Source organism: Bradyrhizobium erythrophlei (genome assembly GCF_900129425.1).
Classification (GTDB): domain Bacteria; phylum Pseudomonadota; class Alphaproteobacteria; order Rhizobiales; family Xanthobacteraceae; genus Bradyrhizobium; species Bradyrhizobium erythrophlei_C.
Genome location: NZ_LT670817.1, coordinates 3,478,326 through 3,531,092 on the forward strand (window position 1 = coordinate 3,478,326; position 52,767 = coordinate 3,531,092).

Consider the following 52,767-nt stretch of genomic DNA (forward strand, 5'->3'; position numbering starts at 1 on the left):
GCCGGCTCGATCACGATTAGCCCGCTGCAAATCTCCTCCAGGATTTTAGGCAAACGGCTCTGGAATTGCGGATTGATGTCGCGTTGCACCGGTTGCTGCAAATTTTGCTTTGCAACCCTCATTCTAGTTCCTTTCGATTTATGCGCCTTGCACCGTTGTCGATCGCCTTGTAGTCCTCTTCTGTGGGCTTGAATGGCCTCAGACCACGGTCGATCGCAGACAGCGCAAGAGCTGTTGATTTCGTGACACCTCTGGCCTCGTACTTGCCAACTGCCTGGGCGGTGAGCCCGAGATATTTGCCAAGTTCGAGCTGGCTGAACCCGCGCGACAACCGCCAGACTCTGACCTCGTGACCGTTAAGATACTTGCCGGAACCATTCCGGCCACGCGAAGGCATATCCTACCTCATTGGCCAGACTGCATTTGCGCAGCGGAGGTTATCAACGATGGTTGATTGTGATGGTTGCACTGTCATCTCTGCAGCTCGCTGAGGTCTTCTAGGATGTGCGATTCGGTGAATTGCACTCATGCAATCACCTCAAGCAGCCTTTGCACTTGCGGCAGGACGAAGCCTTGCCATGCAATTTGATTTCCACGCAGCGGCAATCAATCGAACAGCCTCCGTCCTGAGGACTGGCTGCTCGTTGAGAACCACCCATTTGCCATTTTTCCACGCCACGACGAAGAATAACGGCAGTTGTCGAGACTTCTTGCTCACGCAGATCCTCCCAGCGGTTCGATGAAATTGGAGATCGGACCATCAAGTTCATCAAACTGGTTGATGATGCCGCGCCCATCCTTCTCATCGATCGGAATCCAGATCGAGAAGTTGACGCCCTGATCGTTGGTGAAGCGCTCGATGGTATCGATGATGCCGGTGGATCCGGCGGGGAGGGTATGCTCGATGTCTTCGTGGTCTGCGCCTTTGGTCTCGACCAGCATCTTCACGCGCTGGCCTGGCCTGAAGCCGTTGGCTTCCTTCAGCTGATCACCCATAGACGATCTCCCCAAGCAGGCATGCCTGCATGAAGACATCGGCGGTCTCTGCGTCTCCGGTCTCCTCTACTATCTCGACTACACGGGAGAGATAGTGCGCTGAGAGCCAATTCAGGCCGTTGATCACGGATTCGCGATTGAACGTGTACGTTATTTCATCATCCCAGACTTGCGCTTTGATTTCGAAAACTCCCGACCAGAATTTGGTGTCGGAATACCACGGTATCTCGGTGACGTTCTCCCGGCTGGACTGTGGTTCAAAACATTGGAGCCAGTAATTTGAGCCGCCCTCAAGAGCGGTGCAAATCTGGTCGGTGATCTTGTCCCATGTGATCCCCGGGACCGGGATGTCGATTGTCGTGTCAGTCATGTCGATGCCCCTATGCAAAATCCAGCTCGCCGTACCCGTCTTCCGGGAAGTCGTTTGACCGGCGATAGTCGCTGTTGTGTTGTGGATATGATTGGTTCGATCCGCGAGACGTGCGGATCAGGTTTCCGATGTCTGCTTCCCCGTCGACGTCTTCGTCGAGCAGCACGACGCTGCCTCGCTGGAAGTATTTCTTGGTCATTTGGATCTCCGTGCTGCAATCTCTCGCAGCTCTGTTCGCTCGGCCTGGGCCGTGCATTCGGTGTTGGCAGGCGCCCCGTGTTTCCAGCCGCGGCGCTTGTCGAGGCGCCACGATGTCCGGCAGCCCACGCACGTCGTCAGAGCGCGCTGGATCAGCAGGATGGCGTCAGGGTTGCTGGTTGAAGGTGCGAAGCGCCTGCTGGTCATGCTGCTTCCTTTTCGAAGTGCTTGGCGCCAGTGCCGTGCGCCTCGATCGTGATGTCGGCCTTGCCGCCCGATCGATGTCCGCCGCACAGCAGGCAGTAGGCGCACTGGATCGCCTTGCCCATTTCAGCTCCTGCAGGGCAGTGGCCTTCGCCGTTGGCCTTGGCCTCGCCCTTCGGGCGGACCCGGTAGGTGCGGAAACCCCGCGCCTTCGCCATGACGCGCTCGGCCTCGCTGTCACATGAGGCCATGCAGAACTCCGCCAGCTCCGGAACCTCTCGCCACCGATGTGTGTAGCCAGTCAGTTCGTCGACGAGCTGGAGCGCGACTTGCCAGATCTTGATCGGCACGGCGCCAGGATCGCCATAGGCGCCGATGCGGCATCGCTTGCGGGCCAGGAGCCTGCGGGCCTTGGCCGGCGTCATGTCGGGATAGATGCCGCGTTGAAGTCCGTCCCAGACCACGCGAGGTCCGTGCATGAGGGTCACGTAGCAGGAGCGCTCGATGTTCTTGAGGCGGCCTGTCTTGGGATCAGTGATGATGCGGCCCATGTGAATGCAGGTGCCGCAGATCGAAACGTCATCGCCCCTCTGGACCGCCTGCAGCGGGTTCTGATCAGCCCGCATGATGTAGATCTGGACCATCGGTCCGGTCTTGGAATTGCTGCCGCCGTCCTCCAGTCCGGTGGCAATGACAATAATCGGCTGGCCATCGATCATTGATGGACCGCGGTACAGGACAAATCCGTTCAAAGGTCTCTCCTTGTTTGTATTCATGCAAACACCTGGTCGTGCTCGACCAACGCGAGTTCCGCTTCGGCGCGCTTCAGTTGGGTTGATAGGATGCGGATCTGCTTCCGCTTGCGGGCGACGAAGGAGGCGATGGCCTCCTCCTCGGTGTTGCAGGTTCACTGCTTGATGGCTGTCAGCAGGACGAACCTGCCGGCAGCCCAAGCGCCCTTCGGTGTCCGCCGATCGACGCGCCACCAGGTGATCTCAATCCTGGGATCGGTGACGCCATATCGGTCTGCATCGGGATCGATGCAGTAGGAGTAGCGCTTGGCCTCGCAGCGCCACAGGACATCCGTGCCGGCCGGAGCCCGCCCGAACGGATAGTGCTTCTTCACGCCGCCTTCTCCGCCGGCTGCTGCTTGTTGTTGTCGTTGACCGGCTGGACCTTCGGCATCGGCGGGAACAGCTCGATCAGCTCGCCCATCGATCGGGTCGCTGCGACGTAGCAGAGGTTGGACTCCTGCTCCTTCTCCCAATCGAGGGTGGCGTACTTCGACGGGCAGGTGTTGAACCGGTCGAGCCAGTACACCCGCTTCCATTCACGGCCCTTGGACTTGTGGATGGTTGAGAGCGTCAGGATGCCGGCGACGTTGTCGGCGAAGATGTTGTCGATGTAGGCTACCACCGCTTGGACTGTGTCCTGCTTGTCCTCACGGCAAGCGTCCATGATGACCTTCAGCGTCTCGAACTTGTCCTCAGCCTCCTGGACCTTGGCCATCTTCTTGCGCGGCAGCCACTTCTCCTTCTCGCGCTCGACCCACTCTTCGAGCTTCTCTTCGAGATCGGCCGTGGTCTGGCAGGACTTCCAACGGGTCGCCAGCTTCTTCAGCGCCTCGCCGATATCGCGCCCCTCGATCCGGCAGGGGATCTTCTCCCTGATCAGACGGAAGGCTGCGGTCACCAGCGGCCGGGTGTTGCGGCACAGGATTGCCGCATCAGCGTTTAGCTTCTCCCGGTTCTGCATCATCTGCTCGAATGTCTCCAGCGAGATGGTGCCGGCCGGAGCGGACTCGTGCGCCTGGATGTGGCTGACCCAGTTCTGGGCAAACTTCACCACGTTCTTCGGGCACCGATAGGTCACCGTCAGCGGCATTTCCTTCGCTTTGAAGGTGTCCTTGATGATGTCGAGGCTGTCGTTGTCGGCGCCAGTGAAGCCGTAGATCGCCTGGTGGGGATCACCGACCGCGAACAGGCGGGCATTGTGCTTCATCAGGCACGCGGCCAGTAAACGACGGATCGTGTTGGTGTCCTGCGCCTCGTCGATGATGACGTTGTCGTAGGTGAAGAACCTGATCTGGTAGAGCAGGGGAAGGTAGATCATGTCATCGAAGTCGATGATCACAGACTCCTTGTTGGACTCCTTCAGGACCTCGATCGCCATGTCGACGATGTCGTCGGCCTTCTTCGCGGTCTGCTCGTCATCGAACAGGTCGAAGTGCTCGACGATGTCATCCCAGATCGAGGTATCGTCGATATGGCCCTGACCGATGATGCCGACGCCATTCTGCTTGGCGAGCGAGACCAGCTGGCAGATCACCGCGGTGTGCGGCTGCAGCTCGGGGCCGATGCGACCGGACTCGATCCAGGAGCTGGTGATGTTGGCCACCTTGTCCTGCACGACGCGGACGTTCGGAAAGGTCTTGCGGTAGTTCCGCAGGCCGATCGCGTGGACGGTAGAGGCTTCGGCCTTCTTCCAGTCGACGCCGGCCTTCTGCAGCTTGCTCTTGATCTCCTCGGCGATCTTCTTGTTGAAGGCCAGGATGATCGAGGAACCGCGCATCTTCTGCACGGCCTGCAGGATCGTGGTGGTCTTGCCGGCGCCGGCCACCGCCACCAGGACGATGGAGCTGGTTCCGGACTTTGCTTCTTCGATGAACGCCGCCTGTTGCGGCGATGGGACGAACATGGATCACCTTTCGAATTGGGATGGATCAGGACTAGCAGTGCGTTTGCATTCAAGCAAACAAAAGGCTGGAAAAATGCAAATACGCCTGTTCCGCGTGCAAGGGCGTGAACTCGTAAATCAATGGCGTTGGTGAACTCCGCTTTGGTGCGCATTACGGACTCAAGTCGGACATTGCGCGATGTCCGAAAAGTGCCAGCAGACATCGCGCCTAATCGCTCAAGTTTTATGGAAAGCGGACAATCGACCTGACGCGCGGGGGAGTTGCCGCGAGTAGTGGAGGTGAGTAGTAGCATCGACCTTAGCGCTGCAACAAAGGATCGGGAGCCGGCAAGCTTCGAAGCTTCTCTAACTCAACGTTCACAAGTTGCCGATATTCGTCATAGACGCCCGGTTCTAGTTCCCTCCCGGAACTCCTAATTTCGTTCTCGAACAAGGTCTTGATCCCCGCCGTTGCTGCGAGCCAACTCAGTTTTTCAATGCACACTTCGTTGTAGAAGGCGCGAGGGCATACAGATTGTATCGCATGAAGGCACTGGACAATCTTGTCCGGCGACTTTGAACCCAAAGACACAACGAAGTTAGTTAATATCTTTCCTCGACTTGGATTGCTTATCGTTCCAGAAAGGACGACTCTGTCCCTCTGCATTTTGAAAAGGCTATAAACAAAGAGCTCATGATAAACATCTTGTACGTCGTCTTGCTTCAGCATGCTCATCAGCTGCGGCATAAACATTTTCGATAGGCTATCGATCAGGAGGATCTCATGCGGATCAAGGTTTGTTGAGAGGGCGCAGAACGCAGACTCGAAGAAGAGATCGAAATTCCCCCATAACGCGGACTTACCGACAATTATGAGCAATGCCGGGGCAATCCAGCTAGCTGCCGCGGCGTGCTGGCCAAAGTCCGTAGAATAAATGTACCGGTGAGTGAGCACGTAGCACTGCTCAACGTTAAAATCGTACGCCCTCTTGTAAAAGGAGGGCCAAGAATCACTCGTAAGAGTTGGCAACTTACTGCGGCCTGCCATGTAAAGAATGAATTTGTCTTCACAGTCGAGAAACTTTGGCCGGTCGGGAATAAGCCGCCTCACTCGCGCGAATTCATCTAGCCATATTTCGTAAAACTGGATGCGTTCTATGTAGTTGGAAAGAGCTGCATACGGATACAGTAATTCCGCGATCCTTAGCGAGTTGTCAGCCAATGATATTTGATGTGAGCTATTCAGCTGTTTTTCGAGGAGGGCGACAACGGCATCAAGCCGACTGTCCTGCCTTGAACCGAGCAGGTGCAGCGCGCGAGCAATAATAGCCGACTCGCAGAGGAACTTATCTCGCGCGCCAGCACCTGTCACACCGCCGTTCAATCCGTCTCGGACCAACCGGAAGAACGGCAAATCGTCCGATGGATCAGTCACAGGCTCAGCTGCCGAAAATAGTGTAGGTCCCGCCGTCCTTGTCCTTTTTGCGGAAGACCCACCAAGAGAGGCCTCCCCGGATGTCATTCAGCCGCTCGGAAATGCGCATGACGCCATCAAGACTCATAAGCTCTTTCAACACGCCACTGTCACTGAGCATTTTTTGAATTTCGCGGTCCTCTTCGGCCATTTTTACCTCCTCTCGGATGATGGTCTCGGCCGAGGCGGTTGGCGTTCGAAGCAGCGGGAAAAAAAGGCCGTCTGAGCCCTCCGCGACCCAACCGAGCAATATAAATCTTAATCCAAATCATACTTTAGAGCAACTGGAGTAGGCTTTCGCTCGAGCCGTTTCTGGTTCGTGCGGCCATTCCTTCGTGACGAAACTCAGGTGCACGATGTCTCCGATGGGTCGTGAGTGCCCCTGCGGTCCCTTCCAGGAAAGCTGATGTCGCGACTGCGCTTCAGACTGGATGGCGGCTGCAACGGCGCTAGTCTGAAGGTGATTTCACTGCCTGCCTGTTATGGGCGCGCAGTGGGCCGAAGAGGCTGAGCGCGGGGCTCTCGTGTGGTGCATCTGGGAGCGTTCTAGTTCACGGCAACACTTTGATGAGCTGGAGCGCGACTACTGGTTACCGAGCGATAGTCATCCTGAGACATTTTGCCGCGTAATTCCCAGCAGCCAGCACCGCTCCGGTTGGCGGTCGCGAAGCGCTCGCCACATAGCTGACAGATGCCGCGCGGATATGACCCATTGTGCCAGGCTTAAAAACTGTTTGTAGTCATCGCCGGTTAGGTTACTTCCGCCGCCAGCTTCCGGCAGGAGGGCGGCTGAGCGTTGGGACACGTGTCGCCGTTGAGCCGCGTTGGACAGGACATACGGTTGGGCCGAACATGGACGAGCAATGCCATCGGTGATGCGCCGTGCGTCAAAAATTTTGAATGAGTACGGTGCGATGCAATCCGAATTGATCGGCAAAGTCGTCGTGCTTACCGACGGAAAGGCAGGCACGGTCGAGAACGTTTGGCTCGATGAATTGCACGGACTTCGGATTTCCATCGAGGGCCATGATGGAAGATGGCCGTCTCAACCATCAAGCTCACGGAGAACTAGACCTTCGCATCGGCTGCGTGTTGCCCACATCGCGCGCGCCTTTCAAAACATTCCAATCAAGATGAAAAGGCCGACCTCGGTCAGGAAAGTGACGCTCATGATCGCGACCGTAAGGAACACGTCGCTCGGCGAGAGAGGGCTCATGAATGCCTCGCATCTTGCGAAGCCCCGCCAGTAAACCACTCAGGCTGGAAAATGTTCCGGTTCCATTTCCATTTGTCCAAGCGTCAGGCCAGACGGCGGCCTTCCCACTACTGTTTCGCCTGCTCGATCAGGACATCGAATTTCGGATCGCGGGCCATGGTCAGTCCCGTAGGATATCTTTGATTGAGGTGTTGGCAACGAAGCCGAAATAGTCCTCGTCGCTCTCGACGTAGACGCGCTTGTCACAGTCGGCATTGTCGACTTCGCCGACCGTGTAGATGCCGTCCGGCGCGTCTTCGTCGCCCTGGACGCGAACCCGGTCACCTGGGTTCACGAGCAGGACTTTGATGGAGTCCGGAGCCGCATGAGCCTTGTGCTCCCACGCCTCGGACAGTTTCTCTCCGTTGAGAAACAGGCCTTCCTCGCTGAGGACTGCAGCCCCTTCCGTGGCAGCTTCGACTGCCACCCGAACGTCAGAGAGCTGAACGAGCTGGTCAGCCTCGGCGCTGCCTGACTGAAGCAGATCCTTCACCTGCGTGAATTTCGGGTGATCACCGGCCAGGACCCACGGACGGCCCCTGGCGATGAAGGTGATCGAAGTGTCTGTGATGATGCTCGGGATCATGACGGTCTCCGGTGGTCTCAGGCAGCCTCGTCCAGGTCATCCAGGGCGAGTTCGTCTTCTTCCTCTTCCTCCGCCTCTGCCATGCCGGCGACCTGCGGAGCTTCATCCGAAGCCTCGACGAGCAGTTCGAAGTAGTGCTTCAGCTGCGCCTTGGACTCGCGATCGAGGCCGTAGTAGCCACCCGTCTTCAGGATCAGACCCAGCAGCGGGTAGGTCATGCAGAGGGCGTTGTACTTGTTCTGGATCGTGTTGATCGGGCAGGCGATCTGCGGCTTCTCGACGCTGACGCCGAGCTTCTGCAGAACGGCGTAGGCCTTGTCGCTCTCCGTCGTGTTCTGGACGGTAGAACTCAACTGACCGACAAGCACGTTCAGCTCAGAGCGGAACTGCTTGATGTCCTCCGGAGCCTTCGGATAGTGTGGCGCTTCGGAGAAGTTCTTCAGGTTGCGATCGAGATGGTTCATGTTCTTCTGGTGCAGACCAGTGAACTGAGTCACATCGACCTTGGCCTTCAGCGCTGCGATCACGTCCTCACCGAGGAACGTCCAGTTGTCTCCGAGTTCCTGATCGGCAGCCTTGATCAGGATGACCTGGCCATGCTCGAGGATGCCCATCTCGACGCAGGTCTCGACCACGCCGTCGAAGTCGTAGCCGGAGATTGCTCCACGGTTCGCTTCGATGCGGACAAAGTCGCTGCCGCGACGACGCCAGCCATCAGACGCTGCACTCTCGACGAAGTAGCCGCCGTCAGCCATGTCAACGTCCTGGGTGAGGCGAGTGACGCCACGACGCGACACGACCATGGTCCTGCGCTTGCGGATCGTCTTGCTAACCCGCTTCTCGACCGGCACCTTGAAGGTATCGAGATCGACGACCTCGGGATTACCGAGGGCAGCAAGGACGGCATCCCTGTTGATGCGCTTGCAGCGGATCCACAGGACCTTCTTGCCGATCAGGCCGGCCATGTCGAAGCGGCCGAGCGAATAGCTCGGGTTGTGCTCGATGGCGACGGTCGCGTCGACAGCCCAGCGCTGGCGGACTGACATGTCCTCGAACTTGTCGAAGGTCTTCCAGCCCTCGCCGAGCATGCAGGTCTTGAAATCGACCTTGTTGAAGGTGGCCGTCAGACGATGACCATGCCAGGTGATCACGTTGTACAGCGCATGGGCGCGGCTGTGACCGAGTTGCTCCGTCTCGTCCTCGAACACCTGCACCGCCTGGAACAGCGTCTCGGCAGCATCGACCTTCGCGCGGACCTGAGAGATGAAGCTCTGCTCGTAGGTGGCGACCAGGTTCTTCAGCGTGGTCTTGGTGTTCTCGTCATAGGCCAGCTCTTCGCGGGACAGTGTGACCTTGAGCGAGCCGATCGGCGCATCGAATAGCACCGTGTCGCTGTCGACCAGGAAGCCAGTTGACTCGATCTGGCGCAGGTCGAACGGATACATCACGCAGCCCATCCGGACGTGCGGGCCATAGAACGGAACGTCGTTGGACTTGTAGCTGGTCCAGCCTTCGCCGGACGACTTGATCGTCGGCACCGTCCATTCCATCTCCGGGGTGATCTTCGGCCGCGGATTGAACGACCACAGGATGCCCGAAGCGCGGGTGTTGAAGGCCCGGATATCCTCGCGGCGAACCGGGAACGACACGTCGATGCCGGTCGGTTCATCGGAGGGCATCTCGGCGAGCAGCCGCATCATCGGAGCGCCGCCGGCAGACAGCGACAGCACGTAGGTCCGCATCATGCCGCCGTGATAGGACGTCACGTTGTAAGAACCGGCGCCGTCAGCGCCAATGAGATAGGCGAACGGGCTCTTGGAGCCGAGACCCCAGCCACCTACCTGATCGTTGGTCGAACGCTTGGTCGAGGCGTAGAGGCGGGCATAGACGTTTTTCATGTCCTCGCCGGACATGCCCGGACCATAGTCGCGGACCCGGAACACCGGGTTGAGACCGGTCGGGAGATAGACTTCGAAGTTGCCCTTCGAAGCGTCCCAGGCATTGGTCGACAGCTCGCGGATCGGATATCCGATCTTGTCCTTCGCGAGACCCGAAATCTGGGCGTAGAAGGCGACTGCATTCGCCTCGAACGAGATGGCAACTTCGTCCTGCACGCCAGCGGCAACGTCGACGTGCTCCTGCATTCCAAGCTTCATTGGATGATCTTTCCTTTAGAGATGCTGATGGGGTTGGTTCAGGCGACGAGCGGGCTTTGGTCTTCGCCCTCGAACTCGAAGGAGGAGTCGTCGCTCTGGTCGATGTAGAAGCGCAGCTGTTCGAAGTTGATGCCGCCGGCTTCCAGCAGCTTCACGATCTTCCGGGGATGCCAGTAGACCAGGTCGTACGTGTCGCGCGGCTCGCGCTTGCTCTGCAGGAAGCTGAGCTGGCCGAGGCCGGTCTTCTTCGGCGCCGGAGGCATCAGCTTCGGATCGCGCTCGATGACGAACTTCGAGGCATCGATCTTGACCATGTGGTCACGCAGCTCGATCAGATGATCGACGTCGAGCTTCTCTTCCGGCTGGTGCTCGTGGTAGTAGCCGACCGAGATGTTCGAGCATTCCGGCACGATCTTCATGTATATCTTGGTGTCGGTCAGGACGCCGGTCGGATCAAGCTTGAAGCGCTCCGGGAGCTGGGCAGCCATGGAATTGCCGAACGCATCCGAGCAGCAGCGCGATCCCTGATGGGTGATGACCGAGCTTGTTCCCCTGCGATCGAAGGCGATGGCCGCCTTGATGTTGGCGAGGAAGTCCGGCTGCTTGGTTGCGATCCCGCGCGACCCGATGCAGCCGATCTCTTCGGCAGCATGGAACACGTAGAGACCCGGCACCTTGGCCTGGATCATTTCCATCATGATCCACACGCCGGCAGCGCAGTCAGCGCCAAGGCAGTTGGACCTGGACTTCGCCGGCAGGCGGATGAACTTGCCGTCGAACTCCACCTTCTGGTGGCCGTGCTTGGTGTGGACACTGTCGGTGTGCGACGACCACAGGATCGACGGGTTCTCGTCTCCGACGACAAGGATGTGGTTGCCGAACTTGTCCTTCTTGACCCCGAGTGGAGTGAGGAAGCGTTCGATGAACGCAGCCTCCGTCTTCGAGCCAGCCGGCCGCCGGAACGAGAGCATTGCAGAGATGGTAGCGATGTCAGACATTGTTGTGCTTTCTGTTAGGCGACACGGAGACGACGCACGGAGCCATCAACGCTCCGGACGTTCTCGTAGTGGGGCTCAGGGTCGATGGGGTTGAGCAGCATCTCGGGCTGCATCACCACCATGTCCCGTAGCGGGATGTTGTGGTTGTGCGTGGTGACGCTGACGTTGACGTTGACGGGCTGCTGCACCGGGATGCGTTCGTCGATCCAGGCTTGCTCAAACTCGCGAGCGCGAAGCTCCAAGTCGCGAGGACGGACCTGCATCATCATGCGAGCGAAGCTGTCGAACTCCTCACGCATGGCACGCTTATCGACCGCGCGTCCGTACCAGTCGTAGTCCTCATTTGCCTTCCGCCGCTCCTGCTGAGCCTTGTAGCTGCGGCTGACGCGCTTGCCCTCGTACTCGACCAGGTCCTTCTTGCGGACGTTAAGGCCGCTGCCCTCACAGACCGCGCCATTAGCGTCGAACCACTCCTGGCAAACGGAGTCGCCGTCGTGCAGACGGACGCGATGCTCCATCGTCCAGACTTCGCCAGTCTCTCGACAGTTGAACGCATAGGAGTCGACCGCTCGACGGCTCCAGCGTTCATTGGCGCCCTTGACGAACTGGAAGGTGTACTTCTCGTAGTACCCCAGCAACTTCGGACACCAGCTGTTGATGTGGGAATATCCCACCGTCGAGCCGCTGTAGGCGAAGTCAGGGTGGGTCTCCGAACTCCCGGCCGGCGTCTCTTCGACGCTGATCCAGACGTCACCGCCATCGACGACGAGACCGATGTCGTCGAAGTAGGGCAGCACGGTGTACCTGCCGTCGCTGTAGAGCACCTTCATCAGGCGAGCGCCGACCAAGTGTGCTCCGTTGCCGTCAGCGTCGTGACGTTCGCGCTCGGTGGTGTATCCCTCGTCTTCCAGCTGCTTCTGCATGCGCTGGACGTCGCCGTAGATGCGGCCATAGAGTTTCTTCTCCGGCCAGATCAGGCAGCGCGACTGGATGCGGCCCTTGTTGTTGACCGTGTAGGCCAGCACCAGATCTCCAGCGCCATAGACCGCAGTCGGCCAGCAGGGCAGCTTCTCGAACTCACAGGCGTGCGAGCCGTCCATGCAGGACGACGGTCCTTCCATGTAGACCTTCGTGATTTCCTCTGGCGTCCTGGCGTAGAGCAGCTCGCCGGACGGGTCGACCAGGGCGATCAGCTTGCGCCGCCGCGCATCGTCCATCTTCTCTTCGGTCTCATAGAACCGGCCGATGTAGCGGCCGGGCGTGAGAACCGTGACACGGTCGATGACGCCCAGCTCATCGTTTTCGGTGAAGCAGATCATGCCGGGACGCTTGACCGGATCGAGGTGAGCGAAGTGATCCTTGATCGGCGGAAGATCCCAGGCGGCGGGCAGCTTGATGAGTGTGCCATCGGTCAGTCTCGTGGCCTGACGCTCGCGCCAGTCACCGGCCTGACTCATGCGGCGAGGCTGAACCTTGTAGCCAAGCTGGTCGCTCAGCGTCTTGGCTACCTTCGCGGCCTCGCTACCCTTGTCGTAGGGGCCGTAATCTGGGATCGGCACGTCGACCATTTGGCCGGCATCGTCCGGCTGAAGACGCACTAGGAAGAAGGACATTCAGTTCTCCAGTTTTGCATCGATTAGCATTCAAGCAAACGCACAGACGCACGTGTGCTACGTGGCACATAGAAAGGGCCAGCGCGTGCCGGCCCTTCCTTATGTGTCTCGATTGAGGCATTTGCATTCAAGCAAACGAGCGGGCAAAGGTAAAGCCCGTTGGGTTAGGTCTATCGCGCGAATTGAAAAGTCGGAACCAGATGACGGTTCCGCAGCAATTGAGAACGATCATATGTACTCTCTCGTTGAAATGAAATGTCCCGCGGAGCGTTAGCTCACAATTGAGCCAGGTCTGTCGCGAGAGTTGAACATGCGGAGCCAGGTAATGACCCCGCAGCAGTTGAGAACAATCATTTCTGACGCCTTTATTTTTATTGTTGTTCCCCGCAGATCTGTGGGTGTGATGGTTCAAGGCAGCTCGTTCCTAGAGTTTTTGTAGCTATTGTCAGTCACCGACTGTGAGCTTCCAGACGGCTTAATTTTTCAGTCCTCCTTATCAACGTAATCGATGATGAACGATGCGAGCCCGTCAGCATGGGCCGCATCGCACACCTCGTAGATGTCCTTGTACCGGCCGTGCCAGCGTTTGCCTGGCCATTTGGCGCGGAGCGTATCGTCATTAAGCCTGGCGTAGAGCACAGGCTTCTCGACTTGATCTTCAGAGTCCTCGGACACGGTCGACCCCAAACATCCTGATCTGCTCGCGGAGCTGAGCCGCGACGATCATTTCTTCCATCGCTGTCGTTTCGTCGATCAGCGGGACCTCGTCAGTTCGACGGGGAAATTTGCGGGTTCGTGGTTGCCTGGTTAGATCCTTGGTGATGCGATCAGCGCGCCCAGAAGCGATCGCTGACCGGTGGTTTCGGTTGAATGTGCTTGGTGTACTTGCCCTTCGGAGTTTTCGGCGGACTCTGGTAGGGCCAGCCCAGCTCCTTACGCTTCATGGTGATCACCTTCCGAGCCCGGCCCGGAAGCAGCGGGACCAGCTCGGCAGATGACTTGTCCGTGTTGGTGCGCAGCACTTCCAGCTCGTTGTAGAGCCAGCACTTGCGCAACTTTGCCTTCAGCCGCTTGTGGTGGACGGCCTTCTCAGTCCGGCCAGGAAGCAGCGGCAGCAGCTTCTTGACCGATAGCGTCCGGTTGTTGCGCAGGACGTTCAGCTCGGCCTCGGTCCATCCGGGCCGCCAAGTGCGGTTTGCCGTGCTATCGTATTTCACGCGAATGCTCGCTTGCTGGTTACGACGAACAGCCGTTCGCTGCGCCGCATCCGGCCACGTCGCGACTTGGAGAATGGTTCGGGGTGACGCTTCCAGGTATGGCTCTCCAACAGGAAGCGGAATGCTGCGCCGATGGCGCGCTGGGCTGGCTTCGTCATGGGTGCCTCGTGAAGGAAAGGCCCGCCCTCCGTAGAGAGCGGGCCGTGGTTGTCAGTAGAAGCGGATGTTGCTGTTCAGCGCCCAATAGGGAGCGGTACCGTCATCCGCCTGCACGAGCAGGGCCTTCCAGGGCTTGGTCGTGCGGGTCTTCAGCACGTTGACCTGGCGCTCGCCGTAGTTCCGGCGGTAAGCGCGGACCTTGTCGCCGGGCTTCACGACCCGGCCGTTTACGGTGACCGCACCCTCCGGCAGTGCCTCGGCCACGGTCTCGGTGATCTCGTCTTCCTCTTCAGACTCGGAGACGTGGTCGATCACTTGCGCCTGAGCAGGGATCGTGATCGGGACGATCGCGTGGAAGTCATTGTCGTCGCCGTGCTGCTCGATGGCAGCGTCCTCGCTGGCGAATAGGTCATCGTAGACGCCGAAGTCGCGTCCCGACCTGTAGATCACCAGAAAGCGGGTCAGATCGCCGGTCTGGGCGTTCGCCACCCGCAGATCGCCGTCGAAGTCGTCGCCGTCCGTGTCGAACTGTGTGACAAGCTCGTCGCCGTCCGTGTTGGTCGAGACGACCACGACCGGATAGGCGTTCCCATCGAGCACGGCCAGGACGCGAGCGTTCGTGTGAACGACCGAGTCATCGTGCCGATCGAACACCTCGATCGCCTTGTTGAAGTCGACCGCGCCAACCGGATAGTTGGTCGCGGGAACGGCCGGGGGTTGCTCGATCGACAGCATCGTGTCAGCCGCGGCGACTGCCTCGGCCGAGGTCGCAACCTCGCCCTGAGTCGCCAGCATCTCAGCGGCACCGCCAAGATACGCGGATGCACCGGCTTCGATTACCACTCCGCCGGTCTGTCCCATCGTCGGATCCATGTAGTTCTCTCCTTTTGTGGTTGCGTGCCGAGTTAAATCCCACCCCCGTTGAGGGGCGGCGCGCGGGTTACAACGGGGGTGTTGGTTTGCTGTCCGTTTGCCTTCAAGCAAACGGCCAGACAGAATAAGGGCCGAAGGTTCCGTGGAAGGACACGTCGCAGAGCTTGCCTTCCTCGTCCTCGATCAGGTTCTCGTCTTCCGGATGGACGTCATAGTCCATCAGCTTCACGACCACGCCGCGAGGCACTCGCGAGATGGTCGCCATGCCGCTTCGAAGCAGCACGATCACCATGCTGTCGGGCGTCGGCGAGTTGATGATGTCCCAGGGCGATTCCTCGTCGTTGCCTCGGAACGACTTGGGATACCGGCCATCTTCCTCGCGATAGCCGAGACGCTCGATGCCATCGAACGAGACTGCGAAGAGCAGGGGACCGCAGTCCCCATTGTAGAACCCCTTGCCGATCAGGCGGACAGGGCGACCCTCGCGGGTCTGCATCGGCTTGCTGAAATCAAGCATCTTCGCGGACCTCAAGGTTGCGCAGACCGCAGACGCTCGGCCAATCGGGATCGCCGGTCTGCAGGAAGTTGTCGATCGCGGCCATCGCATAGGCCGGCGGGATCAGTTCGTAGGGGAAATCCCAGGCCTGGCCGTTATCGTCGTGAAGGTCGCACCGGTTGACGTCGGTGAAGGGAAAGAACAGCGGGTAGAGCGGCCGGCTGCGCTCCTGCTGGACGTAATGCGATGCCTTTGTGGAAGTCGTGGTGCGGTCGCGGGTCATGATCAGGAACATCCAGCCGCCGATGCAGCAGGTGGTGCCGCACTCATCCTGGTCGACGATGACGTTCATGTTGAAGCCGTTCTGCTGCTTCGGACTGTCGCCGTCGTCGAAGGCCAGCTTGTTGTTGGCGAACAGTTCTCGGACCTCGATCGCTGCGAGGTACTCACCCTCAGTGATGCCGAGGGCCTTGTGTGAAAGTCTGTCGGGCATGTGATGCTCTCCTTGGTCAAGGGAATAATTTGCATTTGCTCGAACTGCAAGACAAAATTTGCATTCAAGCAAAGATCGTGATATGTGCCTGCCCCCATGGGGAAATCTGAAATGGTGTGCGGCCTGCCCTGGCTTTCGTCGAAGCCGGAGAAGACCATCTTTGCCGAGCTGCAGTTCGACGCCGTCTATGCGGTCGGGCCGAGCGGCGGTCGCCCGCTGCGCCTGGCTTGCTCACATGAGCCGTTCAGACGGATCAAGGTGATCCAGCTTGGCTACTGGAACGAGTTGCAGCTCCACCACATCGTATGGACTGCCGGGGAACTCTTCGCCAACCGCATCTTCAGTGAGGTGGCTGGCTTCTTCGACAAGGCGAAGCGCAGGCTGACCGGCGACTGGTTCGACGTTACGCCGGATTTCGCGGTGCAAGCCATACGCCTCGCCTCGGACAAGAGCGGTGTCCCCATCCTCTCGCATGGTGAGATGCTGGAGAAGGTGAGGGCAGTCAGGAAGAAGAAGATCGAGGACGCGATCCGGGCTTCCTGATCGGAGCCGATATCTTGACCTCCGCTTTCGGCGCATAGGGGACATGGCCGGACTTGCTGCTGGCCCGACCCGGTCGCGAATGACCCAACCAGACATTCATGTGCTAACCGGCCGTCTAGTGGGCAGATGATCAGGACGATCGAGGTGGAAGTGGCAACAAGTCAGAGGCCGTATCCTGCCCGGTGCCAACATCGCTGTCTTTCAACCGGTTCGGATGTAGCTCGCCCGCAGCCTCAAGTGCGGGATATGCGACTGAGCAGATGTGCGAGTGGATACGTTTGAGATCGCGCAAAACATCGAGATGGAGGGAACTCGTCTCTATGCTTTCGGGCCGCGCGTCACGCAGCCGGGCCAAATGGCTTTCCGCGTAGCCGAGTTCGGCGACACGCAGCTGAGTCTTTTCCGCGATCAGCGAGCGAGCGATACGCACGTCCTCGTTGATGAAAACACTAAAGGCAAGTTTCAGGTTCTCAATAATGCGCTGGTGAAACATCGCGAGTTCCGTCGCTCCCTCCTTCGAGAACTCGTATTTGTGCTTGATCTTCTTGCTGGCCAACTCCATCAAATTCTTGTCGATGATGTCGCCTATATGTTCGAGGTTGATGGCGAAAGCGATTATCTCCATGGCGCGTTGGCCATCCCGATCATCAAGGCTTTCGCGAGTCACTTTGGTGACGTAGAGTTTTATCGCTTCGTCCAATCTATCGACGATGTTGTCCATGCGCGAGACTTCGGCCACGAGCTTGCGGTCGTTGCTCATCAGTGCCGTCATCGCCTGTCGCAGCATGCGCTCGACGACATCACCCATGTGCAGTGTCTCGCGGGCGGCGCAGGCTAGCGCCACGGACGGCATGTGGATCGCCGTCTCATCCAGGTAGAGGGGTGCGGATGGATCGGCCGCCTTTGGCGGGTCGGGCAGCAGCCGCGTCAACAGGGATGCAAGGCCGTCCAACAGGAAGACGAAGGCCAGCGCCAGGACCACGTTGAAGGCCATGTGGAAATCGGCGGCCATCCGGGCGCCATTGGGATCAAGTCGCGCAAAGAGGTCTGCGATCGGCTGAATGAAGGGCAAGACAAACGCGACGCCGGCAGCGCGATTGATCAGGTTCCCGATCGGCAGGCGACGGCTTGCCGGGTTAGCAGAACTGCCACCTTCCAGCAGTGGATTGATCGCGCTGCCAAGATTAGCGCCGAGGACGAGCGCGAGGGCCGCGACCGGACTCACGAACTGCGAATAGGCGAGCGACATGACGAGCAACACCACCGCAGCGCTGGAATGGGCCGCCCAGGTGAGCGCAGCGGCGATCAGGACGCACAAAACGGGCGCGCCTGTGATCGTGGCAAGAAGCGCTCGTACACCTGGAGCATTCTCGGCTGGGGCGAGCGTATCCAACAGAATATGGAGAGACAGCAGCATAAGGCCAAGGCCGATCGCCACGCGGCCTAGGTCGCGGGCCAGCCTGCGGCCGCCGAAGTTGAATGCCAACAGGCCCACCAAAAACAGGACGGGTGCGACCGCCGAGATGTCGAACGAGAGGGCTTGCACGATTAATGTTGTGCCGATGTTGGCGCCGAGCATGACGGCCAGAGCCGGGACAAGATCGATGAGGCCACGCGCAGCGAAGGACGTCATCAGCAGGCCGGTCGCCGTGCTGCTCTGTAGGAGCGCAGTAACGCCGATCCCGGCCAGCAGCGCCAGAAATCGGTTCCGCAGCGCCCTGCCCAGCACCTGCCGCAATTCGGAGCCGAACGCGCGCATGATCCCGCTACGGACCATGTGCAGGCCCCACAGGAGCAAGGCAACACCGCCCATCAAGTCAAGAAGAACAATGCTTCCCATTGAGCTGCACGCCTCGTGTCGATGCAGGTGCCGGCCCTTTGGTAAATAGCGCCGTTAGATGGTCAGTTCCAGTGCTGAATTTCGCGGTGGCCTGTTTTGAACTTGGGTTCGGAACCGTGCCGCTCTCGCTATTCGGCCAAGAGAATTTGTGCTAGATTTCCGATTGTGCGGCCCCTGGTCGCGCGTCCTACTATGACAAATGACTTAGCCCTGCCCGGCGCGATTATCCCCCGACACCGAGCGGGGCTTTTTATTGGCCGCCTCACTTGGCGGCCTCTTTCATTCGGTCTTCAGAAACGCCTTCATAGCGGTAATCCGCTTGATCTGTCCGCTTCCTCTTGGCGCGTCAGAATAAACGTTCCCCAAATGCGTTCCGGCTAGTATCAGACGAGCCGGATCAATACGTTTCGACCAGCTACGTTGAGCGGGGCGCCGGTTCACTCGCCTGACGAACGGCATTCTCAAAGAAGCTAGACAACCACGTCTCGGCGGTCCCGCTATACGTTGCCCACTACAACTTCTGCAGCGTTCATGAGGCCCAGTGGACGACGCCTGAGAGGGCGCTCAGTGTTGCCGCCCGCGCCTGGACAGTTGCGCAGCTTGTGGACGCGGCGCTTGCCGATGCGCCAGCGCTGCCAACTGAAACGCCGCCTGATCGCCGCCGCAAGTTCACGGTAATTCATGGAGGAAAGCTCTAAAAAACACAACCGCAGAGAAAGTGCCGGAGAGGCCCTATTGTGGTGTGGGTTCGCAATCCGCCGACGTCATTAAATTCCGTTTTAGAAGCACTTCGGTTGTGATGCTCGTTTCGGACTTGGCGTTTGGGTCGCCCTTTAATATATCCCGGATGCACATGCATTAGGTGACCAATGGTGAAAGAATCCAAATTCTTCCGGAAGCAGGCCGACAAGGCCGAGCGCATGGCGCGGGCTGTCTCAGACGCCGAAATTGCCGAACGCTTCCTAAACATGGCGAGGGCTTATCGCGGTCAGGCGGATGTGCTGAAGGCTAAGAAAAAAGTCCGGCAAAAAGCTATGATGCTGACAGCAAGCGTCCGCCAGTCAGATAAGGCCCATTTATGGCCTCAAGGAGAAAGTACAAATGACCCTGTCTTGGGGCGGGGCGTTACAGCAATGGCAAAGTCATCAAAGCTTGTTGCGACAAAGCGCGGGCGGGTCTTGTTGGTGAGAAGAAGGCGGGACCGGTTATGGATGTTCCCGGGCGGGCGCAGGCGCGGGCGAGAAACGGAAAAAGATTGCCTGCGCAGGGAAATCCGGGAGGAGCTTCCAAAGCTCAAACTGGGGCGGTTGAAGCTCTGGAAAGAGGTCAAGTCCAAGAACCCCAGATCAGGACGGAAGATGAACGATGCTATATTCATCGCTAATAAAGCCTCCGGTCATCTCGCGATCGGTGACAAGAAGGAAATAGACAAGGCGACGTGGCGCAAACCGCGGGGCATCCGGTTAACACCGACCTCTCGTTACATCCGCGACAAGCTGTTCCCCAAGCGAGGCTAACTATTTTCGGGTTTGGCCCATCACGTCATTTCGCTGCGCTGCGGAATTGATCGCTATCGGGGCATAGCGGATGATCAGTGTCCATGTCAGGCGGCCTTATCGTTGTCGTTGTTGGGCTTGCGGAGCCCATCGAGGCGGACCGCGAGAACGTGGATGTTGAGCGTCACCTGCTCCTTGCAGGTGAAGCCGGCCCGGTCCCGGTGGGTGTGCTTAAAGCTGATCTGATCGACCACCACCGTCGTGAACGGCAGGCGGTGGCGAGGCGGAACGCCAATGGCGAACATGTTCTTCTCCAGGTTATCTGCCCAGCATGTGCAGCAGGGTCAGGGCAAATGGGATGGTTGCGAGCAAGAGGACGCCGCATGCCCTCTGGCTGATCATGCGAACCCGACCGTCTGACCACCGCGGATTAGGACGGCGACGAAGCCGAAGTCCCAGGAGCGATCATCATTGCGCTTGCGGCTTGGCTTCACGCGGAAGCCATCAGCTCGCTTCTCGATGATGGCTTTGTTTCCGGCCTTCTCGGCCGCACTCGGAGACACGTAGAGGCGATCGGCATCCATGGCCGTTCTCCAGATCAGGAATGTTTGAGGGGGTGGTTCAGTTTGGGCGGGCGATCCCTTGAGCCCTTTTGCGAGCCCGTCGTTCACGCCTGCTCTTGTTCAGCTTTTCGCCGTACAGCTCGCGCTTCCGTTACGCATTGTACGTCTTCAGGTCGGTGGTGTAGACGATCACCGAAGGGTGCGGCATCACACCGGCTCTTCGTCTTTGGTGTCCACCATGATCGTGAAGCGCTGCGAGACGATCCCGGACTTCTGGACTGCCTCAAAGCTGTTGGTCTTCGCGTTATCGATGGTGAAGGCCTTCTCCGTGAGGGCTTGCGCCAGCAGCTGGGCTAGGTCGCGGGTGGAGTAGAGTCGCATTGAGCCTCCTCAAGACGGGCGTGGTGATCGTTGATGCGGGTCAGCGCCAGGTCGAGCTGGTTCATTAGCTTCCTGGCCTGGATAGGATACATGATCCCGCTGAAGCGGGTGCCACCGCCTGGACCGTAGATCGTGACGGACACGCAATCGTTCTCGCCATCATCCACGCTCCAGGGCGAGCAGAAGCCGGTCACTACTTCACGCATTGGTCGTCCCCAGATTGAATTTCGCCAGCCAGCGGGGGCCTAGATCATTGCGGAGCCGATGCAGCTCCGGGTGCTCTCGGCCTTGCTGATCGACCCAAATCCTTGCGTTCATCCAATAGTCCAACGCCAGCTTGTCCTTCCACGTTCGGCCGAAGTGCTGAGCGAAGGCCTTCAGTCCTTCGATCTCCTCGTTGGTAAGGTCACGCTGCTTCATTTGACTTGCTCACTTTCATGCGTTCCATGTCAGCCTTCCTGTTCGATCAGGGTGGTATTGAACTCGGCATCGTGGCTGCCTTCGACCTCGGACCAGTCGTCGATCAGCATCTCAAGTAGCCGGGCGAGAGCAGGGGGTACCGCTGCAAAGCAGGGGTAGGAGTTCTCGGATTGAGCGCCTGCCAGCCGCAATAGCCAGGCATTGAGCCGGACCCGGGCTGCGGTGACGATGCCTTCCTCGCTCATTTCCTCGTCAGACGGATGCTCGTCGATCCATTCGATCAGGTCCGACAGCTCTTCATCGCTGTGGACTACAAGCAACCACGCCTTGTTCTCTAAGCCTTTCAGGCGTTCGATTTCGGCGAGCGCGGCGGCTTCCGACTTGGACGGATCGTCGTCAGGCGTGTATTCTCCCCTGGCTTCTGCGATCAGGCAGCCGATCTCATCGAAATGGGGAATGAGGTAGCGGGCTTCCTTCTCGGAATCCATGATCGTGTGGATGCTATCCAGCATCGACACCAGCTTGTCGCAGACGGCGTCGCGCTTCTGCAGGCGCCATATCTCGCTGCACGCCAGATCTGCCTGATGTTCCGTATTATCCCGGTGTTCTTCCGGAACGGTGATGCCGAGCGCATTGAGAATGTTGTCGGTGAAGTCGACACAGGAATAGGTCATCACGTCCTCCGGTAGGGTTGATCCAGCCATAACCCGAGCGGGAAAAAATGCCGGACGACAAAGCAATGCTTCTCCCGCTTCCCGACGAAGCCTTCGCCAGGAAACAGCGTGTTGTCGTACCACTCGCGATCAGTGCGATGGGTGGGAGCGTAGTGGCGCGTCCCCGTGCCGCCCTGGTCACAAGGACGAAGCCTTGCCCAGGACGGCACATGTTCCATGGTGAAGCGGTGCGGGTACTGCGCCTTCGCTTGCTCGAAGGAGATGATGCGCATCAGTAGCCTCGATTCCACACATCGACGGGGGTCAGGTCGTACTTCTCGCCGAGCCACTTCACGAAATCGGCCGGCGTTTCACCCAGCTCGAAGGACTGACGCATCCGCTCACCGCCATCGTCGGTGACCAGACCCTCATAGGCCCACTGCTTTCGGGCCTCGCCCTTGCAATCGTCCTCGAAGCGCATCCAGGCGAACTGCTGCGCTACCAGCTGGGCGGCGCTGTGCGCGTCAATCAGCCCACCGCCGGTGTAGATGTAATCGCAGCGATACATCGATGCCTTGCCCTCTTTGCACACTGCATGCTTGAGCATGGCCGGGATCACTTCCCAGTCGTATGACCAGTAACTGAAGAAGTCTTCGTCACGCTTCGTCAGGATGTCGTAGATCTCCAGGCACCATCGGCCGAGGACGATCGATTGCGACCGCATCTCGCCGGAACCGCAGGTCTCGCGCATGTCGATCCATTCGAGCCGGATCGCCGCATGGGAGTGCGGGACAGCGTTCTTCCGCATCTTCTTGACGTCCTTCTCGGTGCCGAGTGTCCACTCATTGAGACATTCCCAGACGCAGAGCGCCGCCTCGACTTCGAGCGCGGTGTATTCCTTCTTAGCCGTGGTCTTGGCCATTGTTGTCTTCCTGCTTGGTGTTGCGACGAAACCGGCGGCGCATCATCGCGCTGACGCGGCTTTTGGCGCGCTTCGAGCGGTTGTTGCTGTAGGTTTCGGAGGGATATTCATCGTGGCCGGGACAGCAGCCATATTGCTTGCGGTCTCGACCGTAACCCTCTCAGTGTCCGCATGTGCGGCGTCCCGAATGACGCAAGGCAGGCGCTACACTGAGAGGGGTGATTTGTTGGTGGGCGAGGCGTGCTTCACCGGCTTTCGCCTCCACCGTGTCTCGCTGTCGCTACCACCATCGCGACCTCATCCGAGGTCCGGGCCTGTTTTCACCGGGAGCGCCCGGCTTCACTTCATAGGGGCGGCACCCCTACTAGCCCGGCGCGACCCGGGCTCGTCTCGCAAATGGCCCTAGCAGATTGTTCGTGCGCTGCTGGCCGCACTCTGCGTCCGGTCGCTCGCGGTTTCACCGGTCAGTCGAATTGGATGGCCGGATAGCGCCGGCCTCGCCACCGCGTTTGTGTCGCGGCAACTATGAGCTTCCGGATTTCTCCCCGGTCGCAAACTTCCCTACGTCATGTCATGGTGGCCATCATCGCCAGGCGTGGACCAACACCTATGTGGCTAGGCCGGTTTGAGGTGCAGAGCAGGTAACACTGCTCGCGTGGTCCTGCGGGTTTCCCCAGCCTTTGAGTGCAGACCGCTTCTACTGCACTCCGGGGCCTCGTTACGCCGCCTCCTTGTTCTTGGAGGCGAGCGCGGCACGGCGTCGCAGCATTCGCACCTGAGTGCGACTGCCGTCGAGACGTGTTACTCTTTGCCAGTCGTCCTCAAGCCTTGATGAGGATCGAATGGACCGGCGGGATTTGATAGCGGGTACTGCGGCACTGCTTGTTTCGCCACGGCGTTCGTGGGCACAGGGGCCGCCTCGCCGGGTTGGCTATCTTGATACCGCGCCCCTGTACTTGCCAAACTACAAGGTGTGGCAGGACAGTATGCGCAATCATGGCTGGATCGAAGGGAAGAACCTGATCGTTGATTACCGGTCAGCCGAGGGGCACGCCGAGCGCGTAGTGCCTTTAGCGAACGAGCTTGTCGCGCTCAAGCCCGACGTGCTCGTTGGCCCGAGCTCGCAGGAAGCCCTAGCCCTGAAATCGGCAACTGCCAGCATTCCGATTGTTTTCTTTGCTGTGGGCCACCCCGTGCGGCATGGCCTCGTCCAAAGCCTGCCGCGTCCCGGCGGCAACGTAACGGGTCTGTCAACCATCGTACCGGGAAATTTCGTCAGCAAATGGATACAAATCCTGCGGGAGACGGTTCCTGCCGCCTCAAAAATTGCGGTCGTGGTCAACCCGCACAATGCAGATCACAGGTTGGACGTAACCGAGGAGTTGCCCGAAATTGCCCGGAAGCTGGGCGTGACTTTCCAAGTACTGGAGGCGACCACGGTGGAGGAACTCGACATTGCCTTTGCCTCGGCCGCAGCCCAGCACGCCGATGCAATTCTTCCTATTGGCGATGCATTGACCGTTAATCACGTCACACGAGTTACCGCGCTGGCGGCGGAGCATCGTCTGCCCGCGGTCTACGGCTTCCGACTGTTCACCACCAATGGCGGTTTGGTTTCATACGGTGCCGATATAACCGATCTGCTCCGCCGTGCAGGCGACTACGTCGATAAAATTCTCAAAGGCACCAAGCCTGCCGATCTGCCAGTCGAGCAGCCGACCAAGTTCGATCTGGTGATCAACCTCAAGGCCGCAAAGGCGCTTGGCCTCGAAATACCTGCCTCATTGCTCGCCCGCGCCGACGAGGTGATCGAATAAGGTGGCCTACTTCCGCTGTTGGCACTTTTCCGACATGCCGGAGCGGTCTGACTATGTCCGTTCCTCGGGGCAGACCGGAAGTGGCCGAACCACGGTCGAAAACGACGCGATTGACCCCAAAGCGGGGCTTCGCCATTCGCGTTAATTTACGCGGCGCGTTCCTTGTCTGACTGTTCCTCGACGGTGGTCGCGGTTTCTTCCAACCCCTTTTCGTAATTGCCCGCGAACCTCTCGATACTGTCGGCCCACATCCTCAGCATTGAGACTTGAAAGTGCATAATTGGCTTCAAGGCATTCATGCCGATTGCTGTCGCTGCGGTGATGCGCTCTTGGGGGTCGCGCGCGAAACGGTTTGCGTTGTCTGCCATGCTGTTTGCTCCCTCGCTCTGGTGTTACGGCCTAAAGCTAAGTGCCGGGTTGTACACTGCGTGAATCTAGACACCGGGCCAAAGCTTGATCTGCCGCGAGTCTCGCACCTCGGTCGTCATGCAATTCGTCCAGTTTTTTCAAATAATGGAGCACCAGCGGGTCAGGTGCAGCGTTTATGAAGCACGAGTGGCTTCGCTCGCCGCAGCCTGATGGGTCCCAAAACAGGGTGGGGTCTTTTGGAAGGCCAGGGGTCATTTCTTTCGCCGCGTCCGGAATTGGTGTCCTGATCATCACGAACGTTTCAAGTCGCGTGATGACAATCGTCAGAGTCACGTCACATTCATGTGGTGGTCATAAGAGGTTCGGCTGGGCAGACGTTGGTGAAAATCAATGTATTCGGACAGTCAATTTGTAGCATTGGAAATAATGTGCCGTGAGCGGGCTACGCTCACCAAAAAGGAAATGGAACACTGGCAGGCAGAAACGGAATACTGGCTGGCGGAAGCAGAGGAATGGAGGCGATTCCGGGAATCAAAAGAAGTTCAGTGTCTAGAGGCGTAGGCTGCGGCCAGTCACGCGGCCCGGCAAGATGGTAATTTGTCGGCGCGAAGCGCTCGCTACTCACGGCCGGCGCCGCGCTCCCCAATTGGTCGTAACCAGGAGCGCGCGGTACGCCGGGTCTGTGGCGTACTGGATAGCAAGATGCTTCCCGTGAAATCACTTTCCGTTCCCGGAACGTCCTTTGGCCTCCGCCGACGGTCAGTTTTGGTTCGCTACGGAAAGAAATGATCCAGACGATGCCCGCGGCGCTCATGGCGAGGACAATGTAACCCCGCTGCCTGCACAAACCAAAATTGCCGGTCTCTCGTCATCCCGTAAAGGCCGGCACATTCAGTTTGGCGTGCCGCTCGGCGAGGTCGATGTCGTTGAACTGGTTAACACCGGAGCGGGACTGGATGACGATATTCTTCATGGGACACTCGTTTGCAGGCTGTTTGCACGAAGGCGAAAGATAATGCAAGAGCAAACTTTCGCCGCAAATCTGTGAGAGAAAAGGGGCTTCCGGAAATTCCGGGGAAAATCCCAAATAAATCCGTTTGGGCCCCGAATTTCTCCCGCTCAGGCCTATTTTCCGAAGGCCGTCCGCAGGACCTCGAAGGCCTCCCGAACGAGGGCCGAGGGGATACCACAGGACCCCAAGATCATAGCCGCGCCGGCAAGGGCGTGAGACTGATCAGGGGTAGGGGACGGGATCATTGAGCACTCGCGATAGAGTGCGTTGAGCAGTTCGAGCATCCGTTCCTCCGTTGCGTTGATTGCGAAGAAACCTCTTGAAAATCAGCACAAGTGAACGGGCCGCGGAATCGCGGGCCGCCGGACAAGCACACTCTCAAGAGGGAGAAGACAGGTAAGGCTAAGGAAGAGCTGAACTGGCCGGTGAACTGGTCACAGGGGTCAGCTACGCTTGCCTTGAGCTGGTAGTTTTCACGCAGACACAGCTGGAATTGCCTCGAAAACGCAGGCAACACCGGATATGTCGTCGTTCGCTTCTTTCGTCTCCCTTAAAAGACAAATTGCGATTTTCACTCGCCAGAGCACGAATTTGCACCCCAAAACCACTAAATCTAGTGCAAATCAGGTGCAAATCGGTACTCAGGTATGCAAATCGACGGGTTTGTATCGCCCGTCGATCTACATTTTGTGTTCAGTATTTCAGCGGCGTGTTCTGCTCGATCAGATCGTTGACCAGGAGCACGCAGTTGAAGCCGGTGGCATCCTTCTCAAGGGCTTCGGCCCACATCGATTTGAACAGAGCGATGTCGTGGGCATCGAGAGGCTTGCGAATGAGCCGGCGAATGTCCCGGAGCTTGCGCCGGGCGGTGTTGAAGCTGGGATGCATCACCAGATCCATGGGTGACCTCCACAGACATAGCCGGCGATGGCGCAGGCCAGCACGAAGCAGGCCTCGATTGACAGTCTCATGGCTTCCTCGTGGTCAGTCCGAAGCCACCGATGGCGATGCGCTTGGAGTAGGAGTTGATCTGGATGGCGCCGCGGGCACGACCGGAGGAGTCCTCGATCGTGAAGGTCTGGCGCCTGCGGTAGTCGGGGATCTCGCAGTCCCGATCGGTGCGTTCGGGAGCCTTGCGCTTGGCCGGACGTTCGAACCTGACCCGCGATTGAGGGGCAGGGGAGTAGATCGACTTGGGCTCGCGATGACGCCCGATCGGATCCGGGTGGAAGTTGAGACTGTCCAGCTCCAGGTCACGCTTGAACGCCGCGTAATCGTCGGATGACTGCTGATCCGGCGTAATGGTCTCGACGTGGGTATGCGCCCTGCGGACTTTCTGCTGACGTGCCAGCTCATGGGCACGCAGAATGGCTGCGACCTTGCTCATCGCGATATCTCCAATGGTGGGTTGGTTTCAGGCCGCGTTGCGGACAGGGACGAGCATGGAATCGAGGACGTCTTCCCAATCCCAGCCATCGTCGAGCAGCTGATCCACGAAGGCGCACACTTCGATGTCGGTCATGCCGCCGGCATTGCCGTGGATGGCCAAGAGATCGTCGTTGGTGGCCTCGTCCGGCAGGTGTTCGATCATGTCCCGCAGGTTGTCGCAGATGTTGCGTTCCACGGGGGACAGGCGCAGGCCTGCGTCTTCCTCGATCCATCCGGTGTCCCAGAAGGGGCGCATGGCCGGCATGGTGATCGGGTTCATGTTGATGGGCACGCCAGCACGACGGGCACGCGCGCCCATCTCCTCGACTTCGAGGTGGGTAAGCATCGATCGCTCCAGAAATAGGGGGTGGGGGTGGCTGGCCAGAGGCCGAAAATTGCCAAAATGAAAGAGGCAGGCGTGTTCTGAAATCGGCGCAAAATATCCCCCGCCCAGTGAAGGGCGAGGGTCGAGCGTGGGTGAGGATCGCCAGCGGTAGAGCCGCCGCTACCGCGCGGGGTAGGAGGGGCTTACGCCGCCTCCGCCATTTCCTCCGCCGGAGCAGACTCCGCCCCTAGCATGTCATCGACTTGCGCCGCCGTGCTGGCCTTCTCATGCATCAAGCCTTGCAGCCGGGCGATTAGCTTAATCAAATCGGTATCGGCGAGCTTTTCAGCGCGGGCAAAAATCGCCTCGATTTCGTCTTTCTGCTTTGGCGCTTTGGCCGGTTCCGATAGGGCGCTGCAAAGCTTCGCAAAGCTTGCGCCGTATGTTTCCCGGATAAAGGCCTTGAACGCCTCCGCCAAAGCGTCACCGCCCGCACCGGCCGTTTTCTTGGCCAACAAATCGCGGATGATATCGGCATGATTGACGCACACGTCTTTCATGAGGCGGAATGACCACGTTTTGAGCTTTGCCAGCCCTTCCACGAGTCGCGCGCCCTTTTCCTTTTTGTCGATGTAGTCAGAAACGGCCGACTCGCGTTCCTTGCCACGCTTGGCAAGCGCTTGGTTCAAGATATCGTCCGAGTCGCGCCACACGACTCCGCCCCGGTTAGCGTATCGTTTGAGGAAGGCGCGGAATGTGGCCTTGTTGGCCTTGTCCGTAATATCTTCCGAGCCTTCCGCACGTTCCACTTGACGGGCTGCCATCACAAGGCCAAGCGCTACCGTTGCGGTAAACGCGGCCGAGTCATCGTCCTTGACCGCCTTGATTGCTTCCGCAATGGCGATTTCGCCAAGCGTCTTATTGGGAACCGTATTCGACATTTGCATTTTACCTTTCGTCGTTTTTCCGTAGGGGCGGAGAAAATTCCGGTTTTAGACATGGCTCTCCCGTTCTCTGAAACCGCTTGGTTTCTGAGTTCCACGCGACAAGAGTCGCCTCATGAGAGTCCGGGAAATGTCTAGTCCGAAAACGCTCCGTTTGCTTTCACACAAATCACCCTAAAGGACCGCGAACCGGAATGCAAACGGAAAAATGCAAATCGGTATTAGACTTTGGTCTAACGGAAAATCCGAAAAGGGTTTCCCGTGGTCCTTTTCGGAATACCAGAATTTTTTATGGGAACAGGGGGTATGGGTGGGGCGTCCCCCTCATACTTCGAATCACCAAAAGGCCATTTACCACCCGCCTCAAGCAACCCAGCCAAATGCCTGATCTGGCTGGCAGAAACGGGGCTGGCGTAGCCCGGCGGCCCGCGCCTGGACCAAACCTGCCTGGCCGCATGACGGCCCTCTTGGGCTTCCCTGGCCGTCCGTGAACACGCCACCCCAGATAAAAAAGAACCCCCTTTTCGGGGGGCCAAGTCGACGAAAGTTGCCTGTGAAAGCGGAGCCCAATTAGCACAGTCCGCCCGAAAATGCAAATAGTTGGGCAAAAAAGAACCCCCCTGATTGGGGGTCCAAGTCTAAGCAAGGTTCAGTCGGTTGACCAACGGATGCGCCTGGAATGCGGTGTCTGCTTTCGCCAACTGCGGACGTGCCGTCGCACACGTCCGGGGGAGCTATGTGCCAGAAGCTGACATCACTTGATCAGCTCGTCGGGGCGAATGAGCAACGACGGCGGCATGGCGAGACCGAGCGCCTTGGCCGTCCTCATGTTGATGATAAGTACGAACTTGATTGGCCTCTGTGACGGACTCTCTACCCATTCTTGGAGGAATTTGCGGGGCTCAACCATTAGCGCCAACCCGTTGTTGCTCACCGCATTGTTCGTCTTCAGTTGAAAGAACCCAAAGCGTTCGGATAGGGCTTAAAATATTGTGAGTGCCAAGACTGGATTACTCCCATCATAGCGAAGTTCTCCGCCACCAAGATTTCTTCCGTCTCGACTGAACCAGACTCGCTGTCCAAAACCGCCAGCTTGCGAAAACGCTGTCAGTATTCCGCCACCAAAAGTGCACATTGCAAGAACTGGTGATGTACCATCATAGGCCAGTTCCCCACCACCAAGATTTCTTCCGTCTCGACTGAACCAGACTCGCTGTCCAAAACCGCCAGCTTGCGAAAACGCTGTCAGTATTCCGCCGCCATAACCGCACATCACATGAACCGGAGATGTTCCTTCGTAGCGAAGTTCCCCGCCACCAAGATTTCTTCCGTCTCGACTGAACCAGACCCGGTGCCCAGCACCACCAGCTTGCGAAAACGCCGTTAGCATTCCGCCATCATAAGCGCACATGGCTTGAACCGGAGATGTTCCTTCGTAGCGAAGTTCCCCGCCACCAAGATTTCTTCCGTCTCGACTAAACCAGACCCGGTGTCCAGCACCGCCAGCTTGCGAAAACGCCGTTAGCACTCCGCCATCGTAAGCAACCATTGCTCGCACAGGAGAGGTGCCATTGTAGCGCATCTCTCCAATTCCGAGACCTTCTCCATCTGGGCTGAAGTGAATGGCGTGACCATAACCACCGGTATTCGAAAACGCTGTCAAAACTCCGTTGGCGTATGGTAGCATTGCTGCTACGGGAGAACTACCCTTGTACAGAGGCCGACCGGACCCGAGCATCAATCCATCTTGACTCCAGTGCACTACATTGGAGAATCCTGTAAGTACGCTACCTCGCGTTACTGGTGAATAAAGCCGGCTAATCGCTGTAATGTCATCGGTAGTCAACGCACGCGAACCCACGTCCTCGTCGTATGTTGCAAACATTACTGAACCCTGGACCGCGGAATGAGCCAAGCCTAAGGCGTGCCCGATTTCGTGCGTTGCGATGCTCTGAATATCAATCTGGTTAACTGCGATATTCAGCGCCCAAGGTTCTTCATTATCGAAATGTACATCACCCGCAAATGCTCCAGGTGGCGGGTAAAACGCATGAGCGAGCACAGGGCCCTGTGGTCCATCAAATGGTGATCCATCACCGTGGTCGCGAACTACAAACCTAACATTTATGTCGTGAGGTTGGGTATCAGCAACTTCGCGGAAAGTAAGGGGGGCACCACGGCGGCGGCCCAAGCCCCGAACGCTGCCACAAGCGCAGCTCGCGCTTGCGCGTCGGTGATCGCTCCACCAGGGAACTGGCTAATAGCGAATGTTAGGTTGGTTCTTTCCCATCTAGGCCCGGCCAGTACGTACCTAGAATGGAAGTCGGGATCGGGCACTCCACATCGCGGCATATTTAAGAGCGCGGCGGTCCCAGCATCGGTTTCGCCTGTTTCCGCGAGACGGTGGCGCTTCTGAAATTTGCGGAGAGCGCGCTCCGTCTCGTCAGAGAAGTCGTTAGTTACCACTGCAGTGCTTGAATGCAGATCGACTCCGTCAGGACTTGTCGGTGAAGCGTATCCAAACCTGGAGAGGTATCGGTTCAATAGCTCAACGTCTGCGCTTTTATCGCCCTTGCGTAAACCTACCGGGATTAGCTCTCGTGCCATGGTACTGCTCCGCTACTCATGATGCGAGACGGACGTAAGGGTATTGCGGCGGGTGCCAGCTAAGCGCTCTCGACGGACGGTCGTTAATTGTTTTTCTGGAGAGAAGGTGCCTGATCTGCAAAACGTTGGGAGCGCTCTTTGGCGGAACAATGCGTGGCGCCCACCGGGGTTTGGATTGCAACGCATCATTGTTGATGACGCAGCCAAACTTCGGATCGGGAGCTGGAAGCTGCCGCCTATTGTCGCGGTGGCGCTGGGTAATCCCAAAACGCCTGTGACCTGATGAGCTGAGGCCGAGAGACAACCTAGTGTGAAGAAAAGCTGCTGTGGCCGCAAGTACGTTCGGTTTCACTCGACCCTCCGCTTGCCATAGCGATGGGTATCGGCCGTGAGTAGAACTTTCCTTTGACCTAGATCAAGGGTGATAGCAAATGCATCGTCTCCGGGATGCCCGCTAATGGGTCAAACCCGGACTTCCGCCTTTGGGGGCCGCACGTCCGCTTCCGCCGAGTGCAGACATTGGTCCGCGAGGGCAGTCCGTTGGTCAAGCTGCGCAATTCTGCTTAGGGAGGAAAAGGTGACGGCCCGGCCATGGCCTGGGGGCTGGTCGGCTTCACCAAGCCGTCCCTTGTCGAGCGGCGCCACATGGCCACCGCCCTGTCGACACCCGCCATTCGCTTTTGTTTCCGTGTAATCCAGGACAAATTTGCCGCAAAAGAGGTGCAAAGCGTATGCCAATGGGCCCCTGCGAATTGCGTATGGCCGGCGAGCGCTTCGCGCTTATCTAATCAAGGGGCGGCGGCGTTGACCCGGCATCACGATGAGGGCGTCAATGACCTGTCCCCGCTGCGAGGTAGAGACGAAACCTGTCGAGCGACTGAGCGACGGCAGGCTGGTCTACCGCTGCCGACTCTGCCGCCACCTGGTCTGGAAGATCAGAACTGATCCAGGACGCGACTATAGGCAGGGTGCGAGCGGTTCTTGACCTTCACCCAGTCGCATGTGCGGGGCCGGTATAGCCGCTCGCGGCGCTTGGAGACCAAACCCTCGAGACCCATACGGCAGGCCGCCTCGAACAGCTCAGGCCCGATCTCGCCCTGCTCGAAGGGTGCAACGAAGATGCCATCAGGCCGGCCGCGCAGGAGCTGCTCCAGGTTCGTCTTGCGCAGGTGCAGCGGCAGACCCCGCAGGTCGTCGCCGTTATACGCCAGCAGGTCGAATGAGTATAACTGGACCTCGTGGTCGTGCTTGCGGCTGTGGAGTGCGTTGAAGTCCGAGATCCCGTCGACGCCGAGCACGACGGCTTCGCCGTCGATGATGAACTGGCTCTTGCGGATCTTCAGCGCCGTCTCGACGATCCAGGGATAGCGCTTGGTGAGATCGTTACCGCCCTTCGAGAGCAGCCGGACCTTGCTGCCGTCGCGCTCCAGGCGCAACCGGTAGCCGTCGTATTTCACCTCGTGGATCCAGTCTGGGCCGGCCGGAACAGCCTTCTTGACCGTGGGGATGCAAAACTCAATGTGCTTGGTCATGTCCGGTATTTATGCAGAGTCCGGCAGCGATCAATGCCGCTTCTTGGCGTCCGTCATGCGCGCCAACTCTTTCTCGACTTCCTCGATGTCATGCTCCACATCGATGACCGGATCGAAGTCTCGTACCTCCTCAACCTTAAAATCCGGAGGCATGTCCGGTACCTTCTCCGCATCGTTATTGCATGCCGGGCAGGGCTCGCCCGGTGCTCCACAGGTGCAGGCGCGGTCGCCAAATTCCCAGGGAAGATCGGGATGGGCCTCACAGACCCAGCGAGCGCCGTCGCACCGCAGGCAGAACTTCATCGTTCCAGGCCGAGGAGCGGCAGCGGGAGTTGCACGCCGATCTTGCGCCCGAGATGGCTCTCGATGAAGTCCTGGATCGTCTCGGAAATCTCCAGACCCTCGCCGCCGACCCGTCGCTCCAGCTCGCGGGCGACATCCTCTGAGGCGTCCCGCGACCATCCTTCAGCCGCATTGAATGCAACCACCCGCAGCGGCTGCTCATACTGGCCCGTGAGCAGGTCGGTGATCAGCGTCGAATAGTCGATGCCCTCGTCGGTCTCGCGAAAGGCCGCGCCGCTCCTGAAGTCCTCAAGGACCAGGTAGAAGTCCTTGTCGAGCCGGTCGTTCGGGATGATTGAGGGGTACGCCATACGCGGAACTCCACTGCCCGAGTCCAAGATAGGCAAGCGTCGGCTTAAATGCGAATCAGTCGCTGTGCTTAATGTCCGTGATTTTTCGATCGATGCACCAGACCTCGATGTCCTGCCCGTCTTTCAGTCGGAGCCGTGCCTTCTCGACCGCCTGATCGTCATCATCGGCCGCAATGTTAAAGCAACTGGTGGCATGGCCATCCTTGTCGACGTGGTAGGCGTAGTAGAATGGCATGCTCGTGTTCCCCTGATGGGAACCAATAACAAAAATCGTCTTGGGTGTTAAGCGCCGATGCCGCGGTGCGCCGCCTGGATGTGCTTCGAGATCGAGGCGTTGGTGATCTCCGCACCGCAAAAACACCGCGACCGGCCATCGGTGCGCTGGGTCGGCATCTGCATCTTCTCGTCCCACATTCGGTACTTCCAGGCCGTCCAGTCGCGCTGGTAGCGCCACAGCTCGAAATGCGCCTCGGTCTTGGCCCGCTCGATCTTCTTCCAGGCCTCCTCGAACTCAGCTCGCGCCTGCTCGAAGGTTGCTGCGGTTCCATGCGTCTGTTCGCTGATATCGCAGCCAGGGGTGAAGCCGCAGGACCAGCCCCACTGGTCCTCGTCGACCGGAACACCGGCTCGCATACCGATGTGTCCAACCCGGACATCGCCGTAATAGACGTTCCAGCCCTTACGATTCCGGTCGTTGTCAGGTCTGCGGGTGAGGGCGGTCACGTCAGAAAAAGTACCACAAATTTCTGACAGACGGGAGGGCGCTTCGCGCCCAGAATCCCCACGTAACGGGGCGGGCCGGCGAGGGGGTATGTCAGCGTGGACGACATGGGGGGTATGTCAAGCTGGACGACATAGGATGTCAAAGAGGCCGACATACGTATGTCAAGCTGGCCGACATACCTATGTCAAACAGGCCGACATGAAGAACCGTATATATCTAGAACCCAAACTATAACCCATACCCAGAACCCAAGAGTCTACCCCTCGCTGCCGCGGCGGGTGTCCGGCCGTCTCGGTTCCCGAATTTTGCATTCCATTTGCCTGGGCTTGACGAAATGCCGGGGTCAGTGTACAGGATGGGTAGATTAGCATTCGTGCAAATGCAAAGATCATCCGTTCGCCCCAACCCTGGAACAGCCGGGTCCAACCCAGCTGAGCCAGGGGAGGCGGCCTACCCACCCGGAGCAAACCCCATGATGGACGACCTGATGTTCGCTGTGGTGCTCGCGGGCAGAACCTTGAAGGTTCTCACGATGATCTTCGGCGGCATGGGCGTCATGGTCGGCTTCCTCTTGCTCTGGCGAGCGGGTGCCATCGTGGCAGAAAAATGTCTCGGGCGCTTCGCGCCAGAAGAGAACACTTCCGAGCCGGCGGCGCCGCAGACCTTCATGGGCTCCACCTCTCAGGTGACAGTTCACGATTGGCAGCGCTGGTTCGCTTTGATCCCAGTCAAGATCGACGGCCGGCGCAAATGGCTGCGCTTCGTTGAGCGGAGGCTGTTCCACACCTACGACTACCTTTGGCGCTGCGACGATCACTTCTGGCAGTACCGCGCCATCGTGAAATGAGATCGATTTACCCAGAGCCCGGCCTCACTCTTGAACGGGGGAGCCGGGTCACCCTTTCAAGCAATCGGAGTCATGGGCGTGGCAGACGAGAAGCTTGTTGACCTCGCCGTCGAGGTCTTCAACGACGAACTGGATCACTGGCAAAGGATCGGGGCCCCTTATCCAGGCCAGATGTATCTGCGCCGGATGCCGCTGCTCCACGAGATCGGTCCGGCCGATTACATCCCGGCGGAAGACACTGGCGAGATGCACTTGGTGCCGGACGTTTTCGTCCTCGACTTCCTCAAGTCGAAGGCTATGGCGCGCGTGATCGACGAGATCCAGAAGGCGATAGCGGCATGATCGGGATGCATGACCAGGCCTGACCCGATCTCGACATCGCCGCTCGCCAAGCAAGCCTTCGACATCATCCAGCATCTCGACAAGCTCGTCGGGCCCGCCGAGGCCCAGATGTGGATGCTGCGCGGCAACGAGCTGCTCGGCGGCGACAACCCTGTCGCTGCCATCAAGGATCGCCGGCTGCCTGACGTGCGCAAGGCCGTTCGCGCAGTCGCCATGGAAAAGGGGCTCTTCGCAGAGCCGTTCCTTCCGCCAAGCCAAAGGAAATAGCTCATGCGAGCCTACCCGTTTTTTGCGGTGCTGTACTTCGGCGCCGTGCTCACCGCGCTTGCCGCGTGGGTCACCCACGTCGTCGTCTGCATCAAGTCGGCCTCCTACCTGTTCCTGATCGCCGGAGCGATCCTGCCGCCGGTCGGCGTGATCCACGGATGGGGCGTGTGGCTGGGGGGCTGGTGATGAGCATCGTCTCTGCAATCATCATCGCCGCGGCGCTCTATTTCGGCCTGTCTGCGATCGGAGAGGCTATCGACAACGTGGCGGTCGGCATCGAGCAGTTCGGCATCTATCTCGCCTCCATCCTCTCAGAGGAAGAGGAGGTGGAGTGATGCCGTTCCCGTTCTCAATCTTCCTGTTCAGCTACGTGATCTGGCAGGCGTCGATCGAGCAGGCCTTCGCTCTCACCCCAACCTCCATCTCTGCGCCCTGACATCTGTCGTCGGCCGGCGCTGACCAGAGTCAGTCATGAATAAAAGCCGCAGGAAGTTGCCTGATCGCACCCTGCTGCCAAGCACCATCAAGATCGGCGTCTTCGAATACCAACTCCAACACTGGGATCCCGAAGAGGCCGACGAGAAGGAATGTCTCGGCCTGTGCGACCGCTTCAACTTCATCATCTACGTCCGCACCGATCTTCCGGACTCGGCATTCGCTGAAACGCTTGAGCACGAGATCAACCATGCCTGCTGGCATGCCGCAGCGCTGAAGAGCAGGGCGGCTGAAGAGACGGTCGTGAACCGGTTGACGCCGGTCCTGATCATGGCTCGCCGCGACAATCGGGAAATCTATTCCTGGATCGACCGGGCCATCGCACAAAAGGAATGACCATGCTCAACGCGATGGTCGCTTCCACCAGGAAGCACGCCGAGGTGATGATCGCCTGGCTGAAACTAAACCCCAAAGAGTGGGAGCCGATCGCCTACGGGGATCCCGTAGCCAAGCTCTACTCCAACGCAAAACTGATCCGCCCGTGTATCGGTGTCGAACAGGAGCATGTCGACTGGGTGCTTGAAAAGCTCGTTCCCAATCTCTGCCTTGCTGTGTCGACGGTGCCGGCGCACTGGATGATCCCACAGAGAATGGTTTCCTGATGAAGAATGTCCAGCCGACCAACAAGACGGTCAACAAGTCCTACAACCGGCCCTCCATGCGCCCGGCGCCATCCGTGACGCCCAAGCAGCACCAGCGCGACTGGAGCGATGGCGGGCACGTATCCTACGTCACCCGGGTCGACGAAGTCCTCCTGGAAGACAAGCACAGGAATCAGCGCCGGGCGAAAGCGGCCGGCCAATAACACTCATCCCCGGAGCTGAGTAACAGGGAGCGGCGGCGCAGTGATGCGATTTTCGCCGACCGACTGACGAGCCCGGCATGTGCGGGGGTTTCCCCTCCTTTACCCCGCACGCCCGAGAACAAATCAGATGGCGCCCACCTTCTGCAAAACCTCGGGCTTTCAACACGCCAACCAGAGAAGAACCAAATGAAACGTCTCGCTGAACTCCGTCAGCGGGCGCGATTTCGGTGGCATGCGTTCATCGCCGCTCTCTCCATCTCGATGCCGGTGCTGCTCACCCAGCTCCAGGTCGTCGACCTGAAGCCGATCATCCAGCGATTCGGCATCAGCCAGGAGGTCGCAGCGATCATCGTCGCGCTGATCCCGTTCTACATCGCGCTGCTGAAGCCCATGGTCCACTTCGAGGACCAAAACGACTGTAAGGAACAGACCTCTAGTGGACAGCCTTAATGCTACCGCGCTGGCCAACGGAATGATGTTTGGCGCTGCGGCGGCAACGCAGGTCCTCACCGACCCTCAATACGCAGCTCTCTATCAGCAACACTGCGGCATCATTACCACCGACATCGCGCTCAAGTGGAGCACGGTGCGTCCGACCGCCGACTTCGTCCCGAACTGGGGGCCGGCTGATCAGCTGATCGCGTGGGCTGAGACCAACGGCATCATGGTCAAGGGCCATAACCTGGCCTGGAACGAGTACAATCCGGCCTGGCTATGGTCGTCGAACAGCACAGGCCCCGATTACGGCGTCTTGAATGTCGCAGTCCAGGACGCTCAGCGCTACTTCGATCAGCACGTCACCGAAACGGTCGGTCGATATGCCGGACGAATCCCCGTTTGGGACGTCGTCAATGAACCGATTGAGCCGGCTCACGGACGCGCCGACCTTATGCGTTCCAAGACGTGGATGAAGGTCTTTGGACCCGACTACGTCGAACGTGCATTCCGTCGAGCGCACGCTGCTGACAGCGATGCCAAGCTGTTCATGAATGAACAGGTACTTGATCGTATGGGTTGCGAGAAGAACCGGATCGCGTTCCTCGCCCTGGTCGATCGTCTGCTCGGTCGAGGCGTCCCCATCCACGGTATTGGCTTCGAAAGCCACCTCACGCTCTGGGCCGGTGTCACCCACGAAGGTGTCATGTGGCTCCTCGAAGAGTTGCGGAAGCGTGGCCTCGAAGTCCATATCTCCGAACTCGATATCGCCCCGCTTGGGGGCAGCAACACGGCATTACCAGTCGCCACGACAGACACTACGCTGATCGATACTCGTGTCGCCGAAACAACCCGCTCCTACCTCAAAGACGTTCTGTCGTTCCCTAACGTCAAAGCCGTCATTACCTGGGAACTCGCGGACAAATACTCCTGGCTCATCGCACAAGGTCAGAAGCGGCCCTTGCCCTTCGACGACAACTACCAGCCGAAGTCGATGGCCGCTGAGATCGAGCGGGCTTTCCAGAACCGGAGAGCCGGTTAATTCGTCGGTGCCAGCCGATCGTCACCTGAAGACATAGGGGTGGCTGGTTAAATGGGGCCATGCGCCAAGCCGAGCGCTCACGGACTGTGAGCACAGCCCGTCACCGATCTGCGTGACGGGCACCAATTCAACAAACAACAACAGGAAAAACCCAATGGCTCTCGCCACTCCCGCCGGAACCCCGATCCCTCTCGCCGCGATGGACACCGATCGTCCAGGCTCGCCGGCTGCTATCGAGGATCTCGCCATGGGCGGAAATCAGAACCCCGCAGCGTCTACGAACGGTGTTCCTCTCCCGATCTCCGATCGCGGAACGGCTGACAGCGTGAACCCCGGTGCTTATGCAGCGGCCCGCGCTCGCCGTGGAATGCATTCGGTCGGTGCGCCGGCTGCTGGCCCTCGCGGCGGCAAGCTGGACACGGTCGGTCCGATCTCATCCAAGTAACCCGAGGCCCCAAATCGCCAGGGTAGCTCAATGGTAGAGCAGCGGAATCATAAATCGCAGGTCGTTGGTTCAACTCCTCCCCCTGGCACCACCAAAGCCGAAAGGCGCACGCAAACCCCCACAAGGCGTCCCGACGACTGGTCACTCCGTCGCGTGAAGAAATCGGGCTGGGGAACAAATTCATGCATCGGAGTCCTCCGGCGTAGGCGCCCGGTCTCCAAAACTGTGGTGCGAGGTTTCGAGTACCTCCTCCGGTGCCAACAGAAAGTCCCGTCATGCTCTTCAGTCTACTTTCGCTCATCCCGGGCCTGGCATCGGGATTTCTGAGCTGGCTCAACACCAAGACCAACGCCGACCTTGAGAAGTTCAAGGCGCAGGTCGGTGCCGACACCTCGATCAACCTGGCCGACCTTCAGGCCAAGGTCGAGGTCGCCAAGCTCGTCGCCGCCAACCGCAACGCTGACCGCGACCACTGGTTCACTGCCTGGATGGTGCCCGTAGCCTTCGCCGTCTTCCTGTCCCACGCAGCCGCTGTCGTCTTCGACTCGATGCCGCTGTTCGGACACGCGATCGGCAGCTGGGGCGTTGCTGCGCTGCCGGGCATGTACGCCAACATGCAGAACAACATCATCCTGACCGTCTGCGGCGTCTGCGGCGTGTCGGTAATCGGGAAAATCTTCTCGAAATGAAAACCATCACCGACAGCACACCTGTCTCTGAGATCATGCAGGCATCACGTCCAATCGTGGTGAAGTTCGAGGCCAAGTGGTGCGCGCCATGCAAGGCGATGACGCCGCTGCTCCTCGACATCGAGCAGCAGCTCGGCGACAAGGTCGGATTCTATTCGGCCAACGTCGACCACTGCATGCTGATCGCCCAGCGCTACAAGGTTAATCAGATCCCGGCCCTGTTGGTGATCGACAAAGGCGCTGTGACCGCGATGCGGACCGGCGCCGCGTCCAAGGCCGAGTTACTGCAATGGATCAAACAGGCGATCCCCGAGTTTGGGGATCAGGCGTAATCGGGTTCACGGTCGACTTCGACACGATGAACATCATCTACGAGGGCGGTTTCCACGCACCGATCGTCGAAATGTACGATCGCTTCGAAATGGAAACCGACGACCCGAATGAAGCCGAGATGCTGCTCGTCGCTTTCCCGCCGGACGGATTGATAGCGTGCATCCTGGTCGAGAATCTCTACGACCGGGCAGTCTCAATCCCCGAACACCCACATTAGCCCTCAAGGGCTCAGTCCCAAAAAGAAGAAGAACATGACTGATCTCCCGAAACGTCGCCGCGGGCGGCCGACGAAGGAGGAGGCTGCCGCACGCGAGGCCGCAGCCAAAGCCGTCGCCGAGAAGGAAGCAGAGGAGGGGGCGTTCCTCGACGAACTTCTTTCCCGCCCCATTGGGCTTCGCAGGACGAAACTCCAACCTGATGAGGATACGCTTCGTGCTCTGGCTGAAATCGCACGTCTTTTCGGCACACAAGAAGAGGCAGCCGCAATCCTCGGCGTAAGCCCTCGAACCATCTCCAACTTCTTCAACGACTATCCCGAGACCCGAGAGGTCTGGGAAGACGGTTTGATGCACGCGAAGGTCTCCCTTCGCCGCAAGCAGTTGGCGCTGGCCGACAAGAACGCGCCCGCCGCGATCTTCCTCGGAAAGAACTACCTCGCCCAGAAGGACGAGAACCACACCAACCTCAATGTCCGCAAGGAAGCGACGGAGATGTCCGAAGCCGAGCTGCTTGAACTCGCCAGCCGAGCCAAGAAGCCAGCCAAGCAGGACGATGAGAAGAAACAAAGCGTCCACTGACCATGTACCACCGACGTCCATCACACGTGTCGGCGGATGGACGTCGACAACGCCGCGAACTCCTGGAGCGACGTCAGAGACCGGCTGACGACAGTTTCTCCCCGAGCATCGCGACGCCACCGGAAGAAGAGCCGGCTGATTTTCCCGAGCGGGAAGATCTGGCCGAAAAGGTCGAGCCATCGGTACCCGATTTACCGATCGGAAAACCTGTGCCCGCCGAGCCGGCGCTTCCTCCACCAAAGCCCACGAAAGACGACCCGCGACCACCGAGTCTGGTCGCACCAAAGGAGATGACTATGCCATTTGTTCCCAATCAACCGACCGTCGTGATCGTCGGTGCCGACAAGGGCGGCGTCGGCAAGACCACGCTGTCTCGAGTTATCCTCGACTACTTCGCCGCGCAGGGCATGACCACCCGCGCGTTCGACACCGAAAGCCCGAAGGGCGACCTGATCCGCTTCTTCCCATCGATCACCGAGGTCGTGAACCTTCGTGACTCGGACGACCAGGTGAAGGTGTTCGACTCCATCAGCAACGCCTCGATCACCCTGATCGACATCCGCGCCGGTCTTCTGACCGAGACGCTGAACCTGCTGAGCGAGATCGGCTTCCTCGACATGGTCAAGGAAGGCAAGGTCAACACCGCGGTCATGCACGTGATCGGCTCGACGCTGGCCTCGTTCGGCGAGATCGAGCAGACCTCGCAGATCCTGACCGGCGCGAAGCACTGCATCGTGCTCAACCGCAACAACTCGGCCGAGTTCTTCAAGGGCATCGACGATGTTGCCCGCCAGGCGCTCAGCCTCGGCACCTCTGTGATCGATGTTCCGATGCTCGATCCGCGTGCCATGGAGCACGTCGATTCGGCTTCCGTGCCGTTCGGCGATTTCGAGAAGGATCCCAAGTACTCCTTCGTGATGCGCGGCAAGGTCCGGCACTGGGAGAAGCAGGTCTTCACCCAGCTCGACGCGGCCCAGTTCAACATCCACTAACCAAACAACCGAGGTGCTGCAGTGTCTTTTGCAGATGAGTTCAACGTTCGGCAGATGCTGCAGCAGCTCTTCGAATCCCACCAGCGTCACAGCCTGATGGGACATGATCGCCTGACGGCGATCGAAAACCACCTCAACCAACTGAAGGAACTATTCATGGCTCTCACCCCCGAAGTCCAGGCTCTTGTCGACCAGGACGCACTGCTCAAGTCGTCCGTGGATTCGATGAAGGCGAAGCTGGACCAGGTGTCGGCCCAGGTCTCCGATCTGCAGGCGAAGCTGGACGCTGCTCCGGCCGCCGGTATCTCGGCTGAAGACCTGGCCGCCATCAAGTCGGTTACCTCCGACATCTCCGCGACTGTCGCGGAAGCACAGGCTGCGGTTGCCCCGCCCGCCGCGCCGGCTCCTGCTGCCCCGGTTGCCGATGCTCCGGCTCCGGCTGCCGATGCTCCGGTTGCTGACGCCCCGGCGCCCGCCGCCGATGCGCCTGCTGCCGACGCGCCTGCTGCCGACGCTCCGGCTCCGGCCGCGGATGCTCCCGCTGCCCCGGCTGCGGATGCGCCCGCTGCTGACGCTCCGGCTGCTCCGGCCGCCGACGCGCCCGCCGCGCAGTAAGCGATGCTTACGGACCCCCATCAAAAGGTGGGGGTCTTTTTCTTCGTTTGAGGCCCATCCCTCCCAACAAAAACAAAGAACAGGAACAAGGCCAAAATGGCTGTCATCAAATACCGGAAGGGTCAGTGGTCGATCATTGGCAAGTCCAAGTATATCCCGCTCGGCCCCGGCGGCCCTGGTCTCTCGGCTGCCACCGCATCCGTTGACGGCAAGACCTATACCGGCGCAGGCGTGAAGCCTCTGTCGACCGTCACCGTCTACGTTGGTGGCGTGCAGGCCGGCACCGCGGTCGCCGACGCCAATGGCGACTGGAGCTACACCTTCGCCAACGCACCTGCTAAGAACAGCGTGATCGGATGGGATGGCATCATCTCGGCGCCGACCACCATCGCGCCGACTCCGCATCCGACGCTGGGCGGCCTTAACCTTTCCGGTGCGACCTTCACGCAAGGCGCAGCCGCCGGCACCGTGATCGGCACTTTCGCTGGCAAGACCGCAGGATCCACGCTTTCAATCTCTCCGAACGATGGCACGGTTGCCATCAGCGGTGACCAGACCAAGCTCGTCGTCGGCGCCACCGCCTCGACGCCCGGCACGCGCTCCTACACCGTCACCGAGACGGACGCCGATGCCACCAATGGTCCTAAGACCACCACGTTTGCGATCACCTGCAACATCGCTCTGCTCAACCTGAATACCCGCTTCGTCGCGGAAGGCGACAGCATCACCGCTGGCTCGAACGGTCCGAGCTGGCTCTGGGCCTTCGACGCTGCATCCGCCGGCCGGTTCTTCATGCCGCAGGGCTACAACCAGGCGACTGGCGGCCAGACGGCTGCCCAGATGGCCACCCAGGTGGCGCAGATCACCGCGCTCAGCCCGAAAGTGGTCTCGCTGCTCGCCGGCACCAACGACCTCGGCGGAACGAGCGACACGCCTGCCACGATCTACGGCAATCTGAAGACCTGCTGGAAGGCCTACATCGACGGCGGCGCGCAGCACGTCATCATCGCGACGGTTATGCCGCGCAACGATAGCGTCTGGACGGCGCTGACTGCCGCCCGTCAGACTGATCGCGTCACATTGAACAACCTGATCAGCGGATATGCCACCGATCCGGATCTTGCCAACTACAAGGACAAGCTCCACCTCGTGAACCTTGAGAGCTACAACCCGGCGACGGACTCGATCGAAGGTCTGCATCCTCAGTGGCTCGGCGCTATCAAGGTCGGCAAGCTCTTCGCGGCGGTCGCCAACTCGCTGATCGACCAGACGCACACGCTGAACGGCGATCTTTATCTCGATGCAACGAATGTTCTGTCGTCGAAGAACCCGGCTCTGACCGGCACCACGGGGACCATGAGCGGCACGGCGCAACCGACAGGCGCAGTCGCTACCGGCTGGAGCGTATCGGAAAACGGCGGCATGACCGTCGTCTGTTCGAAGTCGACACTCAACGGCGCAGAAGCTCAGCGTATCGTGGTTTCCGGCACCAACTCGACGGTCCAGCGGCTGGTAAACTTCAGCGCTGCGGTCAACGTCACCGGCAACATCGGAGACAGCTTCGAGGCCTGCATCGACTTCAGCCTGGCTGCTGGACACCAGAAGATCAGGGATATCGTCATCAACCACGCAACTGCTTCCACGCCGAACAGCGGAAACCAGTCGTTCAACTTCGACGGAGCGGGTGCGATATCTGGCACGCTGCGATCCGCCGTGACGGCTCCGCTCTCCGCGGCCATCACCACCATCACCCTGCAGGCGCTACTGAACTTCGATGTCGGGACAGTCGGTGCAGACATCACCTGGGGCAAGCCGTACCTGCGGAAAGTGCCGGCCACCATCTAAGGGCTGTTCGCAGTCCGTTCGATTTCGGAAAGAAGTTGCCCGTTTTTGGAAAGTTCTTTCCGGACACGGGACGTTCCGAGAACCAAACAAGTCTCCCATCGGGATCGCGAAAGCGACCGCAATATAGAGCCCTGAGCACAGGGCGATCCGCTTGGCCAGCGGGCGTGGAGACTTCCTTTTTTTTCACTCTGACCGAGTTGCCGCTTCGGGGGCATTAGCCGCGAGGCCTCGGTCGGAGTCTAAACCCTGTGAAGAAAGCAAGAAATGTCGAGCATCAGCATTGTCCACCAAAAGCTGGACATTGAAGACGTGCGCCTCATCAACGTGTCGGACATCGTCCAGGACACGGACGGCGAATGGATCCGCATCGTCAAGTTCTATGGCGATCCCGTCGTTAACGGCGCTCCAACCGCCTTCGCCGAGATCGCCTGTCGATCGGCGAACAAGGACGACCTGACCATCCAGGCTCCTGGCTTCAAGTACTAATCACAAGGATCAGCTGTGTCGTTGATCACCGATGTCTCCCCCGAGGAGGCAGCGGCCGAGATCCTGCGTCGTAGGAGAGGCCGCGAGCGCCTCATCGACTTCACCACTTACACTCTGCCGAAATACTACGCTGACCCGTTTCACTATCAGGTCGCGGGCGCCCTGGAGCGCGTTGAGCAAGGCCTTTGCAAGCGCCTGATGATCTTCGCGCCTCCGCGGCACGGCAAGTCTGAGCTGTCGACCCGACGCTTCCCGGCCTACTTCATGGCCAGGAACCCCGAGAAGAACGTCATCTCGGCTTCCTACAACGCTGACTTCGCCACCGGCTTCGGCCGGAACGTCCGCGACATCATCAAGGGCAGGCAATTCAATACGCTGTTTCCAGAAATCGCCATCCGCAGCGACCAGCGCGCTGCCGACGACTGGCAGCTCGAAGCGGGCGGTCAGTATTACGCGGTCGGTGTCGGCTCAGGCACCACCGGTAAGGGCGCCCACCTCTTTCTGATCGACGATCCGATCAAGGACCGCAAGGAAGTCAAGTCGCAAGGTTTCCGCGACGACCAGTGGGACTGGTACCGCGACGTCGTTTACACCCGTCTCGAAGAGGACGCCGCAATCGTCCTCACGCTGACGCGGTGGCATTACGACGACATCGCCGGCCGGCTCATCGAGCTGATGAACGACGGCAAGGGCTTGCCCTGGGAGATCCTGTATCTGCCGGCGCTGCCTTACGTGAAGAAGTTCAAGAACGCTGAAGGCCTCGAAGAACTGATCCTCAACGAGGATGGTACGGTGCCCGGCGATCCGCTGGGCCGCACTCCGAAGGAGCCACTGGCTCCGAACCGCTTCTCCTACGACGCTCTGATGGATCGTCTCGACGTTCTCGGCGAGCGATCGTTCTCCGCGCTCTATCAGCAGCAGCCGATGTCGGACGACGGCGGCATGTTCCGCGTCGACTGGTTTCAACCGCCGACCGAGATATCGCCGAGGCGTGTGCGTGTCCGCGCATGGGATTTGGCGGCGTCTGCTGACGGCGACTACACCGTTGGCGTCCTGATGTCGAAGGATGCGAACGGCATCTTCTACATCGAGAACATCATCCGATTCCGCGGCACCCCGCTGCAGGTCGAGAAGAAGATCTTCGAGACAGCAAAGAACGATGGCCGCTCGGTCACGATCGTTCTCCCGCAAGACCCCGGCCAGGCTGGCAAGAGCCAGGTCGACAGCTATATCCGCCGGCTCGCCGGCTACATCGTCAAGGCAAAACGCCCGACAGGATCAAAAGAGGTCCGCGCTGCCGCATTCGCTGCGCAGTGCGAGGCCGGCAACGTGAAGATGGTGCATGGCAGTTGGAATAACTGCTTCACCGACGAATTGGAAACCTTCCCCCTTGGCACCTACGACGACCAGGTGGACGCGGCATCCGATGCGTTCAATGAGCTTCTCGGTCCGAAGAAGGCGCGAGTCCTTGACTGGTAACGTCAGGACATCCATCCAACATGCCTTATACCGCACAGAATAACGAGGCGGGCTTTCCGGTATTCTCGTCGCAAGCTCCGCAAAGCGGCAACCCGGGCTTCCTGTCCTCGGCCGCGACGACGATGCAGAGCCGCGTCACGCTCATGCGGGACTGCTATGGCGGCACCGAAACGATGCGGGCGGCCGGCGCCACCTATCTTCCACAGTACGAGAAGGAGTCGACGACCCGCTACAACGCTCGTCTGGCATCCACCTTCGCGCTGAACAAGCTGCGTGAGGCGGTGGACGCGGCATCGGCCAAGCCGTTCCGCACGCTGCTCAAGATCCAGAACGGCGACCCCGATCTCGATCAGTGGGTGCAGGACGTCGATCTGCAGGGAAACCACCTGCACGTTTTCGCCCACCAGCTGTTCAACAACGCCATGCTCGACGGCATGTGCCACATCCTGGTCGACCACCCGGACACCTTCAACTTCAAGAGCTACGCGGTCCAGAAGGCTGCGAACGTTCGCCCGTTCATGAAGCTGTTCCGCACGGACAGCGTGATCGCTGCCTATGACGAGTATGTCGGCGGCGATATCAAGACGCTGCACGTCCGCATCCAGACCCAGCGCTCCAACCGCGATAACTTTCGCGAGTTCCTCTACGACCAGCTCCGCATCATCGAAGTTGAGCCGGGCTCGGATCAGGGCATCGTTCAGCTCTGGGAGCGCCGCGGCTCGGCAGCGTCGACCGAAGGTGGCGGCGGCTGGATCTTCGTTGGTGAGACCCCGCTGCAGATGGACGAGGTTCCGTTCAAAACGCTCTATGCCGGCGACAAGGAAGGCGACTACCTGGTCAAGCCGATCTTCCAGGACCTGGCTTACAAGCAGATCGAGCACTGGATCTCCTCATCCGATCAGCGTTCGATCCTGTCGGCGGCGCGCTTTCCGATGCTGGCCTGCTCCGGCGTCCAGATCGACCCGGACGACGAGGCCCAGTTCGCCATCGGCCCGTACAAGGTGCTCTACGCTCCCGAGGCCAACGGTCGCTGGTATTACGTCGAGCCCAAGGGCACGGCGATCGACTCCGGCCAGAAGGACCTGGACAAGCTCGAAATGCAGATGGACATGCTGGCGCTGAACCCGGTCACGGGTACGCACCGTCAGTACGTTCCACAGAACGAGCGCGACATCCAGGAGACCCGAGTCCACTCGGTCGTCCATGACATGTCGATCCGCGCCCAGGATACGATCGAAGCCGCGATCAACCTGATGGGCAAGTGGATCAACCGCGACTACAGCCAGGTGCAGTGCATACTCAACACCGAGTTTGCCAACACCTCGGACCGGATCGCCGAGGTCGGCCAGCTCGTCACGATGTACGAGAAGCGCGGCATCTCGCGTGAGACCCTGTTGCGCGAAGTCTACAAGCGGAACCTGCTTGGCGACGACTTCAACATGCAGAACGAACTGGCAGCTCTGGCCGCGATCGACGCGGCACTGGGCGGCTCCACGCCGACGACCGGCCAGCCCACCGACCCGCAGGATCCGTCCGCAGTTGCCGGCGGTGGTGGCAACAACGGCAGCGGCGCTGCGCAGCCGACTGGCGGGAAACCTCCGACTGGCATGAAGGCGGGTGGTGCAAAGCCCGATCCGTCGTGGCCGGCCGGGCAAAATCGCCCCAAGCCTCAGTTCTAGCTTGCCTTGCATTCGTGCAATCTGGTAGCCGACAGGCAAATGACCGAGACTCTGACATTTCGGGCCGAGCAATACGCATGCGAACCCTGCTCACTGCGGCAGGGGACGCCCGTGCGCGAGCTTGTCCGCATGATCCCGGTGTCGGTCGTTGCTTTCGGCAAACTGGTGGGCACGGAATATTACTGCTGCCCGATCTGCTTCGAGCCGAAGTTCGATGTGAAGACCAAGAAGCCGGTCAAGGACCGGGCAGGGGCTGAAAAACATGGGGATTCCAAACAAGGACCAAGGCTCGTCAAAGACTGAGTCGACTCAGGGCGAGCTGATTGCCGCCCAGCTTTTGGAGCAAGAGCGGAAGGCTAACGCTTTCCGGGCTGCCGGCCTCCTGTTGATGTTGGGGATTAGCGCCCCAATGTGGGTTCCAGGGGTGTTCATCCTCTGGCTGATCCTCAAGATATTCGTCTTCTCGCCGTGATTTGCATTTCATTTGCAGGAGCCGGAAGCCCCTCTTGACAAAAACCCGGGTTTGTGGTTGAAGTTTGCTTGAATGCAAATGGAGTATCCGTGAAGCTCTTCCAGCGCAAGATCTTGGTGCAGGCCTTCCAGCTCCCCCTTTGGGGCCAATCCGCTGACGAGATCCCGCCTCAATGGCTCGTCCGTCGCCTCCAGTCAGGCGACCTGGAGGTCAACAGGCTTGGCGGCCTGACAATGGCCACGCCCTTTGGCGTTCAGTCATGTGCCGCTGGCGACATCGTGCTTCTGACCGATGATGACACGATCCAATTTGCCAAGCCCGAGGACCTCGCCAAGTTCGAGGTCGTGACGGGCGACCAGCTGCTCAAGGCAGCTTAAGCACTCCTCTCATCAGAGAGCCTCTCCAAGCCGCTCAGGACCGTCCTGGGCGGCTTTTCCTTTTCGTTCACTCGACACTGCCCGCTCAGTCCCGATGGCTGGGCGGGCTCTTTTTCGGCCTGCGCCGGCCGGCAAATCGAGTTTCAACAGCTGCGCCTGAAAAACGGTCGAACTGTTGAAACCTTGGCGACAGCTTTCGGACTCGCGCTCCCTTGAATGGTCGAGCGCGATGTCAGCGGTCTCAGCTCGCATCCCGCACAAGACGAGCAGAGATACCCAAGAGCGTGTCGCACGCCCGCGCCGCCGCTGACCACTGATTCGCCAGCACTGATCCATCGAGCGCCGGGACGGCCTCGAAACGATCGCCGCTGGCAACTCCGATTCCCCGGTCCTCGGGGATATCGCCGGCCCCAAGGCGGGATGCCTGACGGGCCTTTTATCACGAGGGGCGGGATGCCCCGCATTTCCGGGATGGATATGCTCAAAGCAGTCGTTACCGACATCAACACCGTCGATGAAGCCCACCGTGGCCTGTACGTCGAGAAGAACGGGAAGTTCTTTCTGAACGTCGTGGCATCCGAGGGGTTCGAACTCGACAATGTCCAGGGCCTCAAGACCGCGCTCGGCGCTGAACGCAACAACGTTGCCGTTCTCCGGGAGCAGCTCAAGCCCTACGAAGGCCTCGACGTCTCCGCGGCTCGCACCGCGCTCGAACGTATCGCCGCCTTCGGTGAGATCACTCCGGATGCCGCCAAGACGGCGCTGGAGACCGCACAACGACTGTCAGCTCTCGATCCCGCGAAAGAGGCCGATAAGATCGCTGAGACGAAGCTCGAAACCATCAAGAGCCAGCTCGCCGCCCAGTTTGGTCTGGAGCGTACCGAGCTGACCACGAAGATCACGGGCTACGAGACCACGATCAACGGCCTGACGGGGCAGCTGCAGACCCTGATGCGCGACAACGCCATCAAGTCTGAAGTTGTAAAAGCCAATCCGCTAGACGATGCGCGGGATGCCATCGAACTTCTGGCTGGGCAATTCGTCCGCACCAAGGTCGTGGACGGCCGGTATGTCGCCGAGGTTATCGACGGCAACGGCAATCCGCGGATGAAGGACTACCTCAACAACACCCCCTTCACCGTCACCGACCTGATCGCCGAGATCCGCGAAAGCAAGCCGGGGCTGTTCAAGGCCGACGACAAGCGCGGTATCGGCATCAACCCGAACTCGGGCGGCCACCCGCCCGCGAACCACGGCGTCAAGAATCCCTGGGCCAAAGAGTCCTGGAACCTGACGCAGCAGATGGTTCTGACCAAGACCAAACCAGAACTGGCAAAGCAGTTCCAAGCGCAAGCCGGCGTCGAGGAGTAATCCTCGCACCGCATGCAGGCGCCGAGTCATGTCTCGGCGCTTGCATGAATGCAAACAACTGCAAAGCCGGTCACAACCTCAAGAGTGAGAAATGACCGTTACCGCTCTCGCGGACCTCATCGTCCCGACCATCTTCAACAACTACGTGCAGACGCTGACGACCGAGAAGTCGCGGCTGTTCCGCTCCGGCATCATCACCGACCTGTCGTCCGTCATCGACGCGCAGATCGAGGGCAAGACGGTCAACATGCCGTTCTTCAACGACCTCGATACCTCGGATGAGGAAGTCGTGCTCGACGACACCACCGACCTGGCGGTCGGCAAAATGACCACGGGTCAGGACGTCGCCGTCAAGCTGCTGCGCGGCAAGGCGTTCGGCGCGACCGACCTGTCGGCCGACCTGACGGGCGCTGACCCGATCTCCCAGGTTGCCGAGCGTTTCGCCAACTGGTGGGACATCCGCTTCCAGCGTGCGCTGCTCGCGACCCTGAACGGCGCGATGGGCGCGGCCAACATGACCGAGAACGTCAACGACATCTCCGGTCTGACCGGCGGCGCGGCGGCGTTCGACGCCGACAGCTTCATCGACTCGGCGTTCCTGCTGGGCGACGAGCAGGGCGGCCTGACCGGCGTTGCAGTCCACTCCCAGACGCTCAAGGCGATGGTGAAGGCGGACCTCATCGACTACATCCCGGACAGCGAAGGCAAGCTCACCATCCCGACCTACATGGGCAAGCTGGTGATCGAAGACGACGGCATGCCGGTGACCGGCGCCGGCGCTGACCGCGTGTTCACGACCTACATCTTCGGCCAGGGCGCCATCGCCTACGGCGAGAAGAGCCCCCGCGTTGCGGTGGAAGTCGAGCGGCGTGCTCTGGTCGGTATGGGCCAGGAGTACATCGTGAACCGCCGGCAGTGGGTCATGCATCCCCGTGGTGTGAAGTGGATCGGCACCGCGGTCGGCCCGACGCCGACCAACGTGGAGCTGGCGAACTCCGCCAGCTGGACCCGCGTGTACGATCACAAGCTGATCCGCATCGTGGCGTTCAAGCACAAGATCGCCGCCTAATAGCGGGTTCTGACAACAGCCCCTCCTGGAGCGATCCGGGAGGGGTTCTGTCTTAGGAGACCAACTTCATGAACATCCCAAAGGGCTATCGCGCCCGTGAGGCCGCTGGCCGCCAACGCAAGGTTCGTGGTCGTATTGACCCCGATATCCGCGCCCAGCGCCAGGCAGTCCTTGAGCCGAAGATCCACAAGGCAATCCTGCGGACCCGCGACCAGCACGAGCTGAAGGCGGTGTTCGAGGCCGAGGAGAAGGCGGCAGCCGAGAAGAGCGTCTCCGAGACTGTCCAGCCCGTCCAGCCGGTGGAAGCCGAGCAGACCGAGCAGGTCGTCAGCGATGAGCAGTTCGCAGAACTGGTCGACGCGGATGAGGACGAGCAGCCGGCCGACGAACAGTCCGAGCCGGAAAAATCCACGGAGGAGGAGCCTGTCGAAGCCAAGCCTGAACAGGCGGCTTCCAAGCCCAAGTCCAAGTCGAAGAACAAGAACAAGTAAGGACCGACAATGTCTCTCGATCCCGGCGTGGCCCACGGCCAGAACGGCTCTCGCCACATCAACGAGGCGCTCGAAGACGCCGTGCGCCATGACGTGTTCACCGTCGCAACTATCCCGCATGCGGCGGACCACGCGACCAAGATCGTCGCTGTCTCCGATGGCGATACTGGAAAGCTCTGCCTGGCCTATTCGAACGGTGCCAACTGGCTCCGTATCGTGCTCGGCGCGGCGGTTTCCGCAACCTAATAGGGGTTCGTAATGGGCTACGCGACCAAGGACGATATCGACCAGCTCTACGGCACCGATCTCCTGGTTCGCGTGGCCGATTACAATCGCGACGGAACGCCTGACCCGGACGTCATCGCAAAGGGCCTGCAGGCAGCCGATGAGATCTGCGATGCATATCTCTCGGCGCAGTATGCCGTGCCGGTCACTCCGGTGCCCGGCATCGTCAAGAACTGCGCAATCGACATCGCCGTCTACAAGATGGCGCTCGGCCGCACTGGCCGAACTGACGAAATGCGCGTGCGCTACGAGGATGCGCTCTCAATCCTCGAGAAGATTTCGACCGGTAAAGTCGGTCTCGGTCTGCCGAACGTCACGACGCAGCCGATCGACCCGACCACCGGTAAACCCCAGGTCGACGCCAACGGCAACCCCGTTCTGGTGACGACCGATCCGAACGTGAAGAGGTCGGGCGGTTCGTTCGACTGCGGGAGGGCGTAGTGGCTGAGGTCAAGATTGAGATCGACGCCATGGGATTGGCGGTTCTCAATCGACGGCTGAACAAGCTTCTGCATAAGGCCAAGAACCTGGAGCCGGTCTGGGAAGACGCTGCCGACTACATGGTTCGGTCGACCGTCAACCGCATCCTGCGGACCAAGACCGGCCCTGACGGCGAACGCTGGGCGGCCCTGAGTGATCTGACCATCCAACTTAAAGGGCATGACCGGCAGCTGTTCGAGAGCGGAGACCTGTACCGCAGCGTCCACGTCGAGGACGTCAGCAAAGAAGGCTTCGCGATTGCCGCCGACTCCGATCATGCATCGTTCATGCAGGACGGCGTCAACACGGTCAGAGGCAAATACCGATCCAAGAAGCCGTCGCCGCAAGTTCCGGCTCGACCGTTCATGGGCTTCTCTGATCAGAACGTCCGGGAAATTTCAAAGATGCTCCGAGAGTATCTAGCTGAGGGAGGCGACTGATGGGAAAGATCGTCGACTTCCGTCAGAAGATCATCGACGGGCTCAAGACGCTGATCCCCGAGCTGGACGTCGATTGGTATGACGGCCTGTTCGATGAGCACGACATCGCCGACTGGACGCTGAAGACGCCCTGCGCTCGCGTTGCAGTCATGAACGTGCCGACCGAGCAAACCTTCACCGGGGAGCTGAACGCGCT

General features: G+C 59.6%; 75 protein-coding genes, 1 tRNA gene and 2 pseudogenes (2 of these 78 running past the window's edge). 35 read left to right on the plus strand and 43 right to left on the minus strand.

The annotated features are described in order from the left end of the window. The 11 genes from B5527_RS16480 to B5527_RS16525 form a co-directional block, all read right to left on the minus strand. Positions 1-122 carry the start of a hypothetical protein gene (locus tag B5527_RS16480; RefSeq protein WP_079602455.1) on the minus strand. It extends 256 nt beyond the left edge of the window, so 122 of the gene's 378 nt are visible here — the first part of the coding sequence; it begins with the start codon at positions 120-122; its stop codon lies beyond the left edge, outside the window. Further along, complete coding sequence (locus B5527_RS16485) at positions 119-397, minus strand: helix-turn-helix domain-containing protein (RefSeq protein ID WP_079602456.1); 279 nt, start codon at positions 395-397, stop codon at positions 119-121. The genes B5527_RS16480 and B5527_RS16485 overlap by 4 nt, the downstream gene beginning before the upstream one ends. A 141-nt stretch (positions 398-538) precedes the next feature. Further along, positions 539-718, minus strand: a complete 180-nt coding sequence (locus B5527_RS43995; protein ID WP_154072287.1) for a hypothetical protein — start codon at positions 716-718, stop codon at positions 539-541. Then, a complete protein-coding gene (locus B5527_RS16490) occupies positions 715-996 on the minus strand; it encodes a hypothetical protein (protein WP_079602457.1) in 282 nt (93 codons plus the stop codon). The genes B5527_RS43995 and B5527_RS16490 overlap by 4 nt, the downstream gene beginning before the upstream one ends. Continuing rightward, complete coding sequence (locus tag B5527_RS16495) at positions 989-1,366, minus strand: hypothetical protein (RefSeq protein WP_079602458.1); 378 nt, start codon at positions 1,364-1,366, stop codon at positions 989-991. Before B5527_RS16495 ends, B5527_RS16490 begins: the two co-directional genes overlap by 8 nt. 10 nt (positions 1,367-1,376) lie before the next feature. Continuing rightward, entirely contained in the window at positions 1,377-1,565 is a 189-nt protein-coding gene (locus B5527_RS16500) for a hypothetical protein (protein WP_079602459.1), read from the minus strand. 202 nt (positions 1,566-1,767) lie between these two features. Continuing rightward, positions 1,768-2,520, minus strand: coding sequence for a hypothetical protein (locus tag B5527_RS16505; RefSeq protein WP_154072288.1), 753 nt, complete (start codon positions 2,518-2,520; stop codon positions 1,768-1,770). Between the two features lie 155 nt (positions 2,521-2,675). Beyond that, positions 2,676-2,894: a hypothetical protein gene (locus tag B5527_RS16510; protein ID WP_079602461.1), complete on the minus strand. Its 219-nt coding sequence runs from the start codon at positions 2,892-2,894 to the stop codon at positions 2,676-2,678. After that, positions 2,891-4,465 carry a UvrD-helicase domain-containing protein gene (locus B5527_RS16515; protein ID WP_079602462.1) on the minus strand — a complete coding sequence of 525 codons (1,575 nt, stop codon included), beginning with the start codon at positions 4,463-4,465 and terminating at the stop codon, positions 2,891-2,893. Before B5527_RS16515 ends, B5527_RS16510 begins: the two co-directional genes overlap by 4 nt. A gap of 298 nt (positions 4,466-4,763) precedes the next feature. Further along, positions 4,764-5,966: a DUF6895 family protein gene (locus B5527_RS16520; protein WP_425305076.1), complete on the minus strand. Its 1,203-nt coding sequence runs from the start codon at positions 5,964-5,966 to the stop codon at positions 4,764-4,766. After that, on the minus strand, positions 5,884-6,069 hold the full coding sequence (locus B5527_RS16525; RefSeq protein WP_154072290.1) for a hypothetical protein: 186 nt from the start codon (positions 6,067-6,069) through the stop codon (positions 5,884-5,886). Before B5527_RS16525 ends, B5527_RS16520 begins: the two co-directional genes overlap by 83 nt. A gap of 712 nt (positions 6,070-6,781) precedes the next feature. On the opposite strand from B5527_RS16525, the pseudogene B5527_RS16530 reads away from it, so the two are divergent. Then, positions 6,782-6,990: pseudogene (locus B5527_RS16530) on the plus strand (PRC-barrel domain-containing protein). A 304-nt stretch (positions 6,991-7,294) separates the two neighbouring features. Here the strand turns inward: B5527_RS16530 and B5527_RS16535 are convergent. From B5527_RS16535 to B5527_RS16575, 10 genes are all read right to left on the minus strand, one after another. Further along, positions 7,295-7,759: a hypothetical protein gene (locus B5527_RS16535; RefSeq protein ID WP_079602465.1), complete on the minus strand. Its 465-nt coding sequence runs from the start codon at positions 7,757-7,759 to the stop codon at positions 7,295-7,297. 17 nt (positions 7,760-7,776) lie between these two features. Next, positions 7,777-9,915 carry an ATP-binding protein gene (locus tag B5527_RS16540; RefSeq protein ID WP_079602466.1) on the minus strand — a complete coding sequence of 713 codons (2,139 nt, stop codon included), beginning with the start codon at positions 9,913-9,915 and terminating at the stop codon, positions 7,777-7,779. Between the two features lie 38 nt (positions 9,916-9,953). After that, a complete protein-coding gene (locus tag B5527_RS16545) occupies positions 9,954-10,913 on the minus strand; it encodes a M28 family peptidase (protein WP_154072291.1) in 960 nt (319 codons plus the stop codon). Positions 10,914-10,927: 14 nt separating this feature from the next. Continuing rightward, on the minus strand, positions 10,928-12,526 hold the full coding sequence (locus B5527_RS16550; protein ID WP_079602468.1) for a hypothetical protein: 1,599 nt from the start codon (positions 12,524-12,526) through the stop codon (positions 10,928-10,930). A 483-nt stretch (positions 12,527-13,009) separates the two neighbouring features. After that, a complete protein-coding gene (locus B5527_RS16555; RefSeq protein WP_154072292.1) occupies positions 13,010-13,201 on the minus strand; it encodes a hypothetical protein in 192 nt (63 codons plus the stop codon). Between the two features lie 152 nt (positions 13,202-13,353). Next, positions 13,354-13,743: a hypothetical protein gene (locus B5527_RS16560; protein ID WP_079602470.1), complete on the minus strand. Its 390-nt coding sequence runs from the start codon at positions 13,741-13,743 to the stop codon at positions 13,354-13,356. After that, positions 13,740-13,901 carry a hypothetical protein gene (locus tag B5527_RS44000; RefSeq protein WP_154072293.1) on the minus strand — a complete coding sequence of 54 codons (162 nt, stop codon included), beginning with the start codon at positions 13,899-13,901 and terminating at the stop codon, positions 13,740-13,742. The genes B5527_RS16560 and B5527_RS44000 overlap by 4 nt, the downstream gene beginning before the upstream one ends. A gap of 52 nt (positions 13,902-13,953) precedes the next feature. After that, the gene (locus B5527_RS16565) at positions 13,954-14,775 is read right to left on the minus strand and encodes a hypothetical protein (RefSeq protein ID WP_079602471.1); all 822 of its coding nucleotides are present in this window, start codon (positions 14,773-14,775) and stop codon (positions 13,954-13,956) included. Positions 14,776-14,878: 103 nt separating this feature from the next. Beyond that, on the minus strand, positions 14,879-15,292 hold the full coding sequence (locus tag B5527_RS16570; protein WP_154072294.1) for a hypothetical protein: 414 nt from the start codon (positions 15,290-15,292) through the stop codon (positions 14,879-14,881). Then, positions 15,285-15,764 carry a hypothetical protein gene (locus tag B5527_RS16575; protein ID WP_079602473.1) on the minus strand — a complete coding sequence of 160 codons (480 nt, stop codon included), beginning with the start codon at positions 15,762-15,764 and terminating at the stop codon, positions 15,285-15,287. The genes B5527_RS16570 and B5527_RS16575 overlap by 8 nt, the downstream gene beginning before the upstream one ends. Before the next feature lie 111 nt (positions 15,765-15,875). Here B5527_RS16575 and B5527_RS16580 point away from each other — a divergent pair, with 111 nt between their 5' ends. Then, positions 15,876-16,307 carry a hypothetical protein gene (locus tag B5527_RS16580; protein ID WP_079602474.1) on the plus strand — a complete coding sequence of 144 codons (432 nt, stop codon included), beginning with the start codon at positions 15,876-15,878 and terminating at the stop codon, positions 16,305-16,307. A gap of 130 nt (positions 16,308-16,437) precedes the next feature. On the opposite strand, the gene B5527_RS16585 is transcribed toward B5527_RS16580, so the two are convergent. Continuing rightward, positions 16,438-18,147 (minus strand): Na/Pi cotransporter family protein, encoded by a 1,710-nt coding sequence (locus B5527_RS16585; protein ID WP_079602475.1) that lies wholly within the window; start codon positions 18,145-18,147, stop codon positions 16,438-16,440. Positions 18,148-19,280: 1,133 nt separating this feature from the next. Here B5527_RS16585 and B5527_RS16595 point away from each other — a divergent pair. Then, positions 19,281-19,664, plus strand: coding sequence for an NUDIX hydrolase (locus B5527_RS16595; RefSeq protein ID WP_079607329.1), 384 nt, complete (start codon positions 19,281-19,283; stop codon positions 19,662-19,664). 86 nt (positions 19,665-19,750) lie between these two features. On the opposite strand, the gene B5527_RS16600 is transcribed toward B5527_RS16595, so the two are convergent. The 8 genes from B5527_RS16600 to B5527_RS16630 all read right to left on the minus strand — a co-directional run bounded on the left by B5527_RS16600 (position 19,751) and on the right by B5527_RS16630 (position 22,582). After that, the gene (locus B5527_RS16600) at positions 19,751-19,948 is read right to left on the minus strand and encodes a hypothetical protein (protein ID WP_079602476.1); all 198 of its coding nucleotides are present in this window, start codon (positions 19,946-19,948) and stop codon (positions 19,751-19,753) included. Positions 19,949-20,041: 93 nt separating this feature from the next. Beyond that, the gene (locus B5527_RS16605; protein WP_079602477.1) at positions 20,042-20,227 is read right to left on the minus strand and encodes a hypothetical protein; all 186 of its coding nucleotides are present in this window, start codon (positions 20,225-20,227) and stop codon (positions 20,042-20,044) included. Positions 20,228-20,413: 186 nt separating this feature from the next. Then, the gene (locus tag B5527_RS44005; protein ID WP_154072295.1) at positions 20,414-20,587 is read right to left on the minus strand and encodes a hypothetical protein; all 174 of its coding nucleotides are present in this window, start codon (positions 20,585-20,587) and stop codon (positions 20,414-20,416) included. Then, positions 20,560-20,793, minus strand: a complete 234-nt coding sequence (locus B5527_RS16610; protein ID WP_079602478.1) for a hypothetical protein — start codon at positions 20,791-20,793, stop codon at positions 20,560-20,562. The genes B5527_RS44005 and B5527_RS16610 overlap by 28 nt, the downstream gene beginning before the upstream one ends. After that, positions 20,786-21,007 (minus strand): hypothetical protein, encoded by a 222-nt coding sequence (locus B5527_RS16615; protein WP_079602479.1) that lies wholly within the window; start codon positions 21,005-21,007, stop codon positions 20,786-20,788. The genes B5527_RS16610 and B5527_RS16615 overlap by 8 nt, the downstream gene beginning before the upstream one ends. A gap of 29 nt (positions 21,008-21,036) precedes the next feature. Then, positions 21,037-21,681, minus strand: coding sequence for a hypothetical protein (locus B5527_RS16620; protein WP_079602480.1), 645 nt, complete (start codon positions 21,679-21,681; stop codon positions 21,037-21,039). Then, on the minus strand, positions 21,681-21,953 hold the full coding sequence (locus B5527_RS16625) for a hypothetical protein (RefSeq protein WP_079602481.1): 273 nt from the start codon (positions 21,951-21,953) through the stop codon (positions 21,681-21,683). Before B5527_RS16625 ends, B5527_RS16620 begins: the two co-directional genes overlap by 1 nt. Next, positions 21,953-22,582 carry a hypothetical protein gene (locus B5527_RS16630; RefSeq protein ID WP_079602482.1) on the minus strand — a complete coding sequence of 210 codons (630 nt, stop codon included), beginning with the start codon at positions 22,580-22,582 and terminating at the stop codon, positions 21,953-21,955. The genes B5527_RS16625 and B5527_RS16630 overlap by 1 nt, the downstream gene beginning before the upstream one ends. Positions 22,583-23,424: 842 nt before the next feature. Between B5527_RS16630 and B5527_RS16635 the strand changes: the two genes are divergently transcribed. Then, positions 23,425-24,399: an ABC transporter substrate-binding protein gene (locus B5527_RS16635; RefSeq protein ID WP_079602483.1), complete on the plus strand. Its 975-nt coding sequence runs from the start codon at positions 23,425-23,427 to the stop codon at positions 24,397-24,399. A 146-nt stretch (positions 24,400-24,545) separates the two neighbouring features. Here B5527_RS16635 and B5527_RS16640 read toward each other — a convergent pair whose 3' ends face one another. From B5527_RS16640 to B5527_RS16705, 13 genes and pseudogenes are all read right to left on the minus strand, one after another. After that, positions 24,546-24,767: a hypothetical protein gene (locus B5527_RS16640; protein ID WP_079602484.1), complete on the minus strand. Its 222-nt coding sequence runs from the start codon at positions 24,765-24,767 to the stop codon at positions 24,546-24,548. Positions 24,768-26,473: 1,706 nt separating this feature from the next. Beyond that, positions 26,474-26,680: a hypothetical protein gene (locus B5527_RS16650; protein WP_079602486.1), complete on the minus strand. Its 207-nt coding sequence runs from the start codon at positions 26,678-26,680 to the stop codon at positions 26,474-26,476. A gap of 67 nt (positions 26,681-26,747) precedes the next feature. After that, complete coding sequence (locus B5527_RS16655; protein WP_079602487.1) at positions 26,748-27,167, minus strand: hypothetical protein; 420 nt, start codon at positions 27,165-27,167, stop codon at positions 26,748-26,750. A 27-nt stretch (positions 27,168-27,194) separates the two neighbouring features. Beyond that, positions 27,195-27,554 (minus strand): hypothetical protein, encoded by a 360-nt coding sequence (locus tag B5527_RS16660; RefSeq protein ID WP_079602488.1) that lies wholly within the window; start codon positions 27,552-27,554, stop codon positions 27,195-27,197. Positions 27,555-27,736: 182 nt separating this feature from the next. Further along, entirely contained in the window at positions 27,737-28,480 is a 744-nt protein-coding gene (locus tag B5527_RS16665) for a hypothetical protein (protein WP_079602489.1), read from the minus strand. A gap of 979 nt (positions 28,481-29,459) precedes the next feature. Further along, on the minus strand, positions 29,460-30,668 hold the full coding sequence (locus B5527_RS16670) for a matrixin family metalloprotease (RefSeq protein ID WP_079602490.1): 1,209 nt from the start codon (positions 30,666-30,668) through the stop codon (positions 29,460-29,462). After that, positions 30,602-31,084: a peptidoglycan-binding domain-containing protein gene (locus tag B5527_RS47630; RefSeq protein WP_079602491.1), complete on the minus strand. Its 483-nt coding sequence runs from the start codon at positions 31,082-31,084 to the stop codon at positions 30,602-30,604. Before B5527_RS47630 ends, B5527_RS16670 begins: the two co-directional genes overlap by 67 nt. Positions 31,085-31,196: 112 nt before the next feature. Continuing rightward, a pseudogene (locus B5527_RS46320) lies at positions 31,197-31,420 on the minus strand (hypothetical protein); the annotation flags it as partial. 599 nt (positions 31,421-32,019) lie between these two features. Next, positions 32,020-32,616, minus strand: a complete 597-nt coding sequence (locus tag B5527_RS16685) for a DNA ligase (RefSeq protein WP_079602492.1) — start codon at positions 32,614-32,616, stop codon at positions 32,020-32,022. A 30-nt stretch (positions 32,617-32,646) separates the two neighbouring features. Beyond that, complete coding sequence (locus B5527_RS16690; RefSeq protein ID WP_079602493.1) at positions 32,647-32,919, minus strand: hypothetical protein; 273 nt, start codon at positions 32,917-32,919, stop codon at positions 32,647-32,649. Next, a complete protein-coding gene (locus tag B5527_RS16695; RefSeq protein WP_079602494.1) occupies positions 32,916-33,269 on the minus strand; it encodes a hypothetical protein in 354 nt (117 codons plus the stop codon). The genes B5527_RS16690 and B5527_RS16695 overlap by 4 nt, the downstream gene beginning before the upstream one ends. 55 nt (positions 33,270-33,324) lie before the next feature. Beyond that, positions 33,325-33,504 (minus strand): hypothetical protein, encoded by a 180-nt coding sequence (locus B5527_RS16700; RefSeq protein ID WP_079602495.1) that lies wholly within the window; start codon positions 33,502-33,504, stop codon positions 33,325-33,327. A gap of 47 nt (positions 33,505-33,551) precedes the next feature. Next, complete coding sequence (locus B5527_RS16705; RefSeq protein ID WP_154072296.1) at positions 33,552-33,992, minus strand: hypothetical protein; 441 nt, start codon at positions 33,990-33,992, stop codon at positions 33,552-33,554. A gap of 473 nt (positions 33,993-34,465) precedes the next feature. Here B5527_RS16705 and B5527_RS16710 point away from each other — a divergent pair, with 473 nt between their 5' ends. The 31 genes from B5527_RS16710 to B5527_RS16855 all read left to right on the plus strand — a co-directional run. Beyond that, complete coding sequence (locus B5527_RS16710) at positions 34,466-34,840, plus strand: hypothetical protein (protein WP_079602497.1); 375 nt, start codon at positions 34,466-34,468, stop codon at positions 34,838-34,840. A 78-nt stretch (positions 34,841-34,918) separates the two neighbouring features. Then, positions 34,919-35,182 carry a hypothetical protein gene (locus B5527_RS16715; RefSeq protein ID WP_154072297.1) on the plus strand — a complete coding sequence of 88 codons (264 nt, stop codon included), beginning with the start codon at positions 34,919-34,921 and terminating at the stop codon, positions 35,180-35,182. A gap of 9 nt (positions 35,183-35,191) precedes the next feature. After that, positions 35,192-35,449, plus strand: a complete 258-nt coding sequence (locus B5527_RS16720) for a hypothetical protein (protein ID WP_079602499.1) — start codon at positions 35,192-35,194, stop codon at positions 35,447-35,449. Between the two features lie 3 nt (positions 35,450-35,452). Continuing rightward, entirely contained in the window at positions 35,453-35,635 is a 183-nt protein-coding gene (locus B5527_RS16725) for a hypothetical protein (protein WP_079602500.1), read from the plus strand. After that, the gene (locus tag B5527_RS44010; RefSeq protein ID WP_154072298.1) at positions 35,635-35,784 is read left to right on the plus strand and encodes a hypothetical protein; all 150 of its coding nucleotides are present in this window, start codon (positions 35,635-35,637) and stop codon (positions 35,782-35,784) included. Before B5527_RS16725 ends, B5527_RS44010 begins: the two co-directional genes overlap by 1 nt. Positions 35,785-35,920: 136 nt before the next feature. Continuing rightward, positions 35,921-36,280: a hypothetical protein gene (locus tag B5527_RS16730; RefSeq protein ID WP_079602501.1), complete on the plus strand. Its 360-nt coding sequence runs from the start codon at positions 35,921-35,923 to the stop codon at positions 36,278-36,280. 2 nt (positions 36,281-36,282) lie between these two features. Then, positions 36,283-36,546: a hypothetical protein gene (locus B5527_RS16735; protein WP_154072299.1), complete on the plus strand. Its 264-nt coding sequence runs from the start codon at positions 36,283-36,285 to the stop codon at positions 36,544-36,546. Beyond that, on the plus strand, positions 36,546-36,749 hold the full coding sequence (locus B5527_RS16740) for a hypothetical protein (RefSeq protein ID WP_079602503.1): 204 nt from the start codon (positions 36,546-36,548) through the stop codon (positions 36,747-36,749). Before B5527_RS16735 ends, B5527_RS16740 begins: the two co-directional genes overlap by 1 nt. Positions 36,750-36,935: 186 nt before the next feature. Then, positions 36,936-37,199, plus strand: a complete 264-nt coding sequence (locus B5527_RS16745) for a hypothetical protein (RefSeq protein ID WP_079602504.1) — start codon at positions 36,936-36,938, stop codon at positions 37,197-37,199. Beyond that, on the plus strand, positions 37,186-38,226 hold the full coding sequence (locus B5527_RS16750) for an endo-1,4-beta-xylanase (RefSeq protein WP_079602505.1): 1,041 nt from the start codon (positions 37,186-37,188) through the stop codon (positions 38,224-38,226). The genes B5527_RS16745 and B5527_RS16750 overlap by 14 nt, the downstream gene beginning before the upstream one ends. Before the next feature lie 154 nt (positions 38,227-38,380). Beyond that, positions 38,381-38,671: a hypothetical protein gene (locus B5527_RS16755; RefSeq protein WP_079602506.1), complete on the plus strand. Its 291-nt coding sequence runs from the start codon at positions 38,381-38,383 to the stop codon at positions 38,669-38,671. Between the two features lie 186 nt (positions 38,672-38,857). Beyond that, positions 38,858-38,931, plus strand: a tRNA-Trp gene (locus B5527_RS44015). A gap of 15 nt (positions 38,932-38,946) precedes the next feature. Then, positions 38,947-39,360 carry a hypothetical protein gene (locus B5527_RS16765; RefSeq protein ID WP_079602507.1) on the plus strand — a complete coding sequence of 138 codons (414 nt, stop codon included), beginning with the start codon at positions 38,947-38,949 and terminating at the stop codon, positions 39,358-39,360. Beyond that, entirely contained in the window at positions 39,357-39,692 is a 336-nt protein-coding gene (locus B5527_RS16770) for a thioredoxin family protein (protein ID WP_079602508.1), read from the plus strand. Before B5527_RS16765 ends, B5527_RS16770 begins: the two co-directional genes overlap by 4 nt. A gap of 26 nt (positions 39,693-39,718) precedes the next feature. Beyond that, positions 39,719-39,910: a hypothetical protein gene (locus B5527_RS16775; protein ID WP_079602509.1), complete on the plus strand. Its 192-nt coding sequence runs from the start codon at positions 39,719-39,721 to the stop codon at positions 39,908-39,910. A gap of 34 nt (positions 39,911-39,944) precedes the next feature. Continuing rightward, a complete protein-coding gene (locus tag B5527_RS16780; protein WP_079602510.1) occupies positions 39,945-40,490 on the plus strand; it encodes a hypothetical protein in 546 nt (181 codons plus the stop codon). Between the two features lie 209 nt (positions 40,491-40,699). Beyond that, positions 40,700-41,482, plus strand: a complete 783-nt coding sequence (locus B5527_RS16785) for a hypothetical protein (RefSeq protein ID WP_154072300.1) — start codon at positions 40,700-40,702, stop codon at positions 41,480-41,482. A 21-nt stretch (positions 41,483-41,503) separates the two neighbouring features. Next, on the plus strand, positions 41,504-42,097 hold the full coding sequence (locus B5527_RS45340; protein WP_172842424.1) for a hypothetical protein: 594 nt from the start codon (positions 41,504-41,506) through the stop codon (positions 42,095-42,097). A 96-nt stretch (positions 42,098-42,193) separates the two neighbouring features. Further along, complete coding sequence (locus B5527_RS16795) at positions 42,194-43,942, plus strand: SGNH/GDSL hydrolase family protein (protein WP_079602513.1); 1,749 nt, start codon at positions 42,194-42,196, stop codon at positions 43,940-43,942. 264 nt (positions 43,943-44,206) lie between these two features. After that, a complete protein-coding gene (locus B5527_RS16800; protein WP_079602514.1) occupies positions 44,207-44,428 on the plus strand; it encodes a hypothetical protein in 222 nt (73 codons plus the stop codon). A 15-nt stretch (positions 44,429-44,443) separates the two neighbouring features. Continuing rightward, positions 44,444-45,907, plus strand: a complete 1,464-nt coding sequence (gene terL, locus B5527_RS16805; protein WP_079602515.1) for a phage terminase large subunit — start codon at positions 44,444-44,446, stop codon at positions 45,905-45,907. A 20-nt stretch (positions 45,908-45,927) separates the two neighbouring features. Further along, the gene (locus B5527_RS16810) at positions 45,928-47,586 is read left to right on the plus strand and encodes a DUF4055 domain-containing protein (protein WP_079602516.1); all 1,659 of its coding nucleotides are present in this window, start codon (positions 45,928-45,930) and stop codon (positions 47,584-47,586) included. A 39-nt stretch (positions 47,587-47,625) separates the two neighbouring features. After that, complete coding sequence (locus B5527_RS16815) at positions 47,626-47,889, plus strand: hypothetical protein (RefSeq protein WP_079602517.1); 264 nt, start codon at positions 47,626-47,628, stop codon at positions 47,887-47,889. 258 nt (positions 47,890-48,147) lie between these two features. Beyond that, entirely contained in the window at positions 48,148-48,435 is a 288-nt protein-coding gene (locus B5527_RS16820) for a hypothetical protein (RefSeq protein WP_079602518.1), read from the plus strand. 216 nt (positions 48,436-48,651) lie between these two features. Further along, positions 48,652-49,806: an efflux RND transporter periplasmic adaptor subunit gene (locus tag B5527_RS16825; RefSeq protein WP_154072301.1), complete on the plus strand. Its 1,155-nt coding sequence runs from the start codon at positions 48,652-48,654 to the stop codon at positions 49,804-49,806. 91 nt (positions 49,807-49,897) lie between these two features. After that, a complete protein-coding gene (locus tag B5527_RS16830) occupies positions 49,898-50,875 on the plus strand; it encodes a major capsid protein (RefSeq protein WP_079602520.1) in 978 nt (325 codons plus the stop codon). Positions 50,876-50,943: 68 nt separating this feature from the next. Beyond that, complete coding sequence (locus tag B5527_RS16835) at positions 50,944-51,366, plus strand: hypothetical protein (RefSeq protein WP_079602521.1); 423 nt, start codon at positions 50,944-50,946, stop codon at positions 51,364-51,366. Between the two features lie 9 nt (positions 51,367-51,375). Continuing rightward, complete coding sequence (locus B5527_RS16840; protein WP_079602522.1) at positions 51,376-51,612, plus strand: hypothetical protein; 237 nt, start codon at positions 51,376-51,378, stop codon at positions 51,610-51,612. 12 nt (positions 51,613-51,624) lie between these two features. Continuing rightward, entirely contained in the window at positions 51,625-52,092 is a 468-nt protein-coding gene (locus tag B5527_RS16845) for a gp436 family protein (protein ID WP_079602523.1), read from the plus strand. After that, positions 52,092-52,571 carry a phage virion morphogenesis protein gene (locus B5527_RS16850; protein WP_079602524.1) on the plus strand — a complete coding sequence of 160 codons (480 nt, stop codon included), beginning with the start codon at positions 52,092-52,094 and terminating at the stop codon, positions 52,569-52,571. The genes B5527_RS16845 and B5527_RS16850 overlap by 1 nt, the downstream gene beginning before the upstream one ends. Further along, on the plus strand, positions 52,571-52,767 hold the 5' portion of the coding sequence (locus tag B5527_RS16855; RefSeq protein ID WP_079602525.1) for a hypothetical protein. It continues 388 nt past the right edge of the window; only the first 197 of its 585 coding nucleotides appear in the window; its start codon is at positions 52,571-52,573; the stop codon falls past the right edge of the window. Before B5527_RS16850 ends, B5527_RS16855 begins: the two co-directional genes overlap by 1 nt.

Excerpts from the sequence above, each read along its gene's own strand:
- B5527_RS16485 (WP_079602456.1), bottom strand. The coding sequence starts at position 397 with ATGCCTTCGCGTGGCCGGAATGGTTCCGGCAAGTATCTTAACGGTCAC.
- B5527_RS16490 (WP_079602457.1), bottom strand. The coding sequence starts at position 996 with ATGGGTGATCAGCTGAAGGAAGCCAACGGCTTCAGGCCAGGCCAGCGC.
- B5527_RS16495 (WP_079602458.1), bottom strand. The coding sequence starts at position 1,366 with ATGACTGACACGACAATCGACATCCCGGTCCCGGGGATCACATGGGAC.
- B5527_RS16500 (WP_079602459.1), bottom strand. The coding sequence starts at position 1,565 with ATGACCAAGAAATACTTCCAGCGAGGCAGCGTCGTGCTGCTCGACGAA.
- B5527_RS16515 (WP_079602462.1), bottom strand. The coding sequence starts at position 4,465 with ATGTTCGTCCCATCGCCGCAACAGGCGGCGTTCATCGAAGAAGCAAAG.
- B5527_RS16520 (WP_425305076.1), bottom strand. The coding sequence starts at position 5,966 with ATGACATCCGGGGAGGCCTCTCTTGGTGGGTCTTCCGCAAAAAGGACA.
- B5527_RS16525 (WP_154072290.1), bottom strand. The coding sequence starts at position 6,069 with ATGGCCGAAGAGGACCGCGAAATTCAAAAAATGCTCAGTGACAGTGGC.
- B5527_RS16535 (WP_079602465.1), bottom strand. The coding sequence starts at position 7,759 with ATGATCCCGAGCATCATCACAGACACTTCGATCACCTTCATCGCCAGG.
- B5527_RS16540 (WP_079602466.1), bottom strand. The coding sequence starts at position 9,915 with ATGAAGCTTGGAATGCAGGAGCACGTCGACGTTGCCGCTGGCGTGCAG.
- B5527_RS16545 (WP_154072291.1), bottom strand. The coding sequence starts at position 10,913 with ATGTCTGACATCGCTACCATCTCTGCAATGCTCTCGTTCCGGCGGCCG.
- B5527_RS16550 (WP_079602468.1), bottom strand. The coding sequence starts at position 12,526 with ATGTCCTTCTTCCTAGTGCGTCTTCAGCCGGACGATGCCGGCCAAATG.
- B5527_RS44000 (WP_154072293.1), bottom strand. The coding sequence starts at position 13,901 with ATGACGAAGCCAGCCCAGCGCGCCATCGGCGCAGCATTCCGCTTCCTG.
- B5527_RS16565 (WP_079602471.1), bottom strand. The coding sequence starts at position 14,775 with ATGGATCCGACGATGGGACAGACCGGCGGAGTGGTAATCGAAGCCGGT.
- B5527_RS16570 (WP_154072294.1), bottom strand. The coding sequence starts at position 15,292 with ATGCTTGATTTCAGCAAGCCGATGCAGACCCGCGAGGGTCGCCCTGTC.
- B5527_RS16575 (WP_079602473.1), bottom strand. The coding sequence starts at position 15,764 with ATGCCCGACAGACTTTCACACAAGGCCCTCGGCATCACTGAGGGTGAG.
- B5527_RS16580 (WP_079602474.1), top strand. The coding sequence starts at position 15,876 with ATGGTGTGCGGCCTGCCCTGGCTTTCGTCGAAGCCGGAGAAGACCATC.
- B5527_RS16585 (WP_079602475.1), bottom strand. The coding sequence starts at position 18,147 with ATGGGAAGCATTGTTCTTCTTGACTTGATGGGCGGTGTTGCCTTGCTC.
- B5527_RS16595 (WP_079607329.1), top strand. The coding sequence starts at position 19,281 with ATGGCAAAGTCATCAAAGCTTGTTGCGACAAAGCGCGGGCGGGTCTTG.
- B5527_RS16600 (WP_079602476.1), bottom strand. The coding sequence starts at position 19,948 with ATGTTCGCCATTGGCGTTCCGCCTCGCCACCGCCTGCCGTTCACGACG.
- B5527_RS16605 (WP_079602477.1), bottom strand. The coding sequence starts at position 20,227 with ATGGATGCCGATCGCCTCTACGTGTCTCCGAGTGCGGCCGAGAAGGCC.
- B5527_RS44005 (WP_154072295.1), bottom strand. The coding sequence starts at position 20,587 with ATGCGACTCTACTCCACCCGCGACCTAGCCCAGCTGCTGGCGCAAGCC.
- B5527_RS16610 (WP_079602478.1), bottom strand. The coding sequence starts at position 20,793 with ATGCGTGAAGTAGTGACCGGCTTCTGCTCGCCCTGGAGCGTGGATGAT.
- B5527_RS16615 (WP_079602479.1), bottom strand. The coding sequence starts at position 21,007 with ATGAAGCAGCGTGACCTTACCAACGAGGAGATCGAAGGACTGAAGGCC.
- B5527_RS16620 (WP_079602480.1), bottom strand. The coding sequence starts at position 21,681 with ATGACCTATTCCTGTGTCGACTTCACCGACAACATTCTCAATGCGCTC.
- B5527_RS16625 (WP_079602481.1), bottom strand. The coding sequence starts at position 21,953 with ATGCGCATCATCTCCTTCGAGCAAGCGAAGGCGCAGTACCCGCACCGC.
- B5527_RS16630 (WP_079602482.1), bottom strand. The coding sequence starts at position 22,582 with ATGGCCAAGACCACGGCTAAGAAGGAATACACCGCGCTCGAAGTCGAG.
- B5527_RS16635 (WP_079602483.1), top strand. The coding sequence starts at position 23,425 with ATGGACCGGCGGGATTTGATAGCGGGTACTGCGGCACTGCTTGTTTCG.
- B5527_RS16640 (WP_079602484.1), bottom strand. The coding sequence starts at position 24,767 with ATGGCAGACAACGCAAACCGTTTCGCGCGCGACCCCCAAGAGCGCATC.
- B5527_RS16650 (WP_079602486.1), bottom strand. The coding sequence starts at position 26,680 with ATGGATCTGGTGATGCATCCCAGCTTCAACACCGCCCGGCGCAAGCTC.
- B5527_RS16655 (WP_079602487.1), bottom strand. The coding sequence starts at position 27,167 with ATGAGCAAGGTCGCAGCCATTCTGCGTGCCCATGAGCTGGCACGTCAG.
- B5527_RS16660 (WP_079602488.1), bottom strand. The coding sequence starts at position 27,554 with ATGCTTACCCACCTCGAAGTCGAGGAGATGGGCGCGCGTGCCCGTCGT.
- B5527_RS16665 (WP_079602489.1), bottom strand. The coding sequence starts at position 28,480 with ATGCAAATGTCGAATACGGTTCCCAATAAGACGCTTGGCGAAATCGCC.
- B5527_RS47630 (WP_079602491.1), bottom strand. The coding sequence starts at position 31,084 with ATGGCACGAGAGCTAATCCCGGTAGGTTTACGCAAGGGCGATAAAAGC.
- B5527_RS16685 (WP_079602492.1), bottom strand. The coding sequence starts at position 32,616 with ATGACCAAGCACATTGAGTTTTGCATCCCCACGGTCAAGAAGGCTGTT.
- B5527_RS16690 (WP_079602493.1), bottom strand. The coding sequence starts at position 32,919 with ATGAAGTTCTGCCTGCGGTGCGACGGCGCTCGCTGGGTCTGTGAGGCC.
- B5527_RS16695 (WP_079602494.1), bottom strand. The coding sequence starts at position 33,269 with ATGGCGTACCCCTCAATCATCCCGAACGACCGGCTCGACAAGGACTTC.
- B5527_RS16700 (WP_079602495.1), bottom strand. The coding sequence starts at position 33,504 with ATGCCATTCTACTACGCCTACCACGTCGACAAGGATGGCCATGCCACC.
- B5527_RS16710 (WP_079602497.1), top strand. The coding sequence starts at position 34,466 with ATGATGGACGACCTGATGTTCGCTGTGGTGCTCGCGGGCAGAACCTTG.
- B5527_RS16720 (WP_079602499.1), top strand. The coding sequence starts at position 35,192 with ATGACCAGGCCTGACCCGATCTCGACATCGCCGCTCGCCAAGCAAGCC.
- B5527_RS16725 (WP_079602500.1), top strand. The coding sequence starts at position 35,453 with ATGCGAGCCTACCCGTTTTTTGCGGTGCTGTACTTCGGCGCCGTGCTC.
- B5527_RS44010 (WP_154072298.1), top strand. The coding sequence starts at position 35,635 with ATGAGCATCGTCTCTGCAATCATCATCGCCGCGGCGCTCTATTTCGGC.
- B5527_RS16730 (WP_079602501.1), top strand. The coding sequence starts at position 35,921 with ATGAATAAAAGCCGCAGGAAGTTGCCTGATCGCACCCTGCTGCCAAGC.
- B5527_RS16735 (WP_154072299.1), top strand. The coding sequence starts at position 36,283 with ATGCTCAACGCGATGGTCGCTTCCACCAGGAAGCACGCCGAGGTGATG.
- B5527_RS16740 (WP_079602503.1), top strand. The coding sequence starts at position 36,546 with ATGAAGAATGTCCAGCCGACCAACAAGACGGTCAACAAGTCCTACAAC.
- B5527_RS16745 (WP_079602504.1), top strand. The coding sequence starts at position 36,936 with ATGAAACGTCTCGCTGAACTCCGTCAGCGGGCGCGATTTCGGTGGCAT.
- B5527_RS16755 (WP_079602506.1), top strand. The coding sequence starts at position 38,381 with ATGGCTCTCGCCACTCCCGCCGGAACCCCGATCCCTCTCGCCGCGATG.
- B5527_RS16765 (WP_079602507.1), top strand. The coding sequence starts at position 38,947 with ATGCTCTTCAGTCTACTTTCGCTCATCCCGGGCCTGGCATCGGGATTT.
- B5527_RS16770 (WP_079602508.1), top strand. The coding sequence starts at position 39,357 with ATGAAAACCATCACCGACAGCACACCTGTCTCTGAGATCATGCAGGCA.
- B5527_RS16775 (WP_079602509.1), top strand. The coding sequence starts at position 39,719 with ATGAACATCATCTACGAGGGCGGTTTCCACGCACCGATCGTCGAAATG.
- B5527_RS16780 (WP_079602510.1), top strand. The coding sequence starts at position 39,945 with ATGACTGATCTCCCGAAACGTCGCCGCGGGCGGCCGACGAAGGAGGAG.
- B5527_RS16795 (WP_079602513.1), top strand. The coding sequence starts at position 42,194 with ATGGCTGTCATCAAATACCGGAAGGGTCAGTGGTCGATCATTGGCAAG.
- B5527_RS16800 (WP_079602514.1), top strand. The coding sequence starts at position 44,207 with ATGTCGAGCATCAGCATTGTCCACCAAAAGCTGGACATTGAAGACGTG.
- B5527_RS16810 (WP_079602516.1), top strand. The coding sequence starts at position 45,928 with ATGCCTTATACCGCACAGAATAACGAGGCGGGCTTTCCGGTATTCTCG.
- B5527_RS16815 (WP_079602517.1), top strand. The coding sequence starts at position 47,626 with ATGACCGAGACTCTGACATTTCGGGCCGAGCAATACGCATGCGAACCC.
- B5527_RS16825 (WP_154072301.1), top strand. The coding sequence starts at position 48,652 with ATGGTCGAGCGCGATGTCAGCGGTCTCAGCTCGCATCCCGCACAAGAC.
- B5527_RS16830 (WP_079602520.1), top strand. The coding sequence starts at position 49,898 with ATGACCGTTACCGCTCTCGCGGACCTCATCGTCCCGACCATCTTCAAC.
- B5527_RS16835 (WP_079602521.1), top strand. The coding sequence starts at position 50,944 with ATGAACATCCCAAAGGGCTATCGCGCCCGTGAGGCCGCTGGCCGCCAA.
- B5527_RS16840 (WP_079602522.1), top strand. The coding sequence starts at position 51,376 with ATGTCTCTCGATCCCGGCGTGGCCCACGGCCAGAACGGCTCTCGCCAC.
- B5527_RS16845 (WP_079602523.1), top strand. The coding sequence starts at position 51,625 with ATGGGCTACGCGACCAAGGACGATATCGACCAGCTCTACGGCACCGAT.